This window comes from Amycolatopsis decaplanina DSM 44594 (assembly GCF_000342005.1).
In the GTDB taxonomy this organism is placed as follows: Bacteria; Actinomycetota; Actinomycetes; order Mycobacteriales; family Pseudonocardiaceae; genus Amycolatopsis; species Amycolatopsis decaplanina.
Genome location: NZ_AOHO01000049.1, coordinates 1 through 52599, shown reverse-complemented (window position 1 = coordinate 52599; position 52599 = coordinate 1). Strand labels below are relative to the sequence as shown.

The window sequence follows — 52599 nt, the reverse complement described above, 5'->3', positions numbered from 1 at the left end:
CACCGAACAAACCAGACAAAACCACGCCGCCGCTTGACAAACAAAACCCAGGGATGTCTTCACGGACTTGGCGATCGCCTCAGCAGCCACAGCAGCGACCCGGGGCTGCGGTGAGGCGTCGGTCCAGGGGGTCGTGAGTGGCAAGTCGGGTTAGAACACGAATCGCCACTCACGACCACCCAACCGGCTCGGTACCGGCACCCCTGCCTGCCCGAAGTCCGTGAAGGCCTCCTTCACTACCTTCAAGGTAGGCAAGGAGGCCTTCACGGACTTGGCGCAGGCCACCACCGGCGTGCGAGGGTGCCGGTCGCTACTGGCGAGTTAAACTCCCCCAATGGCACCGTGGCTGACTCGTGGACTCGTGATGGCGCTGCTGCACGGCGCGGCCGTCACCGTGCTGGCCAAGTACGAGGTCTTCAACCCCACCGACAAGACCCTCGTCACCTCCCTCGCCCTCGCCGTCCTGGTCGGCGCCGCGGCCGGCTGGGGCGCTGTGGACGCCTGGCAGGGCAAACCCGAACGCGGCAAGAACTGGTTCATCGCGGCGCTGATCGCCGGCCCGGTTTCGGGCGTGCTGTACGTGATCGGCCGCGCGGTGTTCGTCGATCAGACCGGCGCTTCGGAGCTCGGCGGCGCGCTCACCGGCGGCGCCGCCTTCTCGGCACTGCTGGTGCTCATCCCGGCCGGGCTCGGCCTGTTCGTCGGCGGCCGCATCACCAGGACCGACGACGACGAAGATCAGCCCGCGAGCGAGAAACCGGCCGGGAAACCGTCCCAGGCCTGATCGCTGATCTCCTCGACGGTCGAGTCGTTCAGCGCCGCCGTACCGGCGTCCGGCACCGCGAAGAGCTTGCCGTCGAGCACCACGCCGAACCCTCGGCCGGGCGCGTGCACCATCCTCGCCCCGGCGCTCAACCGCGCGGCCTGCGGGAACCTGTCGACGATCTTGAGCCGCTGGTCCAGCACCTCGCCCGCGAGCGCCGCCGCCACCGAACGCCGGTCGACCCGCACCAGGGTGCCGTCGGCCACCAGGTCGATGGTCCGCTGCGGCGACGGCATCGCGACGCCTTCGAACGACGTCCGGATCCGGGCGTCGCCGTCGCACGCCCGCGAACCGCGGACGTCCAGGCCGAAATGCTTGAGGTCGGTCGGTGCCCCCGCGCCGCCGACGACCGTGGCGCGGACGACGTCGAACGGGACCCGGTCGCAGACGTCGCCCGAGGAGAGCGGCGCGTGCCCGTCGGGCCGCCGGACCAGGCCGGGGCCTTCCTTCCACGCGCCGGGGATGATCGCCGGGCGGTACGGCTGCGCGGAGAAGTCCCTGGTCCAGAAGGTGAGCGTGGTGCCGGCATCGGTTTCGTGCGCGATCACGAAGGCGTCGAGCGCACCGACCCACATGAAGTCCGTGCTGAACCCGTCGACCAGCGAACGGGTGCGCGGCGAGATCGTGCTGGGCTTGGCCACGAAGCCCTGCTCCCCCAGCGTCTCCACGCCTCGGGTGAACGCCGCGTCCCTGGCGCGGAGCAGGAACTGCCCGGCGCCGTTCCATCCGGCGCCCTTCGCCGTGGTGTCGGTGAAGAGCACGTAGAACCAGCCGTCGAGGTACACCGCCGAGGGCTGGCCCGCGCCGTAGACGTTGGCGCGGTGCACGTCGTGCGCCGGTCCGATGATCGGCTGCCCACCCGCCGCCCGCGTCCATTCGAGCCCATCGGGGCTGGTCGCGAGGCCGATCGAGTTGCCGAGCGCGTGATCGCCCGACGCGCCGGTGTAGTACATGTAGTAGGTCGAGCCGACCTTGATAACCGACGGGTCGCAGGTGTGCATTCCGTCGAAACCGCCGGGCGCGCCGGAGAAAACCGCCGCCGGGCCACCACCGGACGGGCCGGTGAAGGGACCGTCGAGCGAGGACGACTGCGCGTAGAGGACGTCGTCACCGGGCGGCTGGGCGCTGCCGTACTGGCTGCACCACCACATCTTGAGCTTGCCGCCGTCCCGCATCACCGTCGGGCTGTAGTTGTAGACCGCGTCCTGATCGCCCGCGGCCACCACGCCGCCACTGGCCCTGGGATCGCTCGTCGCGAGCTCGACGTCCATCGGCCGCGGCTTTTCCTTGGGCCCCTGCTGGGCTCCGCCGATCCCGCCGCCTTTGCCGTCGGCCTGGGACTGGACATTGCCGTCGCTACACGCCATGAGGACCGCGCCGGCCGCGAGGAGAGCCACCACGGCACGGGCGCGTCGCCGACCCCCACGAAAAAGGCGCATGATGGCCGAGTGTAGCGAGACTTAGCCCGGCCGGGTGACGCCAGTACCCGGTAGGGCGACCAACTCCACTTCGAAGCCATCGGCGTTTTCGAGGTAGGCGGCGTAGTGGTGATCACCGCCCGCATACGGATACTTGTCCGCGAACATTGGCGACCAGCCGTGTTCGACGGCCTTCGAAGCCAGTTCGTCCACCCGATCGCGTGACTCGACATGCAGGGCGAGATGGTTCAGACCCGGCGCGGTGCGCTGGTGCTCTTCCCCGCTGAGCGCGGGGGAACGCTCGACGACGAGATAGGTCGCGCCGTGCTTCCAGCTGACCCCGGCGGGCCAGCGCTGGAACTCCCGCCAGCCGAGTTCGCCGAGCAGCCAGCCCCAGCTCTCCTCCGCGCGGCCGAGATCGGAAACCCACAGCTCGATGTGGTGCGCGCGGCCGTGGTCCGAAGGCAGCGCGACGAAGACACGATGCGGTCCGCTGCCGTAGTGGTCACCACCGCCGACGTCGAGGAAACCCAAGCGCCGCACCAGGTTCTGACTGGCCACATTGGACTCTCCGACCAGCGCCCACACTGACGACAGACCGAGCCCGACGAGTCCGTGCTCCAGCAGGGCCCGCGCGGCCTCGGTCGCCAGCCCCTGCCCGCCGTGCGCACGCGACAGGTAGTAGCCGATCTCCGGAACCTCCCCGGGTAGCTCCTCCGAAGGTCGCAGATGCGCGAGACCGACGACCTCGCCGTCGCGTTCGATCACCCAGTGCCCCATCCCCGCCGGGCCGTCGTAGGACAACCTGCGGCCGACCATTTCGCGGACGCGGCCCGGCTCGGTGAGCGGCACCGCGAAATGCGAACTCATCGCCGGGTCGGCGAAGAGCTTGACGATCGCCTCGGTGTCGGCCTCGGTCAGCGCGTGCAGCCGCAGCCGCGCGGTCACGATCTCGGGCGGGTTGTTCATGCCGCGTTCGCGGCCAGCCAGCGCAGGGCCAGGGGGTACCCGTCGACCCCGAGCCCGGCGATCACAGCGGTGGCGATGTCCGACAGCACGCTGTGGTGCCGGAACAGCTCGCGCTTGTGCACGTTGGAGATGTGCAGCTCGATCAGCGGCGCCTTGAGCTGGGCGGCGGCGTCGCGGACCGCGATCGAGTAGTGCGTCCACGCGGCGGCGTTGAGCACCACCGGCCAGCCCGCGTCGGCGGCTTCGTGCAGCCAGCCGACCATCTCGCCCTCGTGGTCGGTCTGCCGGACCTCGACGTCGACCCCCAGCTCCTTGCCGGTTTCGACGCAAGTGGAGACCAGATCCGCGTGCGTGGCCGAACCGTAGATACCAGGCTCGCGCAAGCCGAGCCTGCCGAGGTTGGGGCCGTTGAGGACGAGCACCTTCACAGCAGCACGCTCCCGCCTGGCTTAGGTGCTTCGCCGGCCACCACCGAGTACGCGGCGGCGAGCAACGACGGGTCCGGGCCTTCGAGCCTGCCGGGTTTGGCGAGCCCGTCGAGGACGACGAAGCGCAGCACGCCCGAACGGGTCTTCTTGTCGCCCTTCATCGTCTCCAGCAGCTGCGGGAGCGCGTCCGGGTCGTAGGTGGTCGGCAGGCCCAGCATCTTGAGCACGGCCGAATGCCGCTCGGCGGTGGCGTCGTCGAGACGGCCCGCGAGCCGCGCGAGTTCGGCGGCGAACACCAGGCCGACACTGACCGCCGCGCCGTGGCGCCACCGGTACCGCTCGCGGCGTTCGATGGCGTGGGCGAGCGTGTGGCCGTAGTTGAGGATCTCGCGCAGGTTCGACTCGCGCAGATCCGCGGCGACGACGTCGGCCTTGACCTGGATCGAGCGGCGGACCAGTTCGCCGAGGACCTCGCCGGTGGTGTCGAGCGCCGCGGCGGGGTCCTGCTCGACGAGTTCGACGATGCGCGGGTCCGCGATGAACCCGGCCTTGACCACCTCGGCCATTCCGGCGACGAGTTCGTTGGGGGGCAACGTTTCCAGTGTCGCGAGGTCGACGAGGACCGCACTCGGCTCGTGGAAGACGCCGACCAGGTTCTTGCCCGCCTCGGTGTTGATGCCGGTCTTCCCGCCGACCGAGGCGTCGACCATGCCCAACAGCGTGGTGGGCACGTTGACCAGCCGGACGCCGCGCATCCAGGTCGCGGCGACGAACCCGGCCAGGTCGGTCACGGCGCCACCGCCCAGCCCGACGACCACGCCCTGGCGGTCGAGGCCGATGCGGCCGAGGACCTCCCAGCAGAAGCTGGCGACCGTGAGCGCCTTGCCGTCCTCGGCGTCAGGGATCTCGACCCGGTGCGCGTCGATCCCGGCCTCGGCCAGTTCGTCGCGGATGGCCTCGGCGGTGGTCGTCAGCGTCGGCGGATGGATCAGCGCGACCTTGGAGGCGTCGGCGAGCTGCTCGGTGAGCTCGCCCAGCAGGCCGCGGCCGATGACGACGTCGTACGGCTTGGCGGTGTTGACGGTGATGCGGACCGGCTCGGTCATCGTTCCCCTCACTTCGGCGGAAGCCGCTTGGCCCTCGCGACCTCGCAGGTGATCTTGCCCTTGACCGGGGTGTCCCCCGGGATCTCTTCGGTCACCTTCTGGCCGGGTGTCATCCGGTTCTTCGCGAACAGCGCCTCACCGGAGGCCTTGCCGTCGGCGTCCTTGATCGCGATGGTGACGGCGTACCGCGCGTCTTCCGCGGTGCTGTTGGTGACCTCGATGGTGATCTTCGGGGTGTAGCCGTCGCTGTCGCACTTGGTGACCTTGACGTCGGCGGCGACGTCCGCCTCGGGCGCGGCCGAAGCGGCGGAACCGGTCTGCGCGGCTCCGGTCTGGACGACGTCCGCGCCAGGAGGCTGCTTCTCCTCACCGCACGCGGTCAGGGTGACGGCCACGACGGTGAGCAGTACGCCGGCGCTGCCGCGCTTCATGCTCGGTCCTTGCTGATCTCGGCCAGCCCGATGACGGCGGCCTCGACGACCTCGCCGGGAGTCAGGTGGTCGGTGTCGATCTCGATCGTGGCCACCTCGCGGTACACCGGCAGGCGCGCGTCGAGGAGCGCCTTGTAGGTGGCGCGGGGGTTCACCCCGGCCAGCAGCGGGCGCGCGGTCGAGAGCCCGGCGCGCTGGACGCCCGCGGCCATCCCGACGTTGAGGAAGACCACGGTGTGCCCGGCCAGCCGTTCGCGGGTGCCCGGCGTGATCGGCGCTCCCCCGCCCAGGGAGAGGACGCCGTCGTGTTCGGCCAGCGCCTTCGCGACCATCTCCTCCTCCAGCACGCGGAAGGCGGGCTCACCCTCCTCGGCGAAGATGTCGGTGATCGGCTTGCCCGCACTCGCGACGATGTCGTCGTCGCTGTCGCGGAAGGCGAGACCGAGCCGGGCGGCGAGCGCCGGGCCGACCGTGCTCTTGCCCGAGCCCGGCGGCCCGATGATCACCGCGCGAGGAGTCACCAGCGCTCCTCGAGCGCCTTCAGGTAGGCCTCGGCGTTGCGCTTGCCCTCGGCCAGCGAGTCGCCGCCGAACTTCTCCAGCGCGGCGTCCGCGAGGACCAGCGCGACCACCGACTCCAGCACGACCCCGGCGCGAGGCACCGCGCAGACGTCGGAGCGCTGGTGGATGGCCACCGCGGGTTCGCCGGTGGTGACATCCACAGTGGACAGTGCTTTGGGGACGGTCGAGATCGGCTTCATGGCGACGCGCACGCGCAGCGGCTCGCCGTTGGTGATGCCGCCTTCGAGCCCGCCCGCGCGGTTGGACCGGCGGGTCACCCCGACCGGGCCGCTGCCGCGGTCGATCTCGTCGTGGGCCTGGCTGCCCCAGCGCTTGGCCGTGGTGAAGCCGTCGCCGACCTCCACGCCCTTCATCGCCTGGACACCCATGAGCGCGCCGGCGAGGCGGGCGTCGAGCCTGCGGTCCCAGTGGACGTGCGACCCGAGGCCCGGCGGCAGGCCGTAGGCGATCACCTCGATCACGCCGCCGACGGTGTCACCAGCCTTCCGCACGGCGTCGACCTCGGCGACCATCGCGTCAGTCCCCTCCTGGCCGAAGGCGCGGACCGGGCTCTCGTCGATGGCGGGCAGGTCCAACGGCACCGGCAGCGGGCCCTCGGGCGCCGAGGCGCCGCCGATGGACACGACGTGGCTGAGGATCTCGACCCCGAGCAGCTGCTTGAGGTACGCGCGGGCCACCGTGCCGAGCGCCGTGCGGGACGCCGTCTCGCGGGCGCTCGCGCGCTCCAGTACCGGACGGGCCTCGGGGAAGCCGTACTTCTGCATCCCGGGCAGGTCCGCGTGGCCGGGCCGGGGACGGGTCAGCGGCTCGTTGCGCGCCAGGCCCTCCAGTTCCTCGGCTGGCACGGGATCGGCCGACATGACCTTCTCCCACTTGGGCCACTCGGCGTTCTCGATCTGGACCGCGACGGGGCCGCCCTGGGTGAGCCCGTGCCGGACGCCGCCGGTGAACTCGATGTGGTCGGTCTCGAAGCCCATCCGGGGGCTGCGGCCGAAGCCGAGCCTCCGGCGCGCGAGCTGCTCGCCCACTTCGGCGGTGGTGACCTCCACCCCGGCGGGCATCCCTTCCAGGATGGCGGCGAGGGCGGGTCCGTGCGATTCCCCTGCGGTTATCCAGCGCAACACCTGACAGATCCTGTCACAACCTCCTCTCTGCCCCGGTACAGGCCGGGCTATCCCGGACCAGGTCCGGCGAAGACGGCGAGCGCCCACGCCGCGACCAGGAGACCGGGTCCGTGCGGCACCGTGGGATGCCGGGGTCCGCCCACCGCGAGCGCCACGCTCAGTAGCGCGGCGGCGACGGCACCGAGCACGATCGACGGCCAGCCCGTCGCCGCGAGGACCGCGCCGAGGCTTCCGGCGAGTTTCACGTCACCGGCGCCGAGCGAGCGCGGCGACAGCGTGTGGACGAACGCGTGCGCCCCGCCGAAGACCAGCGCGCCCAGCACGGCCCGCCACGCGATGGCCGCTCCTCCCCCGTGCGCGGCGACCGCCAGCGCGACGGCCAGCGCCGGGTACGCGGGCAGGGTCAGGATGTCGGGCAGGCGGCGGTACTTCAGGTCGGCGAGCACGAGCGGGACCGCGAAGACGGTCAACACGGCCGGGACCGCGAGCCACCACGACGGCCAGGCTCCGGCGTGGTGCCGCAGCCAGACCGCGACGAGCGCCGCCGCCGCGATGGCGGCGGCCCAAGCCGTGACCGGCGCTCCCGCCCGGCGCAGGCAGGAGCGCGTGGCGAGCGCCGATCCGGCGCCCGCCACCGCGAAGGCGATCGGCGTGAACACAAGATCAAGAGTGCGCCCGTGGTTCGACGGGAGGCAAGGATTTCTTTTCGTGACAGGGACTTTCACGCACTTTCGGCAGGTGGGGCGTGGGTGCGGAAGTCGTGAACGGACCGTTCACGCACGTGACGCGCGACGGCGGCGGAAGCAGTAACGGCGACTGAAGGGGACTTTCGCCGCGTCTCACGCGGCGAAGGGAGCTTCCGTCGCATGGCATGCGGGGAAAGCGTCCTTCAGCTTCCGCAGGCAGCGAGATGCTCGGCCGACGGCGCGACGCTCGGCGAGTACGTGAAGGCCCCCTTCATGTACCTAGGCGCAAGGAAGGGGGCCTTCATGTACTTAGGTGGCTCGGGTCCGGCGCCGAAGGCCTGTCATGACGCCGGGATCAGGGGTTCATCCGCAGCAGCGGGAGGCCCGAGGGCGTGCGGATCTCCAGCGCCTTGATGTCCCCGGCACGCATCGCGGTGCCGACCACGATGTGCGCGGTGTCCTTGGGCATCGCGCGCCAGGACGCGAGTTCGCTGGTGCCGCCGTCGGCGCCGACGGCGACCAGGATGTAGTCCCCGGTGCGGTTGCCGCCGTAGCTGCACGTCATGTCGACCTTCGTGCCGCTGCCCGTGGCGGACAGGGCGACTTCGGCGGTCACCGGATAGTCGCCGAGCGGGGTCATCGGGTCGCCCGTCGCCGCGATCGGCCCGGTCAGGACGACCGCGAGTGCCACGCCGGCGGCGACGGCCACCCCGGCCGCGGTGGTGGTGATCGCGCGTTGGATCCGCCTTCCCCGGCGGACCCGTTCGAGCACGGCGGGCAGCAGGTCCGGCGAGGGCGCCGGTTCGTCCTCCGGCAGCGCGGGGGCGCCCGCCTGGGCGAGCAATCCGGGGATTCCGGCCAGGTCGCGCACGGATGCCGCGCACCGGTCGCAGACGCGAAGGTGTTTCTCGTAGGCGGACCGGTCTTCCGGGGACAACGCCCCGAGCACGTAAGCCGCGTCGTAGGTGGCGAAGGGGTCGGTCATTGAGTCACCCCTCTTTCCTCCAATATCAGCCGCAACGCCCGCAACGCGTAGTGCGTCCGCGACTTGATCGTCCCTTCGGCCACACCGAGCCGCTTCGCGGCGTCGGCGACGGAGTAACCCTGGAAATAGCACAGGACGAGGACGTCCCGGTGTCTCGGCGAGAGCTCACCGAGGGCTTCGGCGACCAGCCAGCCCTGAACCGCCCGTTCGGTGCCGTCCGCGACCGACGTTTCGGGCGGTTGGCCGGTCACCACCTCCGGACGCGCCTCGGAAGCACGCCAGTCGTCGATGGCGATCCGTCTGGCCACGGTGAACAGCCAGCCCCGCGCCGATCCTTCGGACTGGTCGAGCACCTTGGCGTTGCGCCAGGCCCTCAGCAGCGTCTCCTGGACGACGTCCTCCGCGCGGACCCGGTCACCGCTGGTGAGGTGCAGTGCGTAGGACCAGAGCGCCGCCGCGTGCTCGTCGTGCAAAGCCCGCATCAGCCGGTCCTCCGCGAATTCCTTCACCGATCCGCGCGTTCACGGTTGAGGAGCAGTGGGAGGGCGAAGACCACGCAAGCCACTTCGGTGATCAGGCCCCACAGTTCGGCCTGGGTGGTGAAGCGCTCCGAGACGCCGAAGAACCCTGTGGTCAGCGAGAGCACGTACGCACCCAGTGTGGCCAAGCCGAAACCGATCGCCGCGAGCACGGGAAGCCAGTGGCGCCAGACCAGGACGGCGACCGCGATGACCACGCCCGCGACGACGTTCACCAGGAAGAGCGGGCCGACCACATCCGTTTCCGAGGCCCAGTCCTGCCATACGACGTAATGCACCCACGCCGAGCCGAGCAGGCCCGCCGCCACCACCGCCCGCAACAACCACCGGATCATGTCCGTATCTCTTTCCGCGTGTTCGGTTCCCCCATGCCTTTGAACACGGAAAAGCGGGCCTCCCGGTTCAATCCGGCACCCGATGGCCGGCGAAATTGAACCGGATGGCGGTTCCGGCCGTGTGTAGGGGCATGACTGCCGAACTGCACTCCCGCCGCACCGTCCTGACCACCGGCGCCGCCGTCGCCGGCGCGGCCGTCGGGGCCGTGGCCCTCACGGCCTGCGGAAGCGACAGCACGCCGCCCGGTTCGACCGCCGCGGCGCCGGGCGAGACCTTGACCGCGCTCTCCGACATCGCGGTCGGCCAGGCGAAGGCCACCAAGACCGCCGATGGCAAGGACGTCATCGTCACCAGGACCGCCGAAGGCACGGCGGCCGCGTTCAGCGCGATCTGCACGCACCAGGGGTGCGCGGTCGTCCCGGAGGGCGCGGAGCTCAAATGTCCCTGTCACAACTCGATCTTCGACGCCGCGACCGGCGCGGTCAAAAAGGGACCGGCGGACCAGCCGCTGCCCTCGATCGCGGTCAAGGTCACGAACGGCCAGGTCGTCACGGCCTGAGAAACGCGCGAAGGGTCCCTTCAGGACGCGAATTCCGTCCTAAAGGGACCCTTTTTCCGAGCTTTCAGCTGTCCCAGGTAAAAATCGGGTCGCCGGCCTCGACGTCGCCGCCGGTGAGCAGTCCGGAAAGGACTTCCGCCTTCGCGTCCAGCGCCACCACGGGCACGATCGGCGAGTAGCCCGCGGCCTTGACCGCGTCGGGGTCCCAGCCGACGACCGGCTGCCCGGCGCGGACGGTCTCACCCTTGACGACGTGGAGCGTGAAACCCTCGCCCTTCTGCTTCACCGTGTCGATCCCCAGGTGGACCAGCACGCCGCGGCCGTCTTCGGTGGCCACCACGAAGGCATGCGGGTGCAGGGTCACGACCGTCCCGTCCACCGGTGCGACCGCGTCCTGGCGCCCGCCCGAGGGCAGGACCGCGATGCCGGGACCGACCATCGCCTCCGCGAACACCGGATCGGGCACTTCGGTCATAGCGGTCGTCTTACCGGCCACCGGGCTGAGGATCTCGAGACTCACAGCAGATCCTCGATGTCGCTGGCGATCGTGTCGGCCTCGGGCCCCACGATGACCTGGACACCGGCCCCCATGCGCACGACGCCCATCGCGCCGGCGGCCTTCAGTGCCGCTTCGTCGAGCAGGCTCATGTCTTCGAGCTCACAGCGGAGCCGGGTGATGCACCCCTCCACCTCGATGACGTTGTCGGCACCGCCGAGCGCCGCGAGGATCTTTTCCGGCCTGTCATCCGCCATCGTGGTCTCCTTGTTCCCTGTCGGTTTCCCACATGCGAACCAGCTCTACTACGCCGTTCGCCGACTCGCACCCGATCCCTGGCCACGAACGCGTAACGGTGGTTGACACCCGCTCGTGCGACGGAGCATCCTGCCCCATCGGATCATTGGTCTAGACCGGAACGTACCAATCTTCCGGACCAGATGCGAGTACGGGTTACCCAACCGACCGGCCCGAAAGGACGGTGACCGTCATGAGCGCTTCGGCGCAGCTGCCGCCGTCCGACCGTGTGATCAACGGACCGACGCCCAAGCACGCCCAGCTGCGGGAGATTCTGCGCCGCACGGTGGAGCGTGAGCTACCCCCCGGCTCGCCGATCCCCTCGGAACGTGACCTCGCCGAGACCTACCAGGTGTCGAGGCTCACGGTCCGCTCGGCGATCGGCAAGCTGGTCGAAGAAGGGCTCTTGTCCCGCGTGCGCGGCAAGGGGACGTTCACCGCCGCGAGGCGGATGGAACTGCAGCTCTACCTGATGTCCTTCACCGAGGACATGCGCCGCCGCGGGATGACCCCGACCACGGAGGTCGTCAAGACCGCCACCGAGGTCCCGCCCGCCCCCTCGGCGCACGCCCTCGGCCTGCCCGCCGGGACCCCGGCGCATCGCCTGGTGCGGCTCCGCCGCGCCGACGGGGTGCCGCTGGCGGTCGAACGCGGCTGGTATCACGCGGGCCGGATGCCCGGTCTGCTCGACCTCGATCTCACCCGATCGTTGTACGTCCAACTCGCCCAGTCGTACGACCTGCGCCCGGATCACGCGTGGCAGACGGTCTGGGCCGAATCCGCGGATCGCGAAACGGCACGCCTGCTCGGCATGCGCGCCGGCAGTCCGCTTCTTGTCTTCCGCCGGGTCTCCAGCGTCAACGGGGAACCGATCGAAGACATGACTTCCTGGTACCGGGGCGATCACTACCAGGTCACCATGCAGCTGGACCGGAACACCCCGGATTCCGGTCACCATCCTCACTACGGAGGTACCCGATGAGCTCCACCACCGCGGAGGGGGCGAAGAGCAAGGGCAAGGGACTGGCCGGGCTCCAGCGCTTCGGCCGCAGCCTCATGCTCCCCATCGCCGCTCTTCCCGCCGCCGCACTCCTCTCCAGGCTCGGCCAGCCTGACCTGCTCGGCGCGGACGGCCTCGGCTGGATCAAAGTCGCGGCGGCCATCGGTGCCGCGGGGGATTCGCTGTTCAACTGGCTGCCCCTCCTGTTCGCGGTGGGTATCGCGGTCGGTTTCGCCCGGAAGAGCGACGGTGCCACCGGTCTCGCGGCCGTGGTCGGCTTCTTCGTGTTCACCAGCGTTCTTCGCGTCTTCGCGCCGTTCGACGAGCTTCCCGGCTGGAACCCCGAGAAGCCTGCGGGCCTGATGCTCAACCCGATCAAATGGCCCTACAGCGTGCTGGCCGGTGTGATCGTCGGTCTGGTCACCGCGCTGCTGTGGCAGAAGTTCTATCGCATCAAGCTGCCGCCGTACCTGGCCTTCTTCGGCGGCCGCCGGTTCGTGCCGATCATCACCGCCCTGGTGCTGCTGGTCCTCGCGGTGCCGCTGGGCCTGGTCTTCCACTGGGTCAACGATGGCATCCAGGCCGCCGGCGAGGCGGTCACCGGCTCTCCCGTGGTCGGTGGCGGTATCTACGGGTTCCTCAACCGGCTGCTGATCCCGGTCGGTCTGCACCAGCTGCTGAACGTGCCGGTGTGGTTCATCTTCGACGGTGGCGACCTGACCGAGTTCTTCAAGGGTGACCCCACCCGCGGCACCTTCATGACCGGGTTCTTCCCGATCTTCATGTTCGCCATCCCCGCCGCGGCGCTGGCGATCTGGCAGAGCGCGAAGCCCAGCCAGAAGAAGATCGTCGGCGGTGTGATGATCGCCGGTGCGCTGACCTCGTTCCTGACCGGTGTCACCGAGCCGATCGAGTTCTCGTTCATGTACGTCGCGTGGCCGCTGTACCTGATCCACGCGGTCCTGACCGGTACGTCGCTGGCGCTGGTCAACGCGCTCGACATCCACCTCGGCTTCGGCTTCTCCGCCGGTGCGATCGACTTCGGGCTCAACAGCAGTCTCCCGGCGGCGAGCAGCAACGTCTGGCTGCTCATCCCGATCGGCCTGGCCTACGGGGTCATCTACTACGTGATCTTCCGCTTCGTGATCAAGAAGTGGAACCTGCGGACCCCCGGCCGCGAGGACGACTCGATCGAGGCCGATCTCGAAGCCACCGCGGCGAAGCCCGTCAAGTAGTTTCAGCTTCACAGAACCCAAGGCACGAAAGGGAAAGAACATGCCGGAGAAACGCGTCACCGTGGCCAGCAAGGTGGGCCTGCACGCCAGGCCCGCGGCGACGGTCGCCAAGGCGGCCGCGGCGCAGCCCGTCGCGGTGCACATCGCCAAGGCGGGCGGTGACCCGGTCGCGGCCGGCAGCGTACTGAACCTGATGACGCTCGCCGCCGGCTACGGCGACGAGGTCATCATCAGTGCCGAGGGTGAGGGGGCCGAGGCGGCCGTCGACGCCATCGCCGAGCTGGTGGCGACCGATCTCGACGCCTGATCCCCGTTCACGCGAAGCCCGGGCCGCCCCGACCGGCCCGGGCTTCGTAGGGTGTAGGCATGGAAAGCGTGCGTGGGATCGAACAGTGGCCGGTGGACAACGCCGCCACGGCCGTGGTGACCGCCGCCGGTGACGTGCTGGGCACGCACGGCGACACGACGAAGGTGTACCGGCTGGCGTCGGTGACCAAGCCGCTCACGGCCTACGCCGCGCTGATCGCCATCGAAGAGGGCGTCGTCGAACTCGACACCCCCGCCGGGCCGGAGGGCTCCACCATCCGGCATCTGCTCGCGCACACCTCGGGCCTGGCCTTCAACGAGCACAAGCCGATGACCGCGCCCGGCAACCGGCGCCTGTACTCCAACGCCGGGTTCGAGCAGCTCGCCGACGCGCTCACCGAGCATTCCGGCATCCCCTTCGCCGACTACCAGGCGGAGGCGCTTTTCCGGCCGCTGGGCATGAAGGCGACCAAGCTGACCGGCTCCCCCGCCTCGGGCGCGGAGTCCACTGTGGACGACCTGGTCGCGTTCGCCGCCGAACTTCAGGCGCCGACGCTGATCGCCGCCGAAACAGCGCGTGAGGCGACTTCCGTGGTCTTCCCCGGGCTTTCCGGTATTCTACCCGGCTTCGGCCACCAGAAGCCGAACGACTGGGGCCTCGGTTTCGAGATCCGCGATCACAAGAGTCCACATTGGACAGGGTCGTCGAGCTCGCCGCGGACCTTCGGCCACTTCGGGCAGTCCGGCACGTTCGTCTGGGTCGATCCCGACGCCGGCGCCGCCTGCGTCGCGCTCACCGACCGCGCTTTCGGCCCATGGGCGGCCGAGGTGTGGCCGCCCTACACCGACGCCGTGCTCTCGGAACTGCGCGGCCTCACTCCATGACGCGGACCGGTGAACCCGCCTGGAAGGCCGCGATGTCCTCGACCGCGTCGCGGTAGAAGATCTCGTAGGCCTCCCGGGTGACGTAACCGATGTGCGGGGTGAGCACGACGTTGTCCAGCGTCCGCAGCGGATGCTCCGAGGGCAGCGGCTCGACGTCGTAGACGTCCAGCGCGGCGACGGCGATCTCCTTGCGGCGCAAGGCGTCCACCAGCGCGGCTTCGTCCACGATCGGGCCCCGCGAGGTGTTGACCAGCATCGCCGTCGGCTTCATCGTCGCGAGTTCGGGCGCGCCGACCAGCCCGCGGCTGCGGTCGCTGAGCACCAGGTGGACCGACAGGACGTCCGCGCGGGCGAACAGTTCGTCCTTCGACACCGCCGTCACGCCGTGGGGGTCGGCCTTCTCCTGGGTCAGATTCTGGCTCCACGCGATGGTCTCCATGCCGAACGCCTTGCCGATCTTGGCCGCGCCGGCGCCGAGCCTGCCGAGTCCGAGCAGCCCGAGGGTCTTGCCGGACAGGATCGTGCCGACGGTGGTCTGCCAGCCGCCCTCGCGCATGTTCCGGAACTCCACCGGCACGTTCCGCGCGGCGGCGAGGATCAGCGCCCAGGTGTGCTCGGCCGCCGGGGCCGCGATGTAGCCGGTGGAGGAGACGACCACGCCGTTGCGCCGGGCGGCCGCCACGTCGATCGCGGCGTTGCGGTGGCCGGTGCTCACCAGCAGCTTGAGCGCGGGCAGCCGGTCGAGGACTTCGGCGGGGAAGCGAGTGCGCTCGCGCATCGCGACCACGACCTCGAAGTCACGAAGGCGGGCCACCACGTCGGCGGGATCCGCGAACGGCTTCGTGAACACCTCGATCTCGGCGCCGAGGGAGTCCCAGTCCCCGAAACCGAGCGCCACTTCCTGATAATCGTCGAGAATCGCGATCTTCATGACCCCCAGGCTAGAGTCGGCCCGGAATCCGTGCCCGAGGAGGCCACCGTGATCCTGGAGTTCCGCACCTACCGGCTGAAGGGCCCGCGTGAGGCGATGGTCTCACGGATCGAGAGCTACCACACGATCGCCATCGAGACCTCCGAAGACGCGGTCAAGGCGCTCGAACGACGGTGAACGAAGACGAGGAGCGGGGATGCACGAGGGCGAGATCCTGGCCTGGACCGAGGCGGAACGGCTGAGCTTCGCCGATCTGCTGGAGGGACTCGAGGAAAAGGACTGGTCCGCGAAGACGCTGTGTCCGGAGTGGACGGTTCATGCGATGGCCGCGCATCTGGCGCAGTCCACCAGGAACAGACTCCGCGACACCGTCCTCGGCGCCATCAAGGCCAAGGGGAACTGGGACCGGATGAACGTCGACCAGGCCATCGCCTACGGCACCCGGTTCTCCCCCGCCGAACTCGTCGCCCAGATCCGCGAGGACGCCCGATCACCGCGCCGCTCACCCGGCGCCAAACCGATCGACCCGCTCGCCGACGTCCTCATCCACGGCCAGGACGTCGCCCGGCCACTCGGCATCGCCCGGCCGATGCCGGGGAAACCGGCGATCGCGTCGCTGGAGCACCTTCTCGTCAGCCCGTTCTGGGGCGCCAAGAAACGCTGCCGGGGCCTCAGGCTGATCGCCACCGATGCCGAGTGGTCCGGCGGCACGGGCCCCGAGGAGGTACGGGGCCCGCTCGTCGACCTGCTCCTGGCCGTGAGCGGCCGGAACACCGGCCTGGCCACTCTCACCGGTCCGGGCACCGCGCTGCTCGGCGCCCGCTGAGCGTCACCGGCGCGGGACGAAGACGTCGACTCGCACCAGGTGATGGTCCGAGGCGTCGTTGAGCCGGGCCAGCGGCGAATCCGGCAGCGGCCAGAAGACCTCGGCGCGCCAGGGGAAGAGGCCCTTCGACGGCAGGACGTAGTCGATCCGCAGGTTCCCCGGCGCGTTGTCGTTGAAGTCGCCGGTGTCGAAGTAGGGGTCGCCCTTCTGCCCGATGTTGGCGCCCGCCTGATCCTGTGCGGCCCGCACTCCGCCTTCGCTGCCCGGCCGGGTTTCGATGACTCGCGGCGCGTTCAGCAGGCGTGAGATCGCGCCGGGGACGCTGTCGCCGTCGAGCGGGTCGGAGTTGTGGTCGCCCGCGATGACGAACTTCTCGTGCGCACCCAGCCCGCCTCGACGGCCGCGGTCGTCGTAGATGTAGCGGCCCTTGCCGGGGGTCACGTAGTCCGCCCAGAAGCGGATCTCGTCGCTGTTGCGGGTGCCGTTGCGGTCTTCGGGGCCGTCGAAGGTGGGCGGCGTCGGGTGCGCGGCCAGGAAGTGCACGGTCGAGCGGCCGACGCGGACCGGGACGTCCCAGTGGGATTTCGACGACAGGCGCAGCACGTCGAGCGCCTGCGGCGAGTACCAGTCGTTCGGCGCCGCGGTGGCCGGGTCGTCCGGCAGCAGCGCGCCCGGCATGTCCTTCCAGAGGAACTTCTGGAACGTCCGCACGCTCTTGGTGTCGATCGGGTACTTGGACAGCACGAGCATGCCGTACTGGCCCTCGAAGAGACCGAATCCGTGTGCGTCGTTGCCGCCGCCGACCTTGCCGTCGCGGTCGAGGTCGAAGCCGGTCGCGACGCCGGTGTTCGACGGCGCGGTGAAGGCGTACGGGTAGTCGATCGGCGCCGCGCCGTTGTGGCCGCGTCCGAGGTAGTTCTCGCGGAACAGGTCCGCGGCACGGTTGCCGGGGACGTAGTCGAACTCGTTGATCAGCAGCACGTCCGGCCGGTTGCGCTGGATCACCTCGGCGACCTCGTCGGCCTGCGCGTTGCCCGGCTGCGACAGGTCGGTCACCAGCTGACCGGCGGCTCCGCGGTTCAGCGAAGCGTTGTACGTCGCGAAGCGGACGTTCTGCCCGGCGGCGGCTTCCGCCGGTGTGGCGGCCGGCAGCGTCCCGGCCAGCAAGGCGCCCGATGCGAGCACGGCGGCGATGCGTTTCACGGTCTTACCTCCCAGAGTCGGTGCGACCTTACGCACTCCGCGCGGCCGAACGGGTGAGCTTCAGGTGAACAGCGCCTCTTGAACGCGTTCAAAATCTGGGCTACGGTTCTTCTTGAACACGTTCAAAAGGAGGTCCCCATGCAACCCGTAGTCGTGGCCTACGCGCTCTACCTGGCCATCACCGTCCCGTTGACCGTGCTGGTCGCTCGCACGCTGAGCAGGCACGGCAAGACGTTCCTGGAAGACGTCTTCCAGGACGAACAAGCGCTGGCGCATTCGGTCAACCAACTGCTCGTGGTCGGGTTCTACCTGGTCAGCCTGGGTTTCGTGACGCTGTTCCTGACCAGCGACGACATCGTCCTCGACGCGCGCGACGTCTTCGAGATGCTGTCGGTCAAGGTCGGCACCGTGGCGCTCGTGCTCGGCGTGATGCACGTCGGGAACGTGCTGGTGTTCAACGGGATCCGGCGCAAGCACCTCAACCACGCCACCGCACGGCCCGTGCCGGTTCCGCCGCCCCACCCCGGCTACCCGGCGCCCGCTCCACACCCGGCGCCCTGACCGGATAACGTGCAGTGGTGGCGAAGAGTGAGGAAACCAAGTCACTGATCGTGGCGACCGCGTTGCGGCTGTTCGCCGAGAACGGCTACGACCGGACGACCATGCGGGCCATCGCCGCCGAAGCGGGCGTGTCGGTCGGGAACGCCTACTACTACTTCGCCTCGAAAGACCAGCTGATCCAGGGTTTCTACGACGAGATCGCCAACGCGCACCTGACGACCGTGCGCCGGTCGATCGAAGGTGAGCGGGACTTCGGCGCCCGGCTCAAGACCGTCCTGCTCACCTGGCTCGACGTCGCCGAGCCGTACCACCGCTTCGGCACCCAGCTCTTCGTCAACGCCGCCGACCCGGACTCGCCGCTGAGCCCGTTCAGCGAAGAGTCGTCGCCCGCGCGGGACGCCTCCGTCGGCCTGATGCGCGACGTCATCGCCGATTCCGACGTCAAACTGGACCCGGACCTGCGCGACGACCTGCCCGACCTGCTGTGGCTGTACCAGATGGGTGTCGTGCTGTTCTGGGTCCACGACCGCTCGCCCGGCCAGAAACGCAGCCGGATGCTGGTGGAACGGACGGTCCCGCTGATCGCTCGGCTGGTGGGGCTTTCGCGGCTGCGGGTGCTGCGGCCGGTCAGCCGGGAGATCGTTTCGCTGATCCAGGATCTCTCGAAGCGAGACGATGCCGCTTGAGGCGGCGCGAGTAGGTGGCTAAACGCGGTCCGGCTCCCGGACGGTCCGGAAGTACAGGAACCGCGGCTGGGTCCGCAGCTTCGCGTACCATCGCGGGTCCGATTCGGCGATCGACTCCTCGGGCATCGGCTCCACCAGCCTGTCGACGGCGAAGCCCGCGTCGCGCACCGCGCCGAACGTCCAGCTCAGCGGCCGCCGGTAGAACCGGACCTTCTGCCCCCGCGGGAACTCGTCTTCCAGCAGTTCGAGCTGGAAGTAGTTCCGCTTCTCGAACCACCGCCAGTCCTCGCCCGGGTGATGCACCGAGAACACCAGGAGGCCGCCCGGTTTGAGCACCCGCCGGAACTCCGCCAGCGCCGGCGCCCACTCCTTCAGGTAATGCAGCACCAGCGACGCCGTGATGACGTCGATCGAGGCGTCCTCGAGGAACGTCATCGGCCGCGAGACGTCGGCCGTCTCGAACTTCGCGACGTCCCCGAACTTCTCCCTGGCGACGGCGACCATGCCCGCACTGGCGTCGACGCCGAGGACGTCCGCGCCCTTCGCGGCGAGCAGTGCGCTGAGGTGTCCCGCCGCGCTGCCGACGTCCAGCACCCGTTTGCCCGCCACGTCCCCGGCCAGCTCGACGATGGCGGGCCGGTCGTAGTGGGCGTTGGTGCTGCTGGTTTCGGCGTGCGCCGCGTAGAGCCGGGCGAACCCGTCGTACTGGGCGGCACGCGCCCGTTCGATGATCTCGTCGATCACCTCGGTCTTGGCGTCGGCGTACTGCTGGATGTACTTCCAAGTGCGTGAAGCCAATTCGCGCTTCTTGGCCTCGTAGAGCTTCAGCTCGTCCTCGTGCGCGATCAGCCGGTCGCGGAAGAGGCGGTAGCGCTCGGTCTGGCCGTTGTCCGGCGAGTAGACGTGCAGGTTGATGTCGGTGTCCGGGCCTTTGAAGCAGCGGTGCTTCTCCCACTCCGGCTCGCGGATGACGAGCTTGTAGCCTTCGGCCTCCAACTGCGGCACGTAGGCGTCCTCGTCGTCCGAATCGGCGACGATCAGCATGATGTCGATGATCGGTTTCGCGCAGAGTCCCGGCACCGACGTGGAGCCGACATGCTCCAGGATCAGCGCGCGCTCCCCCAGGATCCCCCTGATGCGCTTGGCTTCCCGGTCGAACAGCTCGGGCCACTCCGGGTCGTACTCGGCCAGGGTGACGGTGGAATTCAGTACCGGAGCCTGATCGACCCAAGCGTCGTTGATGTCTTCTTCGGTGTAGTCGTCTCGATCGGGTTTGGGCATCGACCCCTTGTTCCTTCCTCAGCACTCGTCGCGAGTCTGCGCGCGACCGCGATCACGTCGCCAGGGCGCAAGTAGGAATAAGACGTCCCGTCCCCCATCAAGAGCGCCCTGCCGCCGAGATCGCGGGGCCATTCGGCCAGACCCGCGCGCGGTGGGTCACCTGGTTGCCGCGATGCCCCTCTCGAGGCAGTCCGCCAGACTATCCAACCCGGACGATCTTGTCAGGAGATCGGCAAAGAAAGGATCCCGCCGGTCGCCTCGCGCAGCGCGTCCCGCATTTCGGCACGCGGCGCCGGCTGCCCGGTGAAGTATTCGGACTGCCCGAAAGCCTGATGCAGCAGCATGTCCAGTCCGGTCGCGAGCCGCCCGCCCCGGTCGGCGACGGCTTCGGCGAGCGCGGTCGGCCAGGGGTGGTAGATGACGTCGAGCACGCACCTGATCCGCGCCAGCTCCGCCAGATGCGGCCGGACGGCGTCCGGGGGCACGGTGTTCACCAGCACCGCCGAGCCGGCCGCGAGCTTCCCGAAGTCGGTGTCGGCCCAACGGAGGACTTCGGCGTCGAGCCCCGCCCGCTGGGCCGCCTCGACCGTTTCCGTCGCGCGCGCGGGATCCCGCATGACGAGCCGGACCGTCCGCACGCCGAGCGACGCCAGCCCGACGACGGCCGCGGCGGCCGTCCCGCCCGCTCCGAGGATTACGGCCCCGTCGTCCGCGCCCGGCGAGTACCCCGCCGCGATCCGCAGTGCCTCGGTGACCCCGTCGACGTCGGTGCAGTCGGCCAGCCAGCCGGTTTCGCGGCGCACCAGCGTGTTCGCCGCGCCGACCGCCGCCGCGCGCGGCGTGACCTCGTCGGCGTGCTCCAGCGCGGCCCGTTTCCCGGGCATGGTCACCGAAAGCCCGGTCCACTCCGGACCGAGACCGTCGACGAACGCGGGCAGCCCGGGACCGTCCATCTCGACACGCTCGTAGGTCCAGCCGTCGAGCCCGAGCGCGCGGAAAGCCGCGCCGTGCAGCACGGGCGAAAGGGAGTGTTCGACCGGTTTCCCGAGGATCGCGGCCTTGCGGTCAGTAAACACCACGCCTCTGTGCGTCCAGCTTGTTCTTGTTGTGCTCGTCGTTGGTCACCGCGAAGCAGGAGAGCCCGTTCTTCTCGCACTTGACGAAGAAGATCCACTCTCCCGCTGTCGGCTTCAGCGCGGCCTGGATCGCTTCCGCGCTCGGGACCGCGATCGGCGTCGGGGTCAGGCCGAAGGACTTGTAGGTGTTGTAAGCACCCGCTTTATCCCGCTCTTCGGGTTTGGTGAGCAGGGTCGGCCGGTCGAGGACGTAGTTGACCGTCGAGTCCATCTCGAGCCGCATCTTCTCGTCGAGCCGGTTGTAGATGACCCGCGAGATCTTCCCGAAGTCGGCCTTCACCGCCTCACGTTCGATGATCGACGCGATGATGAGCGTCTCGTACGTGGACTTGCCCGCACCCTTGTTCTGGTCGCTCAGCCCGGCGTTGAGGATGCGCTCCGCCGAGGTCTTCACGACGTCGGTGAGCAGTTCCTCGGCCGTCCAGCCGGGTTTCACGTTGAAGATGCCGGGAGCGATCAGTCCTTCGAGCCGCCGGTCCTTGTGCTCGGCGTTCGTAGCGGGCTCGACGGCCCACGATGGAACGCCCAGCTTCGCCAGATCCGCGGTTTCGACCGTCTTGCGCAGTTCCTCGACCGGGATACAGGTGCTCTTGCCGTTCAGGTCGGCGCAGGAAGCCTTGGACAGCAACGTGAACACGCCGGGCGTCACCTTGCCGTCGGGCTGGGTGATGTCGTGGAACTGGGTGTACGGCCGGATCTCGACCTGGCCGACCTTCGACGCGGGGGCGGTCATCTTCTCGACCGCGCTGGCGCCGGACATCTTCGTCTTCATGACGTAGTAGCCCTGCTGGAGCCGCGAGACGGCGGTGTTGTCCTCGCCCGCCTTCACGAACGCCTTGCCGCTGGCGACCACCCCGGCCGCCTGCAGCCGGTTGCCGATCGCCGACGTCGAGTCGCCCTTCTCCACCTGGACGAGGACGTCGCTCTCGCCGGTGCCTTCGTAGTCGTCGTAGCCGAAGATCTCGGTGAAGCCGTAGTAGGCGCCACCGGCGAGCAGGACGAGCACGGTCAGCGCGGCGATCCAGCCCAGCGCGCGCTTCTTCCTGCGCTTCTTGGGCGGCGGCCCCTGCCGTTCCGGGCGCTCGTCCTCGATGCGTTCCGGCTCGGCACGGTCTTCGTCGTCGTAGTCCTGCTCCTCGTAATCCTCGTAGTCGTCGTACTCGTCATAGTCGTCGTACGAATCGTCGCCGAAGATCTCGTCGTACTCCTCTTCGCTGCCCTGGGGCGGCGAAGAAGGAGCCGCGCCGGGGCGCCGGGCCATCGGCGCTTCCCGGATCGCGGGGAGGATGTCGGTCGGCCGCTCGTCCGGGAGCGGGCCGTCGTCCTCGCGGCGCCTGCGGCGACCGGGACGGGGCGCCTCATCCTGGGCGTGGGCGGGCATGCCAAGACCCCGGTCACCCGGCTGGGGGGACCGCCGCTGCGGTGCGGGAGGCGGCGGAGGGGCCGCGGGTGCCGGGGCCCGCCTCGGCGGGGCCGGACGCTGCGCCCGGGGCGGCGGCTCGTCGATGTCGCGCCGGACGCGCGGTGGCGGCTCTTCCGGGGACCGGCGGGCACGCGGCGGTTCTTCCGCCGGACGCCGCGCGGGCGGCTGGGGCGGCTCCGGCGGTTCCTGCCGGATGTGCCGTCGTCCCGTCGGCTGGGGTTCGGGCCTGCGACGGGGCGGGGCCGGTGGCGGGCTCGCCTCTTCAGGCTCCCGCAACCGTCGTCTACCGCCCTGACGGCGTTCGGGCCGGCCGTGGGGCTCGGTCATGTGTCGCCCTTCCGTGCGCGATGTGCCGCTACCGCGTCGATCCACGCCTGCAGGATCTCGACCGCGGCCGCCTGATCGACGACGGCACGAAGCTTGCGTCCCTTCACCCCACGCTGCGACAGCATCCTGGATGCCGTCACCGTGGTCAACCGCTCGTCGGCCAGCCGCACCGGCACCGGCGCGATCCTGGCGGCGACCTTATCGGCGTAGTCCAGCGCCGCTTCGGCCGCCGGACCGTGGCGGTCCTTGAGCGTCCGCGGCAGGCCGACGACGACTTCGACCACGTCGTGTTCCGTGACGAGTTCGACGAGCTGATCGACGTCCTTGTCGCCAGTCGCGTCGCGAGTGAGGGTAACGAGCGGGCTCGCGAGGATGGGGTCGGGATCGCTGAGCGCGACCCCGACCCGGACGGATCCGACATCCACCCCGAGCCGCCTGCCGCGCCCCGGATCGGACTCTCCTGGCCGATCCGGATGCCGCCCGACGGCGTCGTCAGCCAACTTCGGCGACCGCCGCGCGCAGTGAGGCGATGGCCCGCTCGGCCCCGGCCGGGTTGGTGCCCCCGCCCTGGGCCATGTCCGGCTTGCCACCGCCACGGCCGCCGATCGCCTCGGCGAACGACGGGACGAGCTTGCCCGCCGCGATGCCCTTCTCCTGCGCCGCCTTCGTGGTGGCGACGACGAAGGCGACCTTCTCGCCCTGCGGGGCGAACAGCGCGACGATGCCGGGACGGGCGCCGAGCCTGCCGCGGATGTCCGAAGCCAGCGCGCGCAGACCGTTCGAGTCGACGCCCTCGCCCAGCTTCTCCGCGACGACCGCGATCCCGCCGATGTCCTCGGCCTTGTCCGCGAGCGAACCCGCCGAGCCGAGCACCTGCTGGGTACGCAGCTGCTCGATCTCCTTCTCGGCGTTCTTCAGCCGGGTGAGCACGTCGTCGATGCGCGACGGCAGCTGCTCGGAGGGCACCTTGAAGGTGTTCGCGAGCTGCGAGACGAGCAGCTGCTCCTTGCGGACGTACTTGAGCGCGTCCGTGCCGACGAGCGCTTCGACGCGGTGCACACCGGAACCGATGGACGAGTCGCCCACCAGCTTCACCAGGCCGAGCTGGCCGATGCGGTCGACGTGGGTGCCACCGCAGAGCTCGCGGGAGTACTCGCCCATGTCGACGACGCGGACGTCGTTGCCGTACTTCTCGCCGAACAACGCGACCGCGCCCAGTTCCAGTGCCTTGTCCTTCGTGGTGACGAAGGTGTTCACCTCGACGTTGGTCTGGAGGTAGTCGTTGACCTCCTCCTCGACCTCGGTCAGCACATCGGCCGACACACCGCCGGAGGTGGTGAAGTCGAAGCGCATCCGGCCCGGCGAGTTCAGCGAACCGGCCTGCGCCGCGCGCTTGCCGTACGCGCCGCGCACGGCCGCGTGGACCAGGTGCGTCGCGGAGTGCGACCGTTCGATCGACAGGCGGCGGTGCTGGTCGACCGAACCGGTCAGCGTGCTGCCGATGCCGACCTCGCCGTCGAGCACCTCGACGCGGTGCACGAACAGCCCCGGCACGATCTTCTGTACGTCGTGGACCTTGAGCTCGACGCCGTCGCCGAGCAGCACGCCGGTGTCGGCCACCTGGCCACCGCTCTCGGCGTAGAACGGCGTGCGGTCCAGGACCAGCTCCGCCTTCTTGCCGGCGCCGACGGTGGAGACCGGCACGCCGTCTTCCAGCAGCGCGACGACCTTCGCCTCGGCCTGCAGGTCGGTGTAGCCGAGGAACTCGGTCTCGCCGTTCCGCTCCAGCACCTTGCGGTACTCGGACAGGTCGCCGTGACCGGTCTTGCGCGACGCCGCGTCGGCCTTCGCGCGCTGCCGCTGCTCGTTCATGAGCGTGCGGAAGCCCTCTTCGTCGACGGCCAGGCCCTGCTCGGACGCCATCTCGAGGGTCAGGTCGATCGGGAAGCCGTAGGTGTCGTGCAGCTGGAACGCCTTGTCACCGGCCAGCAGTGAACCGCCGGCACGCTTGGTCTCCTCGGCCGCGAGGTCGAAGATGCGCGACCCGCTGGTGAGCGTGGAGAGGAAGGCCTCCTCCTCGACGCGCACGACGTCCTCGATGCGGTCGAAACCGGAGACCAGTTCGGGGTAGGTCGGGCCCATGGTGTCGCGGACGACCGAGGCGAAGGCGGGCAGCACCGGCTCGTGCACGCCGAGCAGGCGCGCGGAGCGGATGATGCGGCGCAGCAGACGGCGCAGCACGTAGCCGCGGCCGTCGTTGCCGGGGGTGACACCGTCGCCGATGAGCAGGACACCGGTGCGGGCGTGGTCGGCGATGACGCGGAAGCGGACGTCGTCGGTGTGGTCGGCGCCGTAGCGGCGGCCGGAGAACTCCTCGGCGCGGCCGATCACCGGGCGGACGAGGTCGGTCTCGTAGACGTTCTCGACGCCCTGCAGGATCGTCGCGACCCGCTCGACACCCATGCCGGTGTCGATGTTCTTCTTCGGCAGCTCACCGATCGGCTTGTGGCCGTGCTTCGGGCTCTTGTCGCCCCGCACGTCCTGCATGAAGACGAGGTTCCAGATCTCGATGTAGCGGTCCTCGTCGGCGACCGGGCCGCCCTCGCGGCCGTAGCCGGGGCCGCGGTCGTAGTAGATCTCCGAGCACGGGCCGCCGGGACCGGGCACGCCCATGTCCCAGTAGTTGTCCTTGCCGTCACGGGACTGGATGCGCTCGCCGGGCAGGCCGGTGAGCTTCTTCCACAGACCCGCAGCCTCGGAGTCGTCCTCGTAGACGGTCGCCCAGATGCGCGCCGGGTCGAGGCCGTAGCCGCCTTCGCTCTGGGGCTTGGTGATCAGCTCCCAGGCGTACTCGATGGCGCCTTCCTTGAAGTAATCGCCGAAGGAGAAGTTCCCGGCCATCTGGAAGAAGGTGTTGTGCCGGGTCGTCTTGCCGACCTCGTCGATGTCCGGCGTGCGGACGCACTTCTGGACGCTGGTCGCGCGCGGGTACGGCGGCGGGGCCTCACCGAGGAAGTACGGCTTGAACTGGACCATGCCGGCGTTGACGAACAGCAGGTTCGGATCGTCGAGGATCAGCGGCGCGCTGGGCACGCGCGTGTGTCCCTTGTTCTCGAAATGGCTCAGAAAACGTTGGGTGATTTCGTGTGTTTCCACGGGATCGTCCTTGTATACGGGCTCGCGCGAAAGCGCTGGGAATGCGGACAGGCGGGAACGGCGGAGGGCTCTGGTCGCGGACGCGACCCGATCAGCCCTCCGCCCGGCGAGCTCGCCGGACCGGGCGCCGCGGCGACGCCGCGTGCCTGCCCTCGGTCACGGGGGCCGTGCTCAAGCCGGTCCGTTCGGACACCATGTCGTGCAACTCCTGTTCCCGTTCGCTCATCCCCGCGCGGACCTCCGCGCCGAACGAACCGACGGCGCCCGCGAGTTCCCGCACGGCGTCGCCCAGGTTCGAGGCTAACCCCGCCGGCGTGGCCTGGCGAGCGGTTTCGGTCGCTTTCCGTGACAGGGCGACACCGGCGACCACTCCGACGCCGAGCCAGAACAGGCGCTTCATTTGCGGCCCCGCTTCTTCGCCGGGCGCGAGGCCTTCGCTTCCGCTTTCTTCCGCCGGGCCTTGATCGCCTTGCTGAGGCCGTAGGACAGCGCGGCCGTCTTCACCAGCGGTCCGCCGAGCGTCGCGGTGAACACCGACGACAGCGCGGACACGTTGCCGGACACGGCCTGCGCGTTGGCGGTGATGCCGTCGACCCGCTCCAGCTGCGTGTTGACGTGCGTGATCGTCTCGTTCGCGCCGATCAGCAGCGGGTCGGTGTTCTCGTGCGCCTTGCGGATGGCGATCGTGGCCTCGTCCAGGGTCCGGCCGAGCTTGAACAGCACGATCGCCAGCAGCACGACGAGTACGACGAATGCTCCTGCGGCGATCAGCGCGGCGATCTGCCCTGCCGACACGGGCCCTCCTCAAGGGTCTGCGGTCTTGGTGCCCGTGAGGTTACCGCCCCACCGGCCCTGCGGCGGTGTCACCCCGCCGCACGGTCACTCAGCGCAGTGACCTCACGACGAACCGGCGGGAACCGGTGCGCCGTTCACGATGCGGGCCTGCCGTCGGAAAGCACTTCGGGTGGCGCGTTCTGGCCGAGGCGATCGAGTTTGTGCCAGGGCAGGCGGGCACCCGCCAGCGCCGTCATCACCGACTGGATGACGACGAGGTACATCAGCTGGCGATAGACGAACTGCTGCAGGGGCAGGAAAAGCAGCGGGCGAAGCGATTCACGGTCGAGCCGGAAGGCGATCACGCCCGGTACGAGCTGCAGCAGCAGGAACACCGACCAGTAGAGCAAAGCGGACTTCCAGTCCCCGGTCAGCACGCCGAAGAGCGCGGCCACGTCGACGAACGGCGCGAGCACGGGCAGCGCCACCTGGAACATCAGCAGATACGGGATGCCGCGGCGGCCGAGCCTGCCCTCGGCCCCCTTGCCGACGACCGCACCCCGGTGTTTCCACACCGCCTGGAGCGTGCCGTAGCACCATCGGTAGCGCTGTTTCCACAGCTGCCCCAGCGTCGCCGGTGCCTCTGTCCAGGCACGGGCCTCCTGTTCGTAGACCACCCGCCAGCCGTCGCGCTCCAGCGCCATCGTGAGGTCGGTGTCCTCGGCGAGGGTGTCCTCGGGGACGCCGCCGAGCGCGAGCACCGCCGAGCGGCGGAAGGCCCCGACCGCGCCGGGCACCGTCGGCATGCACTCGCCGACGTCGTACATCCGGCGGTCGAGGTTGAACCCGATGACGTATTCGATGTGCTGCCAGCGGCCGAGCAGCCCTCCGCGATTGGCGACCTTGGCGTTGCCCGAAACCGCGCCGATCGAGGGATCGGCGAACGGCCGCACGACGGCGCCCACGGTGCCGGGTTCCAGCACGGTGTCGCCGTCGACCATGACCACCAGTTCGGTACGGGCGGCGGCGAGACCGGTGTTGAGCGCGGCCGGTTTGCCCGCGTTCAGCTGCCGGATCAGCATGACCCGGCGCAGGCCGAGCCGCTCGACGACGTCGGCGGTGCCGTCGGTGGAGCCGTCGTCGACGACGATCACCCAGGTCGGATGGTGGTCGGAGGCGAGGATCGAGCGGATCGTCGCCTCGATCCCGGCGGCTTCGTTGTAGGCGGGGACGATCACGGTCACCGGCTCCCGCACCGGCGGCCGCGACGGCGCGGTTCTGCCCCGTCTGACATGGATCGCCGTGGTGACGAGGACCAGAACGGTGCGCAGGACGGCGAGAACGCTCGCCGCGATGAGCAGCCAGCCCAGCGCCGCCGAGAGGGCCTCGCCCGTCTGGACCGCGGCGATCAGGAGCCAGCCGCCGAAGCGGGTCAATCCGTCCACACCGGCCGTGGTTCCGCTGAGCCCGGCGGCCCCGCTGACGGTGTCGAACCGCCAGCCCTTGGCCTTGAGTCCGGGGATGACGCGGTCGAGCGCGGCGAGGGTCTCCGAGCGGTCGCCGCCCGCGTCGTGCAGGAGGACGACGGCGCCGTCGTCCGTCCGGGGGGTCATGGCGTCGGCGATGGCGTCCACCCCGGTGCGCCGCCAGTCCTGGGAGTCGAGTTCGGACAGCACGATGAGCCTGCCCTCGCCGCCGAGGCGCCGTGCCGCACGCCAGCCCGCGTCGTCCATCGCGTCGGCGGTCGAGGAGTAGGGCGGCCGGACCAGCGAGGTCTCCGTCCCGGCGGCGCCGGCGATGGCGAGGTCGGTGGCCCTGAGCTCGATCTGCGCGCGGGCGTCCCCGGCCGAGCCGAGGTCGGTGTGGGTGGCGGTGTGGTTGCCGAGTTCGTGACCGCGGCGGACGATCTCCGCCGTCAAGCCGGGGTGACGCGTCACCTGCGCGCCTGTCACGAAGAACGTGGCGTGGACCCCGTGCCGTTCGAGAGTGGCGAGGATCCGTGGCGTCCATTCCGGATCGGGGCCGTCGTCGAAGGTGAGCGCCACCGTCTTGGGCTGGAGCCGGGACGTGACGGGCTCGGCTCCGCGCGGGTCGATGATCGGGCCGCCGTGCCGTACCGCGGCCGGGACCTCCGCCGCCGTCCGCGTCCGGGGCGCCCCGTCGGCGGCGAACCCTCCTTCGACCAGTGTGGTCAACCCGAGCAGGACGGTGACCGCGAACAGCAGGGTCGCCAGCAGCGCCCAATGAGCCTTGGGCGGCGGCAGCCGTCGGTGGTGGTGGGACAAAAAAGGGTTCCTTCGGTCGTGCGCGATCCGGCGCGTCAGCGCCCGTTACCGGGAGGCTCGGTCCTCGTCTGTCCGGGTGGGACGTCGGGCGCGCGGCTGTTGCGGCGCTCGGTGCCCGGCGAGGAGGTACCGGCGGGCTGAGGCGGCGTCGTCCCGGAAGAGGCCCGGTTCGCGGGTGGAGCCTGCCTGGCGCTCGTGTCCGACGTCTCACGCCCGGTAGCGGGTGGTTCCGTCGGTGACGACTGTGAAGCCGTGGGCCTGGGTCCGGCCGACGTCGTCGCGGGCGGCGGCCCGGTGGTCGCCGAGGGCGCGGGCGGCGGCAGGGGGATCAGCGCGGAAGGCAGGGTCGGCGCCCCGAAAAGCGCCGCGGTGAGAAGAATCCCATAGCCGACGACGGCCACGCAGACACCGATCGCGATCCGCCGGACCACGGTGCGGCGACGGCCGCTGGGGTCGACGAACACCGGTCTGGCTGGGTCTTCCCCACCCTCGTTTTCGTTGTGATGATCAGGAATCACGGCCATCCAGGGGTTCGTACGGGCCGCATACTCTAAACACGGGAACCGCCGGATACCAAGCCCGGACCGGAGGATCGACGCGGTGTCACCACCCGGCTACCGTCTCCGAGTCGACCTATCCGGTTCTTGTGACGTTCATGTTCCTGGGTCAAGGTTCCGGCATGCCTGAACTGTCACGCCGTACGTTGCTGGGCGCCACCGGCGCCGCGGCCGCCACCACTCTCCTCCCGCCTTCCGTGCACGCCGCCATGGCCGAACCCATGCGGCGGGGCGGACTCGACGCCATCGAGCACGTGATCGTGCTGATGCAGGAGAACCGGTCGTTCGATCACTACTACGGCAGCCTGCGCGGTGTCCGGGGCTTCTCGGACACGCATCCGCTCGAACTGCCGTCGGGCAGATCGGTGTTCGAGCAGCCGAATCCCGCCGGCGGCACGGTGCTGCCGTTCTCGGTGCGCAAGGCGGCCGAACTCGCCGGCCGGAAACCGGACGACATCCAGTACCTCGGCGACCTCGACCACAGCTGGAACGGCAGCGGCAAGGCGTGGGCGCGCGGCTGGAACAACGGCTGGATCGCGGCGAAGACCCCCGCCACCATGACCTACTACGAGCGCCGCGACATCGCGCTCCAGTACGAACTCGCGGACACCTTCACCATCTGCGACGCCTACCACTGCTCGATCTTCGGCTCCACCAACCCGAACCGGAACTTCCTGTGGACCGGGACCACCGGGTTCGAACCGGGCAGCACGACGAACCGCGCGGTCACGAACGCGGCGTACTCCTACGACCACCAAGGCTACGACTGGACCACCTACCCGGAGCGGCTCGAAGCCGCCGGGGTGCCGTGGCAGATCTACCAGGAGTGGGACAACTTCACCGACAACGCGGTCGAGTACTTCGTGCCGTTCAAGAAGGTCGGCACGAAGATCCTCGCGTCGGTCGAAGAGAAGTTCCGCACCACCGAGGAGTTCTACGACGCACTGCCCAAGAAGACTCCTGAGGAGCGCGCGAAACTGCTGGCACAGTTCGACGCCGGGGTCGCGAAGCTGACGCCCGCCGAGCGGAACCTGTTCAAGAAGGCCATGTACCGCAGCGAGCCGGAGACACTGGTGACCCGGCTGAAGGCGGACATCCAGGCGCGGCGGCTGCCCGCGGTCAGCTGGCTGGTGCCGTCCGCGAAGGACTCCGAGCACCCCGGCGCGTCCACTCCCGTCGGCAGCGCGAACCTGATCTACCGCGTGCTCGACGCGCTGGCGTCCGACCGCGAAACGTGGTCCAAAACGGTGCTGCTGATCAACTTCGACGAGAACGACGGCTACTTCGACCACGTCCCGCCGCCGATGCCGCCCGGGAACGCGGCCAACGACGCGGACCACTTCAACGGCCAGCCGCTCGGTTTCGGCCCGCGTGTGCCGATGACGGTCGTCTCGCCGTGGTCGATCGGCGGCAACGTCGACTCCACGGTGTACGACCACACTTCGGTCCTGCGGTTCCTCGAGCGCTGGACCGGGGTCGCCGAGCCGAACATCAGCAAGTGGCGACGGACGGTCGCGGGCGATCTCACCGGCGCCTTCGACTTCTCGCGCGCCGGACGTCAGCCTCGGGTGAACCGGCCCGGTCCGGTGCCCGCGCCGATCAGCCGCTGGCGGCCGTCCGCCCCGGCGGAGCAGAGTCTCCCCGTGGCCGAGCCCGGCAACCGGCCGTCGCGGCCGCTGCCGTATCAGGTGTCGGTATCCGGTTCGGTGGACAAGTCGGGGAATCTGGCGCTTTCGCTGGCCAACAGCGGCTCGTCGTCGGCGCATTTCGCGCTGTACCCGTACAAGGGCGAATTCGCCGAACCCGCGCACCGCGACGTCCGCGGCGAGGCACCGGAAGTCGTGCGCCTGGCCGGTGACGAATACCGCGTCGTCGTCCAGGGGCCGAACCGGTCGTGGTGGGAACTGCGCGGGAACCGCAAGGGCGCGGCGGCGGGCGTCGACGTGCGGACGCGGTTCCTGACGTGGCGTTCGGGTGTCGAGTTCAAGCTGTCCAACTCGGGCACTTCGGCGCTGACGCTGCGACTGTCGTCTTCGCGGTTCACGCGGGTGGTGCGGGTCGGGGCCGGGCGTTCGGTCACGGTGGACTGGCCGGTTTCGGGCGGCTGGTACGACGTGAAGGTCACCGCGGACGGGGATCCGTCGTTCCTGCGTACGCTGACCGCGCGGGTCGAGAACGGGCGGCCCGGCGTCTCCTGCTGACGGGACTCGTGAGTGGTAATGACGGTTCTAACCGTCATTACCACTCACGAGGCTCTATTCGGTCCCGAACGACGACACCGGTTTCCGGATCCGCTTCCTGCCGACGGAGGAACCGAAGACCGGGCGGAACCGGCTCCGTTTCGTTCTGCACGGCCCGCTTTCGGAAGTCGACCGGCTCGTTTCGCTCGGTGCGACCCGAGTCGGCGTCGGTGAAAGCGGTCAGGTGGAAATGGCGGATCCCGACGGGAACGAGTTTTCTGTCGTGGTGCCCGGCTAACCTCCGCCGCATGGACATGAGAGCCGTGGCCGAAGCCCTCGTCGCGGGGGAACACGTCAGTACTTGGGATCTGCGGGACGCCGGACCGGACGATTTTCCCGAACTGCGCGAAATCCGGCGAACCGGGGATCAGGCGCTGCGCAACGCGGCGCGCACCCTGCTTTTCGCTTTGGGCGGCCCGGAAGCACTCGGTGAAGACGACCTCTCGCTCTTCCGCCGTCTGATCCGGAGCAAGATCGCCGTCGAAGTCCCGGTCGCGATGGAGAGTTGCGAGTTCTGGTACGCCATCCCGACCACGGACCAGGCGGCGGTGCTCGACGCGTTCGGTCTGTCCGGCCCGGAACCGGTGACCATGTCGCTGGGCACCGAGATCTGGAGACAGCACTACCTCGGCCCAGGGCATCAACGGTGCGCACGGGTCTACGTCAGTCCCGCGCTCGACGGATGGACGCTCATCTTCGGCTCACCTTCGGACGACCAGCACCCCGCGGACGTCACCGACGAAAGCTCTTGGAGCACCGAACCCCGCGAGCATTATCTGGCCATGCTCGCGAACGAGAAGGTCTGGCGCGGCGTGCTTCGTGAGCGCTGCGTCGCATTGAGTCGCAGGTTCGGCGAGGCGCACCACTACTTCCGCAGCTACGGCGACTCGACGACGTCGTGGTGTATCGCCGAAAACGGCGAGCTGGTCCGATTCTACGACGTCTCCGCTCCCGAAGAATCCGTCGGCGAACTCGCGGCCGAGCACGGCTACCTGCTCCCCCACGAAGACACCCCGCTGCCCAAAGGCTGGGCCGACGACATCGAGCACACCGACAATCCCTTGGACTGGCAACGGGAATGGGTCCGGCGCTACCGGCGCCTGAAGGCGGAACTCGGGATTCCGGACCACTGCGACGCGGAAACGATCGCCGAAGCGCTTTCGGTGCACCCCGGCAAGGTCGGCCCGCACACCCGGGTAGAAGGGCACGGGGTCATAGCACTCACCGGATGTGGTCGGCGGTATGGCCACCCGCGAACTCTGTTGCGAGGCATCACTTACACACCGGCACCGGAACGACCCTCGCTCCTCGACGAAGACCGGACCTGACGAAGCACAGGTACGCTCCGTCGTACGGCACAGGATGGAAATTGGTCTACACCTATTGACGCGCGCCAGGTCGGCGGCTCAAGCTGCTGTGACCGAGGGCCATCTTCCACTGTCGGAGGTTCGGCGTGCCAAGGAGAACCAGGAAACTACTCCCCCTGCTGGCGTCGCTCATCACGCTGGCCGGACTCATGATCGTCGTCATCACCCCGTCCACGTCGAGCGCGGCAGGCCATGAGGACTGTCGTCCCGACGGGCTGTACCGGACACCCGGCGTCGACACCCCCTACTGCACCGTCTACGACACCGCTGGCCGCGAATCCCTGGGAGAAGGGCATTCCCGCCGCGTGATCGGCTACTTCACCAGCTGGCGCACCGGAAAGAACGGCGCGCCGGCGTATCTGGCGAGCAACATCCCGTGGACCAAGGTCACCCACCTCAACTACGCGTTCGCGCACGTCGACGCGCAGAACAAGGTGTCGGTCGGCGCCCCGGGCCCGAACAACGAGTCCATCGGCATGGAATGGCCGGGCGTGCCCGGCGCGGAGATGGATCCGTCGTTGCCCTACAAGGGACATTTCAATCTGCTGAACAAGTACAAGAAGCAGTACCCGAACGTGAAGACGCTGGTTTCGATCGGCGGCTGGGCGGAAACGGGCGGCTTCCTGAACCCGGACGGCACGCGCAACGCGTCGGGCGGGTTCTACAAGATGACGCAAAGCCAAGCGAGCATTGACGTCTTCGCGGATTCCGTCGTGAAGTTCCTGCGCGACTACGGATTCAACGGCGCGGACATCGACTACGAGTACGCGACTTCGGCGAACTACGCCGGAAACCCGGATGACTACTGGATCGCGCAGGCCAACCGCGGCACGCTGTGGGCGGGCTACGAGAACCTGATGCGCACGCTCCGCCAGAAGATCGACCAGGCGGGCGCCGCCGACGGCAAGCACTACCTGCTGACCGCGGCCGTCCCCGCGTCCGGCTGGCTGCTGCGCGGCCAGGAGGTCTACGGCGTCACGCAGTACCTCGACTACGCCAACATGATGAGCTACGACCTGCACGGCGCGTGGAACCAGTTCGCCGGGCCGAACGCGGCGCTCTACGACAACGGCAAGGACGCGGAACTCGCGCACTGGCAGGTGTACACGACACCGCAGTACGACGGTCAGGGCTATCTCAACACCGACTGGGCTTATCACTACTTCCGCGGCGCCATGCAGGCCGGCCGGATCAACATCGGCGTCGGGTTCTACACCCGGGGCTGGCAAGGGGTGTCCGGCGGGACCAACGGACTGTGGGGCAATGCTCCACTGCCGGACCAGAAGCAGTGTCCACCTGGCACCGGTTCCCAGGTCGGTTCGACCGTGCCGTGCGGTAACGGCGCGATCGGCATCGACAATCTCTGGCACGATATGAGCCTGACGGGCGCCGAGGTACCTGCGGGCGCGAACCCCATGTGGCACGCGAAGAACCTCGAGAACGAGATCACCCCGGACTACCTGGAGGCGTACGGGCTGGACCCGAAGAACAACCCGAAGGACCGGCTCTCCGGGAAGTACGACCGGTTCTACGACAACACGATGGTGACGCCGTGGCTGTGGAACAACGACAAGAAGGTGTTCCTGTCCACTGAGGACGAAGAGTCGCTCACCACGAAGGCCAAGTACGTGGCCGACAAGGGCATCGGCGGCGTCATGATCTGGGAACTGGCGGGCGACTACGCCTTCGACAACGCCAAGGGCCAGTACTTCATGGGCGACATGCTGATCACGAAGATCAACGACGGCCTACGCGGCGCCGCCCCGTACGGCAACAGCAAGTCGTCGCGTCCCGCGCCGTCGTCGGTGCTGAACGCGAACGTCAACCTGACCGGGTTCGCGCTGGGCGACCCGAACTACCCGATCACCCCGAGGATGCGCATCACCAACAATTCGACCACCACCATCCCCGGTGGGACGAAGATCGAGTTCGACTACGGCACGAGCGCGCCCGGCAGCATGTCCGACCAGTCCGGCTTCGGTCTGACGGTCACGAGCAAGGGCCACAGCGGGCCCAACGTCGGCGGGATGAAGGGAGACTTCCAGCACGTCGCGGTGACCGTGCCCACCTGGCAGACGATCGCGCCGGGCGCCACCGTCGAGATCCGGCTGAACTACTACATGCCGATCGCTTCGCCGTCGAACTTCACGTTCACCTTCGGCGGGACGACGTACGCGATCGCGTCGGATCACCCGCGCGGCGGCGGTGCTCCGCCGACGACGACCACCACGCCCACAACGACGACGGGTACGACGACCACGACACCCACCACCACGACCAGCCCGACGACGACGCGGACGACCACCACCACGCCGACGACGACCACCTCGGTGCCGTCCGACGCCTGGAAGCCGGACGTCGATTACGCCACCGGTGCCCGGGTGACCTACAACGGCGCGGCCTACGTGTGCCGGCAGGGTCACCGGTCACTGCCCGGCTGGGAGCCGCCGAACGTGCCTGCCCTCTGGACCCCCGCCTGACAGACCCGGCAGCGCGCAGAAAAGGTCCTCGTGAGTGGTAAGGACGGTTAGAACCGTCCTTACCACTCACGAGACCCAAGAGCTCAGCGACGTCCTGCAGTCAACTCGTCAAAACCCGGGAAGTCCCCCATCGTGCGTCGGCTTAGGTACTCGTGAGTGGTAAAGACGGTTAGAACCGTCTTTACCACTCACGAGAGAGAAGACTTCAGGTACTTGTCTTACCCAAAGCGACCCGACCAGACTCGGTGACGGCTTCACTCTTAAGTGTCGTTCGCTCAATTTCATTGTTGCTTAAAATTACGAACACGCGTTCGATTTGTTCGGGTATTCTGGAGGAGTGTCCGAGACCTTTCTTCCCGAGTTGCCGCAGGAGTTGTGGCGTGCCGGCAAGCTGGAGCTTGCCCATGGCGTGCAGCAGTCTTTGCGGGTGATTCGGATGGCTACCGCCGGGTTGGGGCAGTTTCTGGCGGAGATCGAGTCTCGGGGCGTCAAAGACTTGTACGGGTACGGCAGTACGGCTACGTGGTTCGCGGATGTGGCGGGGTTGTCGGTTGGTGAGGCGCGTCCGGTGGTGAAGCGGGCGATCGCGTTGAACCCGACCCGGGCGCTGGATGGGACCGAGGTTCCGGCGGTTGCGCCCGCGACCGCTGCGGTGGCCGCGGAGGGGCTGGTCGGGGATGAGCGGATCGATCAGATCCTGGAGATCCTGACGAAGATCCCGCCCGACACATCGGCCGAAGACCGGGCGAGTGCGGAGAAAATTCTCGCCGACCTCGCCCGGGATGCCGGGCCGCGGCAGTTGGTGGAAGCCGAGCAGAATCTGCTGGCGTGGTTGGATCCCGACGGGAACGAGCCCAAGGATCCAGAGCCTAAGGAACCGCGTCGGGAGATCACTCTGGAACGCCGCAAGGACGGGTTCTGGAGACTGACCGGTCTCCTCGACGACGAGACCGGTGCTCGCACGGCGGCCGCGCTCGAGGCCCATGCCCAGCCACGCCCAGTCGACGAATTCGGCCAAGCCGACTTGCGGATGAAGTGCGAACGCCTGGGAGACGCGTGGGTCGATCTGCTGGACCTGGCGATCGCCTGCCCCGACCAACCGGGCACCAGCGGCTACCGCACGCTGGTGCACGTCACCATCGGGCTGGAGGAGCTGAAATCCGGCCTCGGCACCGCCTGCCTCGACTTCGTCGGCACGATGACCGCCCGCGAAGCCCGCCTCGCCGCCTGCGACTGCCTCATGCTCCCCGTCGTCATGAACACCGCCGGAGAGCCCCTCGACGTGGGACGCCTCCGACGGTTCGTCACCCCCGGCCAACGCCGCGCCCTGAACATCCGAGACGGCGGCTGCGCGTTCCCCGGCTGCCATCGGAAGCCCAAGAACTGCCACGCCCACCACATTCACCACTGGGCAGACGGCGGACCCACCGACCTCCGCAACCTCGTCCTACTCTGCTCCTTCCACCACCGGTTGATTCATCACGGCGACTGGCAAGTCCGCATGGCCACCGACGGGCTACCGGAGTTCATCCCGCCCCAATACCGGGACCCGCTCCGAAAACCCCGCCGCAACACCCTCCACCACGCCTGAACCCCGAGGAGCCCGCCAGCCACACNCGCCTCGCCGCCTGCGACTGCCTCATGCTCCCCGTCGTCATGAACGCCGCCGGAGAGCCTCTCGACGTGGGACGGATGCGACGGTTCGTCACCCCCGGCCAACGACGTGCCCTGAACATCCGCGACGGTGGCTGCGCGTTCCCCGGTTGTCATCGGAAGCCGAAGCACTGCCACGCCCACCACATTGATCACTGGGCAGACGGCGGACCCACCGACCTCCGCAACCTGGTGCTGCTCTGCGGCTTTCACCACCGGTTGATCCACCACGGCGACTGGCAAGTCCGCACGGCCACCGACGGGCTACCCGAGTTCATCCCACCCCAATACCGAGATCCGCTCCGAAAACCCCGACGCAACACCCTCCACCACACCTAACCCCGAGGAGCCCGCCAGCCACACCGGCGATGGGCCCCTCACCATGCCCACCCGGCGGACAGCACTGGGTCAAGCGGGTCGCGAGTGGGGATTCGGGTTCTATTGAGAGGTAAGGCAAACGTGGGGTGAGCGAGCTGCCGCGGGAGTCGTGAACGCGCCCCACTGATCACCAGCAACAGAAGCCGCACTGCCAGGTGGGAAGGCGCAAGTCCAGGTGGTCGTGAGTGGCGATTCGGCCTCTGGCGGACCGGTATTTGCTTACCTACTGGACCCGACCCCGTCTTGGTGCCGTGGTGGAGCTGGTGCGGGTGGCCGGGGTGTCGGCCGTCGGGTCTGAGTGGCACAACCTTGATCAACGGAGGATTCGGGACGTCGAGCGTCCCCATTCCTTCATAGACGATCTCGATACCCCCTGAGATCGTCACCCTCGCGCAGGTCAGCAGCAGGTAGGCAAACACCGGTCCGTACTAACCCGAATCGCCACTCACGAAAACCTGGACCGACCGCGCACTCCCCTCACCACCAACGTCGCGAAAGAGGCTTTCGCAACACACCACCTTTGCCCTACCCCTCGATAACCCCACTCACCACTCACGACAACCCCGGCCCGTGAACTTGCGGATTGCGTGACGAGCTCCGGCCGAAACCTAACGCTCACCCCGGATGGTGCGCCGCAGCTTCGGCACCCGCTCGTACAAGGTCCGCTCGGCCCCGCGCTGCGTCGGTTCGTAGTAGTCCCGCCCCACCAGCTCGTCCGGTGGATACTGTTGCGCCAGAACACCTTCCGGCACATTGTGCGGGTACCGGTACCCCTTCGCGTTGCCGAGCTTCTCCGCTCCCGCGTAGTGCCCGTCGCGCAGATGTGGCGGCACCGTCCCGATCCGCCCGGACCGGACGTCGCTGAGCGCGGCGTCGATCCCGGTGATGACGGCGTTCGATTTCGGCGCCGTCGCCAGGTGAACGGTCGCCTGCGCCAGTGCGAGACGGCCTTCCGGCATGCCGATGAACTGCACGGCGTGTGCCGCCGCGACGGCCGATTGCAGCGCCGTCGGATCGGCCATGCCGATGTCCTCGCTCGCGTGCACGACCAGGCGCCGGGCCAGGAACCGCGGGTCCTCCCCCGCTTCGATCATCCGCGCCAGGTAGTGCAGGGCGGCGTCCACATCGGACCCTCGGATCGATTTGATGAACGCGCTGATGACGTCGTAGTGCTGGTCGCCGTCGCGGTCGTAGCGCACCGCCGCCTTGTCCACTGTGGACTCGACGATGGCGAGATCGATCGTCTTGGCCTCGGTCGCGCTCGCCGCGTCCGCGGCCGCTTCCAGTGCGGTGAGCGCGCGCCGCGCGTCGCCGGAGGCCAGCCGCACCAGATGCGCCCGCGCGTCCTCGGTCAGGGTGAGTTCGCCGCCGAGACCGCGTTCGTCGGCCATCGCGCGCTCGATCAGCGCGACGATGTCGGCGTCGGCCAGCGGCCGCAACTGGAGCACCAGCGACCGCGAAAGCAGCGGCGAGACGACGGAGAACGACGGGTTCTCCGTGGTGGCCGCCACCAGCAGCACCGTCCGGTCCTCGACGGCGCCGAGCAGGGCGTCCTGCTGCGTCTTGGAGAAACGGTGGACCTCGTCGATGAACAAGACCGTGTTCTCGGCGTTGTAGTTCCGGCGGCGCCGTGCCTCTTCGATGACCCCGCGCACCTCCTTCACCCCGGCCGACAGCGCCGACATCGCCACGAACCGGCGGCCGGTCGCGGCCGAGACGAGGTTCGCCAGCGTGGTCTTGCCCGTCCCTGGCGGTCCGTAGAGCAGCACGGAAGCGGGAGCGGCGCCTTCGACGAGCCGCCGCAGCGGCGCACCCTCACGCAGCAGGTGCTGCTGGCCGACGACCTCGTCGAGCGACCGCGGCCGCATCCGCACCGCCAGCGGCGAGCCCGCCGGTACGGTGTTTTTCCCGCCCCCCTCTTCGAGGGACCCACCCCCCTTGGCCTCCCTCGGCTCGGCGGGCTCCGGCGGCGGCCCGAGGTCGGGGTTCACGGTGAAGAGTTCGTCCTGTGCCACGGTGTCGACGGTAGCCGTAGCCACCGACGGTTCCGGCCACAGGTCAGCGCAGCCGTTCCCGGAACGAATGCCACATGATCACGGCCGCGTACGGCACGAACTCGCGGCCCCGCCGCCACACCCACGGGATGCCCTTGAGCACCAGCCAGCCGACGTGCCCGGCGGTGCTCGGCTCCACGCCTCCCGAGCAGGTCAGGCTGACCGGCCGCGGCACCGCGAACCCGGCCTCGGCGAGCCGTTCGGTGAACCCGGTCGCCAGCATCCGGTGCCCGAGTTCCGACGGGTGCAGCCGGTCGACGCTCCACGCGGCGAGGTTGTAGGCGCCGGGAAGCAGTTCGAGGTCGAGACACGGCACGCGCTCGCGTTCGACGACACCGTCGATGGCGGCGTTCAGTTCGGCGACCCGCGCGCTCAACGCCCGCCGCAGCGATCGCGGGAGGCGGAACACCCTGCCGTGGTCGTGGTAGCGCACCGGGATCACGGTGGTGCCGACGGCGGACAGCGAACGGATCACCTCGGTGAGGTCCGCGGCGATCTTCTCGGCGCTGAAATCGGGGCGCAGCGTGTCGTTCATCCCCGCCACCACCAGCGCGACGTCCGGCCGGTGCGCCACGGCCGCGGGAAGCTGCTTCGTCAGCACGCAGCCCATGCGCGCTCCGGTGAACGACGGGTTCAGGTAGCCGTCCGGCTCGACGCCCAGCGCCTCGGCGACGAGCGGGCCGACCCCGCGCCAGCCGCCTCGGTCCGGCAGCGGGTCGCCGAGGCCCACGGCCGTGGAATCGCCGAGCACGACCAGGCTGCGAGCGGCCCGCGGTACGGCCGGGGCGGGAGGAAGGAGAGGTTCGGGACTCGGAGTGACTTCGACACTGATCACGGTCACGGTAGCCACCATCGGCCACGCAGACTCACCAGCGGTGATGCCTGGGTAACGCGGCGAGGACGGTCGAGCGAAAAGTCCGTGCGGCGGTTACCGGAACGCCGGGTAGAACGCGAGGTCCGCGTGCGGCCCCAGCCTGGCCCCGAGCGCCGCGGCGACCCTGGTGGCGTGCTCGGAGATGTGCGTCAGGCGGGCGCGCAGCGAGTGCTTGGCCAGCTCACGCCACCAGGTCACCAGCGCGGCCTCCCGGCTGATCGGCGTGGCGCGCCGGCCCAGGTCCAGCTCCGGGAGAAGCTCCCAGGTGAGGACCCACAGCAGGAGCAGCTGACCGTCCATCAGGTGCTCGGCCAGCGCGTCCTCGTCCGCGAGCGCGGGCCAGACCGAGACGACCTCGGCCCGCCAAGCCGCGATCATCGCCTCGCTCATCCCCGGCGGCAGCGCCAGCGCGTCCGCGCTCGACGCGAACGGGAGCCGCAGATACGCCACGTCCATCAGAGTGCTGCGCACCCGGCCGCGTTCGAAGTCGAGGAACCGCACTCCGCCGCTGGTCACGAGGTTGTTGTCCGGGCTGAGGTCGACCGGGCTGAAGGCACGGTAGGACGGCGCGCCCGCCCGCTCGGCGACCTCCATGACCCGCTGTTGCACGGGCTCCGGCGTCTCGACGTCGAGCAGTTCCTCCAGCAGCCCCGGCAGTTGCGCGCAGACCGCGGGCAGTGGCGCGTCCTCGTTCTTGACCGGGCCTCCCAGACGGCGCAGCAGCGCGTTGAAATCGGGCTCGCGGCTCGCCGTGCTCGCGTGCAGCCTCCCCAGCGACCGGGCCCAGGACAGCAGCGCGCGTTCGGCGCCGCGGGCGTCACGGGCGTGGAGCTTGTCGTGCAGCGTCGGGACGCCGCCGAGGTCCTCGATCACCAGTACGCGGGCCCGGCCGTCGTGCGCCAGCAGTTCCGGGCACATCCGGTCCTCCGGCGCGAGCGCGGTGAACAGCTGGTAGCTGACCGCCTCCTGCGCGAACGGGTCGGGCCGTCCCGGTTCGGGTGGATCGGGGTAGTGCTTGATGACCAAAGTGCGCGGCAGCGCGAACGGCGACGACGCGACCCGCGCCCGCACGACCGTCGCCGGGCCACTGCCGGCGAGGTCCTCGGGGGCGACGAGGGTGATCGCGCTGCCGAATCGGCGCGAAAGGACCGACTCGCCGGCGGCGACCGCGGTCGCGACGGCGAGGGTTTCGGCTCCAGCTCCGACGGTTGAATCGTCGGCAGAGGAGGTATCGACTGTCATTGCCACCGACCCTACTCGTGACTGAGCAACCATGACCACTGAGATCCGGGCAATCGCGCGCACTGGCGCGATCTGGACTCATCCGCGTGAAAGCGGACGTTCCGTCACCCTCGATCGTTGCCCACGACGGCGCAATGTCAGCACAATGGCCGCAGCTGCAACGATTCCGATGAGATTGACCAGAAGCTGACCGGCCGAATAAAGACACCGTTCCCACTGACCGGCAACCGCCGCGACCACCGCGTAGCCCGCCGCGGGAACCGTCGTCACCGAGATGAACACACCCACGAGCGCGGCGGATTTGGCCGACGTCATGGACAGCATCCCGGCCGCGCCCGCGAGCAGCGCGACGATCAGTGACGCGATTCCCACCTGGTAAACGAAATCCACCTCGTGGTTCTCCGCGAGCTTGCTGACTTCGAGAATCCCGGTGGCGTTGCCTGCCAGCACCACGCCGAGCGTGATCACCATCGCGATGGGGAACCCGCCGAGCAACGCGATGCCGCCCTGTTTGACCAGGTCACCCCGGCGCAGCACCAGCCCGACCGCGATCGCGGCCAGCGGCCCGAATTCCGGGCCGACGACCATCGCGCCGACGATGGTGACCGCCGAGTTCGTGATCACGCCGACCGACGCCAGCAGGCACGCGATGGTGAGGAACGCCTGAAATGTCCAGGTGAGCCGGGACTCCTCGCCGGTGCGGCCGACGAGTTCCTGCCACACCACCGCGTCCGCGGCCTCACCCGGCGCGGCTTCCTCGGCCCTGTCCGCGGCGTCGGACACCGCGGTGTCGAGCGCTTCCAGGGTGATCCCGCCGGTGTGGTCGAGATCGAGTCCGCACAGCGACTCGACGATCTCGTCGGTCGCTTCACGGGCGATGTCCGCCTCGATCAGATCGCCCTCGGGCGCGACCGCCACCCCGCGGTGCACGACGAGATGCGCCGTCCCGGCGTGTGCCCGCAGGAACCGGATCGCTTCTTCGGTCCGGTCCGGCGGGCACACGGCCCTGAGATGGAGCATCAGTTCTTGGCGGGCGGCGCGGGCTTGGCGTCGATGCCCGCCTCCTTGCGCTGCTCCGCCGTGATCGGCGCGGGAGCGGCGGTCAGCGGGTCGAACCCGCCACCGGTCTTCGGGAACGCGATCACGTCACGCAGCGACTCGGCCTTGGCCAGCAGCATGACGATCCGGTCCCAGCCGAACGCGATACCGCCGTGCGGCGGCGGGCCGAAGGCGAAAGCGTCGAGCAGGAAGCCGAACTTCTCCTGCGCCTCCTCCTCGGACAGCCCCATCAGCTCGAAGACCTGCTTCTGCAGTTCCTGCTGGTGGATACGGATCGAGCCGCCACCGATCTCGTTGCCGTTGCAGACGATGTCGTAGGCGTAGGCCAGCGCGTTGCCGGGGTCGTCGGCGAGTTTGCCGATCCACTCCGGGGTCGGCGAGGTGAAGGCGTGGTGGAGGGCCTTCCACTTCCCGCCGCCGACCGCGACGTCGTCGGATTCCTCGGCCGAGATGAACATCGGGAAGTCCACGACCCAGACGAACGACCAGGCGTTCTCGTCGATCAGGCCGAGGCGGCTGCCGATCTCCAGCCGGGTGGCGCCCAGCAGCGCACGCGCGTCGGCGGGCTTTCCGGCGGCGAAGAAGACGCAGTCGCCGGGCTTGGCGCCGACGGCTTCGGCGACCGTCTCGCGCTCCTTCTCCGACAGGTTCTTCGCGACCGGCCCGCCGAGCGTGCCGTCCTCGTTCACCAGGATGTAGGCGAGCCCGCGGTGCCCGCGCTGCTTGGCGAAGTCCTGCCAGGCGTCGAGGGTGCGGCGCGGCTGGTCGGCCCCGCCCGCCATCACGACGGCACCGACGTACGGCGCCTGGAACACGCGGAACGGGGTGTCGGCGAAGAACGCCGTCATGTCGGTGAGCTCGAGGTCGAAGCGCAGGTCCGGCTTGTCCGAACCGTACTTCTCCATCGCCTCGGCGTAGGTGATGCGCCGGAACGGCAGGGGGATCTCGGCGCCGATCAGCTTCCACAGCGCCGTCACGATGTCCTCGCCGAGTGCGATGACGTCGTCCTGCTCGACGAAACTCATCTCGATGTCGAGCTGGGTGAACTCCGGCTGACGGTCGGCGCGGAAGTCCTCGTCCCGGTAGCAGCGCGCGATCTGGTAGTACCGCTCGAGGCCGCCGACCATGAGCAGCTGCTTGAACAGCTGCGGCGACTGCGGGAGCGCGTACCAGGAGCCGGGCTTGAGCCGGGCCGGGACCACGAAGTCGCGGGCACCCTCAGGAGTGGAGCGGGTCATGGTCGGGGTCTCGACCTCGACGAACTCCTGCGCGTGCAGCACCTCGCGGGCGGCACGGTTGACCTCGCTGCGCAGGCGCATCGCGGCCGCGGGGCCGCTGCGGCGAAGGTCGAGGTAGCGGTGCTTGAGCCGCACCTCCTCGCCGACGTCGACCCGGTCGTCGATCGGGAACGGCAGCACGGCGGCCTCGGACAGCACCTCGAGCTCGGTGACCAGCACCTCGATCTCGCCGGTGGGGATCTCGGCGTTGGCGTTGCCCTCCGGGCGCTTGGAGACCTCGCCGACGATGCGGACGCAGTACTCGGAGCGCAGCTGGTGGGCGCGCTCGGCCATCTCGCCCTCGCGGAAGACGACCTGGCTCACGCCGCTGGCGTCGCGCAGATCGATGAAGATGACGCCGCCGTGATCGCGCCGCCGGGCCACCCATCCGGTGAGGGTGACCGTCTGACCGGCGTGCTCGGCACGCAAGGTGCCGGCTTTGTGGGTGCGAAGCACTGCGGGTGCTCTCCTTCGGCATCACGATTCTGCGATTCGACGGCTTTTCGCCGACGTCAAAGGCTAACGAATCACCCCGGATGCCTCGCGACCAGGTACAAACCGCGTGCCGTCAGATCGTCGGCCAGGCCTCCAGCGCCGCGACCATCCGCCGGGTGTGCGCCAGGTAATCGGGCACGGACAGGACCCGGCCGTCGATGTTCTCCAGCAGCCAGCCCGAGGCCGCCTCCCGCGAAGCGAAGAACCGCGTGCAGACCAGCGCTTCGACGTAGTCCTGGCCCAGGGCGAGGTCGATACCGGGCAGCCGCGACGCGGCGACGACGGCGTGCGGCGGGTCGACGCTCAAGACGTGCGCGCGGGTGAAGTGGACGCGGACGCGTGCCCCGGTCGCCGGGCAGACCGCGTCCGCGTGCACGGGTTCACCGGTGGCGACGGCCAGGAGGAACAGGTCGACCCGGTACCGGTCGGAGCCCGCCCGCTCGGACGGGCGCGAACCGCGGTCCATCACGACCAGGCCGTCGCGGATGACGAAGCCCATCAGGTCCATCAGCCGGTGGGCTTCGGCGGGGTCCATGCCGACGGTGGCGGCGAGTCTTCCGATGGCGATGGGGTGCCTGCCCGCTCTGGTCAGCTTGGTCGCGGCCCAGGCGATGCGGACAGCGGCGGTGCGATCCGTACGGGTGGTCAACAGGCACCTCCTCGGCTTCCTCCCTTCGAGATTAGGCACGAAAAGGACTTCCGCCAAGCGACTGAGCCGAACGGCCGAATCCGTTGTGCGGTAAGAAAATTCACAATGCTCGCCGCATCTCGGGAGGGGCCGGCTTTTGGTCGCGTGAGGCGAAAGTGGCGCGTGAGGATGTCTTACAGCAGTTTGAGCTGTTCCGCCGGCGGCACCACCGTCTCCCCCGAACGCTGCACGGGCATCGTCACCTGCGTTCGTTCCCCGTCATCGGCACGGGAACCGAAACCGTGACGGCGCGACAACGGGCCGACGCGGGCTCCCAGCCGCTCCCGATAGGACTTCGGAAGATAAGCGCCACGCGAGTACAGCTCGCGGTATTTCGGCACCAGCTCCGGATGTTCCCGGCCGAGCCAGCGAGCGAACCATTCCCGCGCGCCCGGCCGCAGATGCAACGGGAGGACGGTGACCCGCGTGGCGCCGGCCTCGGCCAGCCGCGAGAACAAGGCGTCGAGCGCGGCCGCCGAGTCGGTCAGGTAGGGCAGCACCGGGGCGACCAGCACCGAACACGGGAGACCGGCGTCCCGCGCCTTGCGAATCAGGTCGAGCCTCGCCCTCGGGCTCGGTGTCCCCGGCTCGAGGCGGCGTTGCAGATCCTCGTCCAGCAGCGCGAGCGAGATCGCCAGCCCGGCGGGCACGTCCTTCGACACCGACTCCAGCAGCGGCAGATCCCTGGCCAGCACGGTCCCCTTGGTCAGGATCGACAGTGGCGTGCCCGAATCCGCCAGCGCGGTGATGATGCGCGGCATCAGCTTGTACCGGCCCTCGGCGCGTTGATAGGGATCGGTGTTCGTGCCCATCGCGACGTGCTCGCGCGTCCAGCTCGGCCGCCTCAGTTGCGCTGCCAGCACTTCGGGCGCGTTGACCTTCACGATCACCTGCGTGTCGAAGTCGCGTCCGGCGTCGAAGTCCAGGTATGTGTGGGTGTTCCGGGCGAAGCAGTTGTGCGTGACCATGCCGTCGGCGATGAAGTCGCCCGTTCCGGTGGTGATGTCGAACAACGGCAGCTCGATGCCCAGCGGCTCGATGGACGTCACCTTTCGCCGGATCCGGCCGATGGCGAGGCCGTCGAGCGACCGTTTCCAGGCGACGGCGGGATCGGCGAGCTGGAAGAACCGCACCTCCTCCGATGGCCCGCCGAGCAGTTGAACCGTCCACAACGGACAAAACTTGGCGTTTTCTGTTCTCACATAACGGAAGCCGAAGTTGTCCAGCGCGGCACAGAAGGCCGAGACGATGTCCCGCTCGTCATGGGTGACGCGCAGCGCGCCGTGCCGGTAACTCCCGGCGAGGTCGAACAATCCGGCCAGGAATCCGCGCAGCCAATGGGAATCCGGCGACGGCGGCATCTGCACGAAGCCGACCGACCCGCCGAAATCGGGCAGATACCCGAGCGCGCGGTCCGCGGCGTCCTTCTCGGTCGAGAAGCCACCGGAGCGCACCATCCCGCACAGGTATCCGGCGCGATAGCCGAGGGTGTCGTCCGGGGTGCGGGCGAGTTTCCCGACGCCGACGAGTTCGGTGCCGCCGACCAGATGCGGCCGCTGCGCCGCGCCGAAGCGGGTGCCGGTGAGGTGTTTCCACCCACGACCGGTCAGGAACCGGTGATCGCCACTGGCCACGATGGACGTTCCGTCGTCGAGGGTCAGGCGGTACGCCGGTTTCAGCGTCGACCAGTGCGCGAGCACCTTCGTCGGTACCAGACTGCGCCCGGCGCCCCGTCCGCGCGTCCCGTAGATCGCGTCACCGGGCGCCAGATCCGCCAGCGCCTTCGTCCGGCCGTCGGCCATCAGGACCGGCGTCCCGCCTTCGAGGCAGTACGTACACGCATGAGAACAACCGCGATACGGGTTCACCGTCCATCCGAACGGGACGCCCGATCCCTCGGGCACCTTGTTCAGCACGGATTTGGCGTGCACCTCGTGAAAGGTCACGCCGTCGAACTCGGGCGAGCGCACCGAACGCCGCAACCCGTCCAATCCGGGCAGGACCGGCTCGCCGCCGTCCGCCCGCTGTCGATCCCATCGCACCCAGCCAGTCGAACACATGTTCTAGCCGGGTGTCAAACGTATGTTCGAACGCGGGGGATTCCCGCCCTGTCAGAGCTTGGTGATGTTCTCCGTGACGTACCCGGCGGGCTGGATCAGCCCAACACAACGGCTCTCCCCGCGCGGCGTCGCCGAACGTCGGCGCACCGTCACCGAATAGAAGTCGTCGCCGCCGCGCACGGTGACCACCCGCGCGTCCGACTCGATCAGCGGCTCCTCCTGAACGGCGAGCACGTCGTCCAAACCGGACAGGTCCAGCTGCCGCCGGAGCGCGATCTCCGCGAACTGCGCCCACGCCGTCCGGGCGGAAGTCCGGCCGCGAAGCTGCTCCGGCTCGACCTGACCGCGCAGGGCGGCCTTGGCGACCAGCGCCGCTTCGGCCGGATTGAGCTGGCCGTGCAGGAATCCGTCGGGCACCACCAGCAGGTTGCCCGCCCAGCGGTCGCCGCCGACGTGGCTGACCTCCCAGGACCGGCCGGGGTGGTTGGCGTCGAGCGCCGAGGCCAGCGGGCGGCCGAGCACCGCGCAGCACATGTCCTTGGTGCCGTGCGTGCAGACCAGGAACAGCGGCCCGTCCACGCGCGTGCCGAGTCCGCCGGTGCCTTCCGCGACCGCTTCGAGGTCCAGCGCGGCCAGTTCACCCAGGTCGTGGATCTCCAGGCGCTCCAGCCAGCGGTTGCCCGGCTCGCCTCCGCCGACGTACACCGAACGGGGGCGATCCGGGTCGCGCCGATGTTTGCCGGGACGGCGGATCAGCAGCGGGCGGAGCCCGTGGGAACGTCTCAAGTTCTCGAGCAGCTCACGGCGCTCGGCGGGGAATGCCTCGTCGAGGACGTTCTCCAGCGCGTCCGCGGGCCAGGGGCCAGGCTGCTCGATGAGCAGCCAGCAGCGCATGTCCGCCGCGGTGCCGGCGGGGCTCGCGCCCAGCATGCGCGCAACAGTGGCGCAGCCCGGCAACGCGGCGGGCGGCGCTGGGCTGTCCGGGGCTGGGGTGTCCGAGAGCTGAGCGGTCATCGGTCGACCCCTCCGGACTTGACCTTAGGCATGCCTTAGCTTACCCCGTCCGACCTCCCTTCACACTTCTCGTCCCCTGTGACGTTCAGCCGATCGAGAGAAGTCCCTGCGAGGTAAGCTCGCCGAGGAAGGCCCGCACCGTCCCCCGATCGAGTCCGGACAGCTCGGTGAGTCGCTTGACCGCCTGTGGCGTGCCGTCGAGCAGCGCCTTCAGCAGCGGTGCCGCGGCACCCGCGAAGACGAACCGTCTGCCGTCCGCGAGCAGGGTCACCCGGCCGTCGCCTTCTTCGAGCACCGCCCTCGGGACGAGGAACCTGACCTCGGTCTCATCACCGTCCGGCAGCAGGCCGGGAGTCGCCGCCCAAGGCAGCCCGACCCGCGGATGCGCCGGGGCCGCCGAGTCACGCTCGGCGAGGAACCTGCCGACGACGTCGCCGGTCAGCGTGGCTTCCAGTTCCGCGCGCAGTGCGGCGGCGCGGGCCACTCGTTCCTCCGCCGTCCCGAACCTCGGGAGGTCCTCGCGGAACACGGTGCTCGCCCGCAGCTTGTCGGCGAGCCAGGACACCAGGTCGATTCCCGTGGCCGGACTGAAACCGAGCGTGAGGTGCAGCGACATCTCCCCCACCGCCGTGACGTCATGCCAGTGCCCGCGCGGGACATAGAGGACGTCGCCGTCTTCGAGGATGAAGTCGTCGATCGGCTCACCGGGCCGCTCGGGCTGCTCGACGTCGCGGTGCAGTGGCGCGGGCCTGGTCGGGCCGTGCATCCGCCAGCGTTTGCGGCCGGCGACCTGGATGATGAACGCGTCGTGGTCGTCCCAGTGCACGTCGAAGCCGTGGGTCACGCCCCAGCCCGCGTACAGGTTGACCTGGACGCTCTCACGGAGGTCGTGTTCGAGGCTCCTGGCGAGGTCGCCGATCGGGTCGCTGAGTTCCTGGATGGCGTCCAGCACCATCGTCGCGCCGCCGCGCAGGTGCTCCGTGAACGGGGCGGCCCGCAGGCGGGGGACGGTGCCACTGCGACGGGTGGGGACGAGATCGGTATAGCTCTCCATGGGCACCGGGGTGCCGTCGAGCGCGAGGCGCAGCCGCGGGAACTCCAGCCGATGCCGCCGGAGGATCGCGTTCAGCGCCGGCCAAGGCAACAGGTCGGCGAAGCGGCCCGCGCGGCCTTCGAAACGGCGGTAGGTCTCGCCCTGGACGTCTTGGAAGAACTGGCTGACCCCGAGCGGAGCCACGAGGTCAGCCAGCGTCGGCGCTTCGGGCACTCAGCCGTCGTTGCCGTCGTTGTCGGCGGCCGCGCCGTTGGCCTTCCCGCGGTCCACCGCGGTCGGGATCTTCTCGACCTCCAGCAGCAAACCGCTGTCGGGAGCCTGCGTACCTGACTGTTCCTGTGCCATCCTGCCACCTTTTTCTAGACGAGCGGACGGACCGAAAATCGGCCTGGAGCGCCGCTCAGCCTACGACACGTTTCGAGAAAATTCACTGTCCAGCAGGGAAAAACGGTCTTGTGAGCGATCTTCGCCACCGTGGCGCGAGTTCACCCGGACAGCGGTTCTAAGCTGCCATCCATGGCTGAACCGGCATCCGTCCCGAAACGCCACTCAGCGACGCGCTGGGACGTCTTGGCGGTCATCGGCGCGGGCGGCGCGCTGGGCAGTCTCGCCCGCTACGGCCTCTCGGTGGCGATCCCCCGTTCCCGCGGCCAGTTCCCGCTTTCCACCTTCGCCACCAACGTTTCCGGCTGTCTGCTGATCGGGATCCTGATGGCGGTCATCACCGGGGCCACGAGTCCGCACCGGCTACTGCGCCCCTTCCTCGGGGTGGGGATCCTTGGCGGTTACACCACGTTTTCGACCTATACGACCGAGACACTCGATCTTGTGACCGCCGGACATCCGTTCACCGGATTGTCGTACGCGGCGGGTAGCGTGGTCACCGCCCTGATCGCGGTCCTGATCGGCGGGGAAGCGACCCGGGCCTGGCTCAACCGGACGGGAGCGAAACCATGAGGCTCGCCGGACGCGCCCTGCGGCTGTCCGTCTACGTGGGCGAGGACGACGTCTGGCACCACAAACCGCTGTACCACGAGATCGTGCGGCGGGCGCACGACGCCGGGCTCGCCGGGGCGTCGGTCCTGCGCGGGATCGAAGGGTACGGCGCGAGTTCGCTGATCCACACGACCCGGCTGCTCTCGTTGTCCGAAGACCTGCCCGTGGTGATCGTGATCGTCGACGAGGAGGACCGGATCCGGGCGTTCCTGCCGCAGCTCGACGAACTGATCGGCGAAGGCCTGGTGACCCTCGACGACGTCGAGGTCATCCGCTATGCGGGCCGGACGGCACCGTGACCGTTCTGTTCGTCGCGCTCGGCGGCGGCCTCGGCGCGATCCTGCGTTACCTGACCGACCGGCGCGTCCAGGCGTGGCGGAATTCCGCGTTTCCCTGGGGCACGCTCACGGTGAACGTCGTCGGTTCGGCGATCCTCGGCGTGCTGACCGGCTGGGCGTCGCACGGCGGGCAGCCGGACCAGGTCCGCGCGCTGCTGGCCGTCGGCTTCTGCGGCGGGCTCACGACCTTCTCGACGTTCGGCTACGAAACCCTGCGCCTGTTCACGGAGAAGGCACGGCTTTACGCCGTCGTCAACGTCTGCGTGACCGTCCTAGCCGGATTGACCGCGGCGACCGCGGGCCTGCTGCTCGCCGCCGCCGTCTGGCACTGAATCAGTCTTCGGGCGCCATCCGCCACGCGGCGGCCGCGATCGCCTCGCGCTGTTCGTTGGGGAGGTCCGCCGCCATTTCCTCCAGTTTCTCGACGACGCCTTCGTGAGCGGCGTTCGCGAGCCGGAGCCCCTCTTCCGTCAGCGTGATCTTCAGCGCGCGGCGATCGCAGGAATCCGCGACCCGTTCGACGAGCGCGCGCCGCTGCACCCGGTCCACCAGGCCGGTGACGCTGGACTTCTCCAGGTTCAGCATCTTGCCGAGGTCGGTCATCCCGACACCCCTCTCCCCCTGCGCCAGCACGCAGAGCAGCTGCGCCTGCTGCGGCGTGAGGTCGTGCGACCGGCCGACGTCGATGAAAGCCCGCTGCACCAGATGCGAGAGCCGCACCAGCGCGGTCGCGAATCCGAGGTCTTCGGCCGTGGTCATGACCGCAGTCTACTTGACGATCGTTCGGAGTACGAACTACTGTAGTTCGTAATACCAACATTACGTACTACGAACTAGGGGATCTCATGACCACGACCGTGGCCGTCATCGGCGGGGGATACGGCGGCACGACCGTCGCCAAGGAGCTGGACTCGTTCACCGACGTCGTGCTCGTCGAGCCGCGCGAGGACTTCGTCCACCATGTCGCCGCGTTGCGCGGGCTCGTCGATCCCGAGTGGACGGATCGGCTCTTCTACCCGTACGCCCGGCTTCTCGAGCGAGGACGGGTGCTCCGCGACCGCGCGGTGAGCGTGGACCAGGACGGCGTCACGCTCGCGTCGGGCGAACGGCTCACACCGGACTACGTCGTGCTGGCGACCGGTTCGGCGTACCCGTTCCCGGCGAAGATCGATTTCCACGACAGCGCTTCGGCGAAGGCGAAGATCCGTGCCACCCGGGAGGAACTCGCGGGGGCGGAGAAGGTGCTGCTGCTCGGCGCGGGCCCGGTGGGCCTCGAACTGGCAGGGGAGATCAAGGCGGTGTGGCCGGAGAAGACCGTGACGATCGTCGACCCGGCGAAGGAGATCCTGCCCGGCTTCCCGGAGGAGTTCCGCGCGGAGATCCGCCGTCAGCTCGGCGACCTGGGCGTCGAACTCCTGCTCGGCACTTCGCTGACCGAGCAGCCGGTCTCGGAACCGGGGCAGGCCAAGACGTTCACCTCGGGTCTCACCGGCGGCGGCGAGGTGACCGCCGACCTGTGGTTCCAGTGCTACGGCGGCGCGCCGCACACCGCTTATCTCGACGGCGAACTGGCCGCCGCGCGGCAGGCGAACGGACAGGTGGCGGTGACCCCCGAACTGCGGCTCCCAGGGCAGCCCCGCGTGTTCGCGCTCGGCGACATCACCGCGCTGCCGGAGGGGAAACTGGCGAAGGTGGCCGGTGATCACGCCGAGGTCGTCGTCGCCAACATCCGGGCGCTGGTCGAAGGCGGCGAGCTGCGCGCCCACACGCCGGGCGGGCCGATGATCTCGTTGCCGCTCGGTCCGTCCGGGGGCGCGACCTACGCCGAGGAAGTCGGGATCCTGGACGCGGCGACGACTTCGGAGATCAAGGGGTCGCACATGATGGTGTCCCGGTACGAGGAGATGTTCAGGACCGCGTAGGGCTCGTGAGCGGTAAGGACGGTTCTAACCGTCCTTGTAACTAGTCAGGTCCCCCGGG

General features: G+C 69.2%; 52 protein-coding genes and 3 pseudogenes. 20 read left to right on the top strand and 35 right to left on the bottom strand.

Annotated elements, in window-relative coordinates:
- Positions 1–364 precede the first annotated feature (364 nt).
- Positions 365–784, top strand: a complete 420-nt coding sequence (locus H074_RS16725) for a B-4DMT family transporter (RefSeq protein WP_007031217.1) — start codon at positions 365–367, stop codon at positions 782–784.
- Here H074_RS16725 and H074_RS16720 read toward each other — a convergent pair.
- From H074_RS16720 to H074_RS16670, 11 genes are all read right to left on the bottom strand, one after another.
- The gene (locus H074_RS16720; RefSeq protein WP_007031216.1) at positions 739–2223 is read right to left on the bottom strand and encodes a glycoside hydrolase family protein; all 1485 of its coding nucleotides are present in this window, start codon (positions 2221–2223) and stop codon (positions 739–741) included. The two genes, H074_RS16725 and H074_RS16720, sit on opposite strands and share 46 nt — an antisense overlap.
- Positions 2224–2283: 60 nt before the next feature.
- A complete protein-coding gene (locus H074_RS16715) occupies positions 2284–3210 on the bottom strand; it encodes a GNAT family N-acetyltransferase (RefSeq protein ID WP_007031215.1) in 927 nt (308 codons plus the stop codon).
- Positions 3207–3638, bottom strand: a complete 432-nt coding sequence (gene aroQ / locus H074_RS16710) for a type II 3-dehydroquinate dehydratase (RefSeq protein WP_007031214.1) — start codon at positions 3636–3638, stop codon at positions 3207–3209. Before aroQ ends, H074_RS16715 begins: the two co-directional genes overlap by 4 nt.
- Complete coding sequence (gene aroB / locus H074_RS16705; protein WP_007031213.1) at positions 3635–4744, bottom strand: 3-dehydroquinate synthase; 1110 nt, start codon at positions 4742–4744, stop codon at positions 3635–3637. Before aroB ends, aroQ begins: the two co-directional genes overlap by 4 nt.
- An 8-nt stretch (positions 4745–4752) precedes the next feature.
- Positions 4753–5175: a hypothetical protein gene (locus tag H074_RS16700; RefSeq protein ID WP_007031212.1), complete on the bottom strand. Its 423-nt coding sequence runs from the start codon at positions 5173–5175 to the stop codon at positions 4753–4755.
- Positions 5172–5696: a shikimate kinase gene (locus H074_RS16695; protein WP_083920425.1), complete on the bottom strand. Its 525-nt coding sequence runs from the start codon at positions 5694–5696 to the stop codon at positions 5172–5174. The genes H074_RS16700 and H074_RS16695 overlap by 4 nt, the downstream gene beginning before the upstream one ends.
- Positions 5693–6880, bottom strand: coding sequence for a chorismate synthase (gene aroC / locus H074_RS16690; protein ID WP_007031210.1), 1188 nt, complete (start codon positions 6878–6880; stop codon positions 5693–5695). The genes H074_RS16695 and aroC overlap by 4 nt, the downstream gene beginning before the upstream one ends.
- 47 nt (positions 6881–6927) lie before the next feature.
- On the bottom strand, positions 6928–7539 hold the full coding sequence (locus tag H074_RS16685; protein WP_007031209.1) for a prepilin peptidase: 612 nt from the start codon (positions 7537–7539) through the stop codon (positions 6928–6930).
- A 382-nt stretch (positions 7540–7921) separates the two neighbouring features.
- Complete coding sequence (locus H074_RS16680) at positions 7922–8551, bottom strand: anti-sigma factor family protein (protein WP_007031208.1); 630 nt, start codon at positions 8549–8551, stop codon at positions 7922–7924.
- A complete protein-coding gene (locus H074_RS16675) occupies positions 8548–9060 on the bottom strand; it encodes a sigma-70 family RNA polymerase sigma factor (RefSeq protein WP_007031207.1) in 513 nt (170 codons plus the stop codon). Before H074_RS16675 ends, H074_RS16680 begins: the two co-directional genes overlap by 4 nt.
- Positions 9057–9425 carry a hypothetical protein gene (locus tag H074_RS16670; protein ID WP_007031206.1) on the bottom strand — a complete coding sequence of 123 codons (369 nt, stop codon included), beginning with the start codon at positions 9423–9425 and terminating at the stop codon, positions 9057–9059. Before H074_RS16670 ends, H074_RS16675 begins: the two co-directional genes overlap by 4 nt.
- A 131-nt stretch (positions 9426–9556) precedes the next feature.
- Between H074_RS16670 and H074_RS16665 the strand changes: the two genes are divergently transcribed.
- On the top strand, positions 9557–9985 hold the full coding sequence (locus H074_RS16665) for a QcrA and Rieske domain-containing protein (protein ID WP_007031205.1): 429 nt from the start codon (positions 9557–9559) through the stop codon (positions 9983–9985).
- 64 nt (positions 9986–10049) lie between these two features.
- Here H074_RS16665 and H074_RS16660 read toward each other — a convergent pair whose 3' ends face one another.
- Positions 10050–10505 carry a PTS sugar transporter subunit IIA gene (locus H074_RS16660; protein WP_007031204.1) on the bottom strand — a complete coding sequence of 152 codons (456 nt, stop codon included), beginning with the start codon at positions 10503–10505 and terminating at the stop codon, positions 10050–10052.
- A pseudogene (locus tag H074_RS16655) lies at positions 10502–10747 on the bottom strand (PTS sugar transporter subunit IIB); the annotation flags it as partial. The gene H074_RS16660 and the pseudogene H074_RS16655, both read right to left, overlap by 4 nt.
- Positions 10748–10971: 224 nt before the next feature.
- Between H074_RS16655 and H074_RS16650 the strand changes: the two are divergent.
- The 4 genes from H074_RS16650 to H074_RS16635 are packed head-to-tail and all read left to right on the top strand — an operon-like array spanning position 10972 to position 14204.
- On the top strand, positions 10972–11760 hold the full coding sequence (locus H074_RS16650; protein WP_007031202.1) for a GntR family transcriptional regulator: 789 nt from the start codon (positions 10972–10974) through the stop codon (positions 11758–11760).
- Complete coding sequence (locus tag H074_RS16645) at positions 11757–13013, top strand: PTS transporter subunit EIIC (RefSeq protein ID WP_007031201.1); 1257 nt, start codon at positions 11757–11759, stop codon at positions 13011–13013. The genes H074_RS16650 and H074_RS16645 overlap by 4 nt, the downstream gene beginning before the upstream one ends.
- Positions 13014–13053: 40 nt before the next feature.
- Positions 13054–13320: an HPr family phosphocarrier protein gene (locus tag H074_RS16640; protein ID WP_007031200.1), complete on the top strand. Its 267-nt coding sequence runs from the start codon at positions 13054–13056 to the stop codon at positions 13318–13320.
- Positions 13321–13379: 59 nt separating this feature from the next.
- Positions 13380–14204, top strand: a complete 825-nt coding sequence (locus H074_RS16635) for a serine hydrolase domain-containing protein (protein WP_007031199.1) — start codon at positions 13380–13382, stop codon at positions 14202–14204.
- On the opposite strand, the gene H074_RS16630 is transcribed toward H074_RS16635, so the two are convergent.
- The gene (locus H074_RS16630) at positions 14194–15135 is read right to left on the bottom strand and encodes a D-2-hydroxyacid dehydrogenase family protein (RefSeq protein WP_007031198.1); all 942 of its coding nucleotides are present in this window, start codon (positions 15133–15135) and stop codon (positions 14194–14196) included. The genes H074_RS16635 and H074_RS16630 overlap by 11 nt on opposite strands.
- Positions 15136–15183: 48 nt before the next feature.
- On the opposite strand from H074_RS16630, the gene H074_RS42065 reads away from it, so the two are divergent.
- Both H074_RS42065 and H074_RS16625 read left to right on the top strand, forming a co-directional pair.
- Positions 15184–15312 carry a hypothetical protein gene (locus H074_RS42065; protein WP_268744766.1) on the top strand — a complete coding sequence of 43 codons (129 nt, stop codon included), beginning with the start codon at positions 15184–15186 and terminating at the stop codon, positions 15310–15312.
- A gap of 19 nt (positions 15313–15331) precedes the next feature.
- Positions 15332–15961, top strand: coding sequence for a maleylpyruvate isomerase family mycothiol-dependent enzyme (locus tag H074_RS16625; protein ID WP_007031197.1), 630 nt, complete (start codon positions 15332–15334; stop codon positions 15959–15961).
- A gap of 3 nt (positions 15962–15964) precedes the next feature.
- Here the strand turns inward: H074_RS16625 and H074_RS16620 are convergent, their stop codons facing one another.
- On the bottom strand, positions 15965–17164 hold the full coding sequence (locus H074_RS16620; protein ID WP_007031196.1) for an endonuclease/exonuclease/phosphatase family protein: 1200 nt from the start codon (positions 17162–17164) through the stop codon (positions 15965–15967).
- A gap of 138 nt (positions 17165–17302) precedes the next feature.
- Between H074_RS16620 and H074_RS16615 the strand changes: the two genes are divergently transcribed.
- Together H074_RS16615 and H074_RS16610 are read left to right on the top strand one after the other, a co-directional pair.
- Positions 17303–17725 (top strand): hypothetical protein, encoded by a 423-nt coding sequence (locus H074_RS16615; RefSeq protein ID WP_039922632.1) that lies wholly within the window; start codon positions 17303–17305, stop codon positions 17723–17725.
- A 17-nt stretch (positions 17726–17742) separates the two neighbouring features.
- Entirely contained in the window at positions 17743–18411 is a 669-nt protein-coding gene (locus H074_RS16610; protein ID WP_039922638.1) for a TetR/AcrR family transcriptional regulator, read from the top strand.
- Between the two features lie 18 nt (positions 18412–18429).
- Here H074_RS16610 and H074_RS16605 read toward each other — a convergent pair whose 3' ends face one another.
- The 9 genes from H074_RS16605 to H074_RS40265 form a co-directional block, all read right to left on the bottom strand.
- Positions 18430–19692 (bottom strand): GrpB family protein, encoded by a 1263-nt coding sequence (locus tag H074_RS16605; RefSeq protein ID WP_007031193.1) that lies wholly within the window; start codon positions 19690–19692, stop codon positions 18430–18432.
- A 221-nt stretch (positions 19693–19913) separates the two neighbouring features.
- Complete coding sequence (locus tag H074_RS16600) at positions 19914–20771, bottom strand: shikimate dehydrogenase (protein ID WP_007031192.1); 858 nt, start codon at positions 20769–20771, stop codon at positions 19914–19916.
- On the bottom strand, positions 20758–22209 hold the full coding sequence (mltG, locus tag H074_RS16595) for an endolytic transglycosylase MltG (protein WP_007031191.1): 1452 nt from the start codon (positions 22207–22209) through the stop codon (positions 20758–20760). The genes H074_RS16600 and mltG overlap by 14 nt, the downstream gene beginning before the upstream one ends.
- A 365-nt stretch (positions 22210–22574) precedes the next feature.
- On the bottom strand, positions 22575–23078 hold the full coding sequence (gene ruvX, locus H074_RS16590) for a Holliday junction resolvase RuvX (protein WP_039922630.1): 504 nt from the start codon (positions 23076–23078) through the stop codon (positions 22575–22577).
- Positions 23071–25734, bottom strand: a complete 2664-nt coding sequence (gene alaS / locus H074_RS16585) for an alanine--tRNA ligase (RefSeq protein WP_007031189.1) — start codon at positions 25732–25734, stop codon at positions 23071–23073. Before alaS ends, ruvX begins: the two co-directional genes overlap by 8 nt.
- A gap of 91 nt (positions 25735–25825) precedes the next feature.
- Positions 25826–26134 carry a hypothetical protein gene (locus tag H074_RS16580; protein WP_007031188.1) on the bottom strand — a complete coding sequence of 103 codons (309 nt, stop codon included), beginning with the start codon at positions 26132–26134 and terminating at the stop codon, positions 25826–25828.
- Positions 26131–26529 carry a DUF948 domain-containing protein gene (locus tag H074_RS16575; protein WP_007031187.1) on the bottom strand — a complete coding sequence of 133 codons (399 nt, stop codon included), beginning with the start codon at positions 26527–26529 and terminating at the stop codon, positions 26131–26133. The genes H074_RS16580 and H074_RS16575 overlap by 4 nt, the downstream gene beginning before the upstream one ends.
- Positions 26530–26663: 134 nt before the next feature.
- Complete coding sequence (locus H074_RS16570) at positions 26664–28793, bottom strand: bifunctional polysaccharide deacetylase/glycosyltransferase family 2 protein (protein ID WP_007031186.1); 2130 nt, start codon at positions 28791–28793, stop codon at positions 26664–26666.
- A 35-nt stretch (positions 28794–28828) separates the two neighbouring features.
- Complete coding sequence (locus H074_RS40265) at positions 28829–29317, bottom strand: hypothetical protein (RefSeq protein WP_152521433.1); 489 nt, start codon at positions 29315–29317, stop codon at positions 28829–28831.
- 155 nt (positions 29318–29472) lie between these two features.
- On the opposite strand from H074_RS40265, the gene H074_RS16560 reads away from it, so the two are divergent.
- From H074_RS16560 to H074_RS39315, 6 genes and pseudogenes are all read left to right on the top strand, one after another.
- On the top strand, positions 29473–31551 hold the full coding sequence (locus tag H074_RS16560; RefSeq protein ID WP_039922634.1) for a phosphocholine-specific phospholipase C: 2079 nt from the start codon (positions 29473–29475) through the stop codon (positions 31549–31551).
- A gap of 73 nt (positions 31552–31624) precedes the next feature.
- A pseudogene (locus tag H074_RS39960) lies at positions 31625–31828 on the top strand (VOC family protein); the annotation flags it as partial.
- 10 nt (positions 31829–31838) lie between these two features.
- The gene (locus tag H074_RS16550) at positions 31839–32918 is read left to right on the top strand and encodes a hypothetical protein (RefSeq protein WP_235096786.1); all 1080 of its coding nucleotides are present in this window, start codon (positions 31839–31841) and stop codon (positions 32916–32918) included.
- Positions 32919–33043: 125 nt separating this feature from the next.
- Complete coding sequence (locus tag H074_RS16545) at positions 33044–35437, top strand: chitinase C-terminal domain-containing protein (RefSeq protein ID WP_039922626.1); 2394 nt, start codon at positions 33044–33046, stop codon at positions 35435–35437.
- Between the two features lie 337 nt (positions 35438–35774).
- On the top strand, positions 35775–37028 hold the full coding sequence (locus H074_RS16540; RefSeq protein ID WP_039922624.1) for an HNH endonuclease signature motif containing protein: 1254 nt from the start codon (positions 35775–35777) through the stop codon (positions 37026–37028).
- 14 nt (positions 37029–37042) lie between these two features.
- A pseudogene (locus tag H074_RS39315) lies at positions 37043–37429 on the top strand (HNH endonuclease signature motif containing protein); the annotation flags it as partial.
- A gap of 647 nt (positions 37430–38076) precedes the next feature.
- Here the strand turns inward: H074_RS39315 and H074_RS16535 are convergent.
- From H074_RS16535 to H074_RS42060, 10 genes are all read right to left on the bottom strand, one after another.
- Positions 38077–39483, bottom strand: a complete 1407-nt coding sequence (locus H074_RS16535; RefSeq protein ID WP_007031179.1) for a replication-associated recombination protein A — start codon at positions 39481–39483, stop codon at positions 38077–38079.
- Between the two features lie 43 nt (positions 39484–39526).
- Positions 39527–40375 carry an SGNH/GDSL hydrolase family protein gene (locus tag H074_RS16530; protein ID WP_007031178.1) on the bottom strand — a complete coding sequence of 283 codons (849 nt, stop codon included), beginning with the start codon at positions 40373–40375 and terminating at the stop codon, positions 39527–39529.
- 75 nt (positions 40376–40450) lie between these two features.
- Entirely contained in the window at positions 40451–41638 is a 1188-nt protein-coding gene (locus H074_RS16525; RefSeq protein WP_007031177.1) for a hypothetical protein, read from the bottom strand.
- A 78-nt stretch (positions 41639–41716) separates the two neighbouring features.
- Positions 41717–42658: a DUF389 domain-containing protein gene (locus tag H074_RS16520; protein ID WP_007031176.1), complete on the bottom strand. Its 942-nt coding sequence runs from the start codon at positions 42656–42658 to the stop codon at positions 41717–41719.
- Positions 42658–44430 (bottom strand): aspartate--tRNA ligase, encoded by a 1773-nt coding sequence (aspS, locus tag H074_RS16515; RefSeq protein ID WP_007031175.1) that lies wholly within the window; start codon positions 44428–44430, stop codon positions 42658–42660. Before aspS ends, H074_RS16520 begins: the two co-directional genes overlap by 1 nt.
- A gap of 112 nt (positions 44431–44542) precedes the next feature.
- Positions 44543–45118, bottom strand: a complete 576-nt coding sequence (gene merB, locus H074_RS16510) for an organomercurial lyase (RefSeq protein WP_007031174.1) — start codon at positions 45116–45118, stop codon at positions 44543–44545.
- A 173-nt stretch (positions 45119–45291) separates the two neighbouring features.
- Positions 45292–47199, bottom strand: coding sequence for an intein-containing Rv2578c family radical SAM protein (locus H074_RS16505; protein WP_200865786.1), 1908 nt, complete (start codon positions 47197–47199; stop codon positions 45292–45294).
- Positions 47200–47268: 69 nt separating this feature from the next.
- Positions 47269–48231: a sucrase ferredoxin gene (locus H074_RS16500; RefSeq protein ID WP_039922622.1), complete on the bottom strand. Its 963-nt coding sequence runs from the start codon at positions 48229–48231 to the stop codon at positions 47269–47271.
- Positions 48232–48316: 85 nt separating this feature from the next.
- Positions 48317–49498: a cupin domain-containing protein gene (locus H074_RS16495; protein ID WP_007031171.1), complete on the bottom strand. Its 1182-nt coding sequence runs from the start codon at positions 49496–49498 to the stop codon at positions 48317–48319.
- Entirely contained in the window at positions 49499–49630 is a 132-nt protein-coding gene (locus H074_RS42060; RefSeq protein ID WP_005157133.1) for a hypothetical protein, read from the bottom strand.
- A gap of 171 nt (positions 49631–49801) precedes the next feature.
- On the opposite strand from H074_RS42060, the gene crcB (H074_RS16490) reads away from it, so the two are divergent.
- Genes crcB (H074_RS16490) through crcB (H074_RS16480) form a run of 3 tightly spaced genes read left to right on the top strand, consistent with a single transcriptional unit; the run spans position 49802 to position 50951 of the window.
- Positions 49802–50242, top strand: coding sequence for a fluoride efflux transporter CrcB (gene crcB, locus H074_RS16490; RefSeq protein ID WP_051071947.1), 441 nt, complete (start codon positions 49802–49804; stop codon positions 50240–50242).
- Positions 50239–50580, top strand: coding sequence for a DUF190 domain-containing protein (locus tag H074_RS16485; protein WP_007031169.1), 342 nt, complete (start codon positions 50239–50241; stop codon positions 50578–50580). The genes crcB (H074_RS16490) and H074_RS16485 overlap by 4 nt, the downstream gene beginning before the upstream one ends.
- Positions 50577–50951, top strand: coding sequence for a fluoride efflux transporter CrcB (crcB, locus tag H074_RS16480; RefSeq protein WP_007031168.1), 375 nt, complete (start codon positions 50577–50579; stop codon positions 50949–50951). The genes H074_RS16485 and crcB (H074_RS16480) overlap by 4 nt, the downstream gene beginning before the upstream one ends.
- A 1-nt stretch (position 50952) precedes the next feature.
- On the opposite strand, the gene H074_RS16475 is transcribed toward crcB (H074_RS16480), so the two are convergent.
- A complete protein-coding gene (locus H074_RS16475; protein WP_007031167.1) occupies positions 50953–51378 on the bottom strand; it encodes a MarR family winged helix-turn-helix transcriptional regulator in 426 nt (141 codons plus the stop codon).
- An 86-nt stretch (positions 51379–51464) separates the two neighbouring features.
- On the opposite strand from H074_RS16475, the gene H074_RS16470 reads away from it, so the two are divergent.
- Entirely contained in the window at positions 51465–52541 is a 1077-nt protein-coding gene (locus H074_RS16470) for an NAD(P)/FAD-dependent oxidoreductase (RefSeq protein WP_007031166.1), read from the top strand.
- Positions 52542–52599: the final 58 nt, after the last annotated feature.

Bases quoted from the DNA above. Each gene is read 5' to 3' on its own strand.
- H074_RS16485 (WP_007031169.1), top strand. From the start codon at position 50,239: ATGAGGCTCGCCGGACGCGCCCTGCGGCTGTCCGTCTACGTGGGCGAG.
- H074_RS16530 (WP_007031178.1), bottom strand. From the start codon at position 40,375: ATGGTGGCTACCGTGACCGTGATCAGTGTCGAAGTCACTCCGAGTCCC.
- H074_RS16670 (WP_007031206.1), bottom strand. From the start codon at position 9,425: ATGATCCGGTGGTTGTTGCGGGCGGTGGTGGCGGCGGGCCTGCTCGGC.
- H074_RS16550 (WP_235096786.1), top strand. From the start codon at position 31,839: ATGGACATGAGAGCCGTGGCCGAAGCCCTCGTCGCGGGGGAACACGTC.
- H074_RS16650 (WP_007031202.1), top strand. From the start codon at position 10,972: ATGAGCGCTTCGGCGCAGCTGCCGCCGTCCGACCGTGTGATCAACGGA.
- H074_RS16630 (WP_007031198.1), bottom strand. From the start codon at position 15,135: ATGAAGATCGCGATTCTCGACGATTATCAGGAAGTGGCGCTCGGTTTC.
- mltG (WP_007031191.1), bottom strand. From the start codon at position 22,209: ATGCCCGCCCACGCCCAGGATGAGGCGCCCCGTCCCGGTCGCCGCAGG.
- H074_RS16615 (WP_039922632.1), top strand. From the start codon at position 17,303: ATGCAACCCGTAGTCGTGGCCTACGCGCTCTACCTGGCCATCACCGTC.
- crcB (WP_051071947.1), top strand. From the start codon at position 49,802: ATGGCTGAACCGGCATCCGTCCCGAAACGCCACTCAGCGACGCGCTGG.
- H074_RS16475 (WP_007031167.1), bottom strand. From the start codon at position 51,378: ATGACCACGGCCGAAGACCTCGGATTCGCGACCGCGCTGGTGCGGCTC.
- H074_RS16470 (WP_007031166.1), top strand. From the start codon at position 51,465: ATGACCACGACCGTGGCCGTCATCGGCGGGGGATACGGCGGCACGACC.
- aroB (WP_007031213.1), bottom strand. From the start codon at position 4,744: ATGACCGAGCCGGTCCGCATCACCGTCAACACCGCCAAGCCGTACGAC.
- H074_RS40265 (WP_152521433.1), bottom strand. From the start codon at position 29,317: ATGGCCGTGATTCCTGATCATCACAACGAAAACGAGGGTGGGGAAGAC.
- H074_RS16560 (WP_039922634.1), top strand. From the start codon at position 29,473: ATGCCTGAACTGTCACGCCGTACGTTGCTGGGCGCCACCGGCGCCGCG.
- H074_RS16700 (WP_007031212.1), bottom strand. From the start codon at position 5,175: ATGAAGCGCGGCAGCGCCGGCGTACTGCTCACCGTCGTGGCCGTCACC.
- H074_RS16715 (WP_007031215.1), bottom strand. From the start codon at position 3,210: ATGAACAACCCGCCCGAGATCGTGACCGCGCGGCTGCGGCTGCACGCG.
- H074_RS16580 (WP_007031188.1), bottom strand. From the start codon at position 26,134: ATGAAGCGCCTGTTCTGGCTCGGCGTCGGAGTGGTCGCCGGTGTCGCC.
- H074_RS16645 (WP_007031201.1), top strand. From the start codon at position 11,757: ATGAGCTCCACCACCGCGGAGGGGGCGAAGAGCAAGGGCAAGGGACTG.
- H074_RS16625 (WP_007031197.1), top strand. From the start codon at position 15,332: ATGCACGAGGGCGAGATCCTGGCCTGGACCGAGGCGGAACGGCTGAGC.
- H074_RS16680 (WP_007031208.1), bottom strand. From the start codon at position 8,551: ATGACCGACCCCTTCGCCACCTACGACGCGGCTTACGTGCTCGGGGCG.
- H074_RS16525 (WP_007031177.1), bottom strand. From the start codon at position 41,638: ATGACAGTCGATACCTCCTCTGCCGACGATTCAACCGTCGGAGCTGGA.
- H074_RS16605 (WP_007031193.1), bottom strand. From the start codon at position 19,692: ATGCCCAAACCCGATCGAGACGACTACACCGAAGAAGACATCAACGAC.
- H074_RS16500 (WP_039922622.1), bottom strand. From the start codon at position 48,231: ATGACCGCTCAGCTCTCGGACACCCCAGCCCCGGACAGCCCAGCGCCG.
- H074_RS16635 (WP_007031199.1), top strand. From the start codon at position 13,380: ATGGAAAGCGTGCGTGGGATCGAACAGTGGCCGGTGGACAACGCCGCC.
- H074_RS16520 (WP_007031176.1), bottom strand. From the start codon at position 42,658: ATGCTCCATCTCAGGGCCGTGTGCCCGCCGGACCGGACCGAAGAAGCG.
- H074_RS16725 (WP_007031217.1), top strand. From the start codon at position 365: ATGGCGCTGCTGCACGGCGCGGCCGTCACCGTGCTGGCCAAGTACGAG.
- H074_RS16640 (WP_007031200.1), top strand. From the start codon at position 13,054: ATGCCGGAGAAACGCGTCACCGTGGCCAGCAAGGTGGGCCTGCACGCC.
- H074_RS16665 (WP_007031205.1), top strand. From the start codon at position 9,557: ATGACTGCCGAACTGCACTCCCGCCGCACCGTCCTGACCACCGGCGCC.
- H074_RS42060 (WP_005157133.1), bottom strand. From the start codon at position 49,630: ATGGCACAGGAACAGTCAGGTACGCAGGCTCCCGACAGCGGTTTGCTG.